General features: G+C 63.2%; 64 protein-coding genes and 1 tRNA gene (2 of these 65 only partly in view). 11 read left to right on the top strand and 54 right to left on the bottom strand.

The features are described from left to right. From rpsP to galE, 7 genes are all read left to right on the top strand, one after another. A protein-coding gene (gene rpsP, locus ACFSGJ_RS05110) for a 30S ribosomal protein S16 (RefSeq protein ID WP_390259920.1) crosses the window boundary here: on the top strand, positions 1-137 show its 3' end. It extends 223 nt beyond the left edge of the window; only the last 137 of its 360 coding nucleotides appear in the window; its start codon lies beyond the left edge, outside the window; its stop codon occupies positions 135-137. Positions 138-191: 54 nt separating this feature from the next. Further along, complete coding sequence (rimM, locus tag ACFSGJ_RS05115) at positions 192-713, top strand: ribosome maturation factor RimM (RefSeq protein ID WP_390259921.1); 522 nt, start codon at positions 192-194, stop codon at positions 711-713. Then, complete coding sequence (trmD, locus tag ACFSGJ_RS05120) at positions 706-1,536, top strand: tRNA (guanosine(37)-N1)-methyltransferase TrmD (protein ID WP_390259922.1); 831 nt, start codon at positions 706-708, stop codon at positions 1,534-1,536. The genes rimM and trmD overlap by 8 nt, the downstream gene beginning before the upstream one ends. 48 nt (positions 1,537-1,584) lie before the next feature. After that, positions 1,585-1,959 (top strand): 50S ribosomal protein L19, encoded by a 375-nt coding sequence (gene rplS, locus ACFSGJ_RS05125; protein ID WP_390259923.1) that lies wholly within the window; start codon positions 1,585-1,587, stop codon positions 1,957-1,959. 11 nt (positions 1,960-1,970) lie between these two features. After that, the gene (rpmE, locus tag ACFSGJ_RS05130) at positions 1,971-2,192 is read left to right on the top strand and encodes a 50S ribosomal protein L31 (protein WP_390259924.1); all 222 of its coding nucleotides are present in this window, start codon (positions 1,971-1,973) and stop codon (positions 2,190-2,192) included. A 98-nt stretch (positions 2,193-2,290) separates the two neighbouring features. Next, positions 2,291-3,100 carry a division plane positioning ATPase MipZ gene (locus ACFSGJ_RS05135; RefSeq protein ID WP_390259925.1) on the top strand — a complete coding sequence of 270 codons (810 nt, stop codon included), beginning with the start codon at positions 2,291-2,293 and terminating at the stop codon, positions 3,098-3,100. Between the two features lie 122 nt (positions 3,101-3,222). Further along, entirely contained in the window at positions 3,223-4,239 is a 1,017-nt protein-coding gene (gene galE, locus ACFSGJ_RS05140) for a UDP-glucose 4-epimerase GalE (protein ID WP_390259926.1), read from the top strand. Between the two features lie 2 nt (positions 4,240-4,241). On the opposite strand, the gene ACFSGJ_RS05145 is transcribed toward galE, so the two are convergent. From ACFSGJ_RS05145 to tuf (ACFSGJ_RS05395), 51 genes are all read right to left on the bottom strand, one after another. Beyond that, positions 4,242-4,505, bottom strand: a complete 264-nt coding sequence (locus tag ACFSGJ_RS05145; RefSeq protein ID WP_390259927.1) for a spike base protein, RCAP_Rcc01079 family — start codon at positions 4,503-4,505, stop codon at positions 4,242-4,244. A gap of 159 nt (positions 4,506-4,664) precedes the next feature. After that, positions 4,665-5,468, bottom strand: a complete 804-nt coding sequence (locus ACFSGJ_RS05150; protein ID WP_390259928.1) for an amino acid ABC transporter ATP-binding protein — start codon at positions 5,466-5,468, stop codon at positions 4,665-4,667. Positions 5,469-5,477: 9 nt separating this feature from the next. Further along, positions 5,478-6,776 carry an amino acid ABC transporter permease gene (locus tag ACFSGJ_RS05155; protein WP_390259929.1) on the bottom strand — a complete coding sequence of 433 codons (1,299 nt, stop codon included), beginning with the start codon at positions 6,774-6,776 and terminating at the stop codon, positions 5,478-5,480. 1 nt (position 6,777) lies between these two features. Next, entirely contained in the window at positions 6,778-8,031 is a 1,254-nt protein-coding gene (locus ACFSGJ_RS05160) for an amino acid ABC transporter permease (RefSeq protein ID WP_390259930.1), read from the bottom strand. 109 nt (positions 8,032-8,140) lie between these two features. Beyond that, positions 8,141-9,157: an amino acid ABC transporter substrate-binding protein gene (locus ACFSGJ_RS05165; protein ID WP_390259931.1), complete on the bottom strand. Its 1,017-nt coding sequence runs from the start codon at positions 9,155-9,157 to the stop codon at positions 8,141-8,143. Positions 9,158-9,388: 231 nt separating this feature from the next. Further along, positions 9,389-10,099, bottom strand: a complete 711-nt coding sequence (locus ACFSGJ_RS05170; RefSeq protein ID WP_390259932.1) for an ATP12 family chaperone protein — start codon at positions 10,097-10,099, stop codon at positions 9,389-9,391. Further along, positions 10,096-10,770: an HAD-IA family hydrolase gene (locus ACFSGJ_RS05175; RefSeq protein ID WP_390259933.1), complete on the bottom strand. Its 675-nt coding sequence runs from the start codon at positions 10,768-10,770 to the stop codon at positions 10,096-10,098. The genes ACFSGJ_RS05170 and ACFSGJ_RS05175 overlap by 4 nt, the downstream gene beginning before the upstream one ends. Beyond that, positions 10,771-11,811, bottom strand: coding sequence for an RluA family pseudouridine synthase (locus ACFSGJ_RS05180; protein ID WP_390259934.1), 1,041 nt, complete (start codon positions 11,809-11,811; stop codon positions 10,771-10,773). Positions 11,812-11,863: 52 nt separating this feature from the next. Next, positions 11,864-13,189: a replication-associated recombination protein A gene (locus ACFSGJ_RS05185; RefSeq protein ID WP_390259935.1), complete on the bottom strand. Its 1,326-nt coding sequence runs from the start codon at positions 13,187-13,189 to the stop codon at positions 11,864-11,866. A gap of 92 nt (positions 13,190-13,281) precedes the next feature. Then, positions 13,282-13,701: a 50S ribosomal protein L17 gene (gene rplQ, locus ACFSGJ_RS05190; RefSeq protein WP_390259936.1), complete on the bottom strand. Its 420-nt coding sequence runs from the start codon at positions 13,699-13,701 to the stop codon at positions 13,282-13,284. Positions 13,702-13,834: 133 nt separating this feature from the next. Next, on the bottom strand, positions 13,835-14,851 hold the full coding sequence (locus tag ACFSGJ_RS05195) for a DNA-directed RNA polymerase subunit alpha (protein ID WP_390259937.1): 1,017 nt from the start codon (positions 14,849-14,851) through the stop codon (positions 13,835-13,837). 116 nt (positions 14,852-14,967) lie between these two features. Next, complete coding sequence (gene rpsK / locus ACFSGJ_RS05200; protein ID WP_390259938.1) at positions 14,968-15,357, bottom strand: 30S ribosomal protein S11; 390 nt, start codon at positions 15,355-15,357, stop codon at positions 14,968-14,970. 14 nt (positions 15,358-15,371) lie between these two features. Then, the gene (rpsM, locus tag ACFSGJ_RS05205) at positions 15,372-15,740 is read right to left on the bottom strand and encodes a 30S ribosomal protein S13 (protein WP_390259939.1); all 369 of its coding nucleotides are present in this window, start codon (positions 15,738-15,740) and stop codon (positions 15,372-15,374) included. Between the two features lie 188 nt (positions 15,741-15,928). Next, a complete protein-coding gene (locus ACFSGJ_RS05210; protein WP_390259940.1) occupies positions 15,929-16,573 on the bottom strand; it encodes an adenylate kinase in 645 nt (214 codons plus the stop codon). After that, positions 16,570-17,928 carry a preprotein translocase subunit SecY gene (secY, locus tag ACFSGJ_RS05215; RefSeq protein ID WP_390259941.1) on the bottom strand — a complete coding sequence of 453 codons (1,359 nt, stop codon included), beginning with the start codon at positions 17,926-17,928 and terminating at the stop codon, positions 16,570-16,572. The genes ACFSGJ_RS05210 and secY overlap by 4 nt, the downstream gene beginning before the upstream one ends. Before the next feature lie 102 nt (positions 17,929-18,030). Next, complete coding sequence (gene rplO / locus ACFSGJ_RS05220; protein ID WP_390259942.1) at positions 18,031-18,513, bottom strand: 50S ribosomal protein L15; 483 nt, start codon at positions 18,511-18,513, stop codon at positions 18,031-18,033. 139 nt (positions 18,514-18,652) lie between these two features. After that, on the bottom strand, positions 18,653-18,841 hold the full coding sequence (gene rpmD / locus ACFSGJ_RS05225; protein WP_150420921.1) for a 50S ribosomal protein L30: 189 nt from the start codon (positions 18,839-18,841) through the stop codon (positions 18,653-18,655). A 12-nt stretch (positions 18,842-18,853) separates the two neighbouring features. After that, positions 18,854-19,408, bottom strand: a complete 555-nt coding sequence (gene rpsE / locus ACFSGJ_RS05230) for a 30S ribosomal protein S5 (RefSeq protein ID WP_390259943.1) — start codon at positions 19,406-19,408, stop codon at positions 18,854-18,856. Between the two features lie 10 nt (positions 19,409-19,418). Next, positions 19,419-19,778: a 50S ribosomal protein L18 gene (gene rplR, locus ACFSGJ_RS05235; protein WP_390259944.1), complete on the bottom strand. Its 360-nt coding sequence runs from the start codon at positions 19,776-19,778 to the stop codon at positions 19,419-19,421. 11 nt (positions 19,779-19,789) lie between these two features. Next, complete coding sequence (gene rplF / locus ACFSGJ_RS05240) at positions 19,790-20,323, bottom strand: 50S ribosomal protein L6 (RefSeq protein ID WP_390259945.1); 534 nt, start codon at positions 20,321-20,323, stop codon at positions 19,790-19,792. A 10-nt stretch (positions 20,324-20,333) separates the two neighbouring features. After that, entirely contained in the window at positions 20,334-20,726 is a 393-nt protein-coding gene (rpsH, locus tag ACFSGJ_RS05245; protein WP_390260129.1) for a 30S ribosomal protein S8, read from the bottom strand. A gap of 15 nt (positions 20,727-20,741) precedes the next feature. After that, on the bottom strand, positions 20,742-21,047 hold the full coding sequence (gene rpsN / locus ACFSGJ_RS05250) for a 30S ribosomal protein S14 (RefSeq protein ID WP_390259946.1): 306 nt from the start codon (positions 21,045-21,047) through the stop codon (positions 20,742-20,744). Positions 21,048-21,065: 18 nt separating this feature from the next. Then, positions 21,066-21,626, bottom strand: coding sequence for a 50S ribosomal protein L5 (gene rplE / locus ACFSGJ_RS05255; protein ID WP_390259947.1), 561 nt, complete (start codon positions 21,624-21,626; stop codon positions 21,066-21,068). Continuing rightward, on the bottom strand, positions 21,626-21,931 hold the full coding sequence (rplX, locus tag ACFSGJ_RS05260; protein WP_390259948.1) for a 50S ribosomal protein L24: 306 nt from the start codon (positions 21,929-21,931) through the stop codon (positions 21,626-21,628). Before rplX ends, rplE begins: the two co-directional genes overlap by 1 nt. Next, a complete protein-coding gene (gene rplN / locus ACFSGJ_RS05265; protein ID WP_009574016.1) occupies positions 21,931-22,299 on the bottom strand; it encodes a 50S ribosomal protein L14 in 369 nt (122 codons plus the stop codon). The genes rplX and rplN overlap by 1 nt, the downstream gene beginning before the upstream one ends. A gap of 55 nt (positions 22,300-22,354) precedes the next feature. After that, positions 22,355-22,594 (bottom strand): 30S ribosomal protein S17, encoded by a 240-nt coding sequence (gene rpsQ / locus ACFSGJ_RS05270; protein ID WP_390259949.1) that lies wholly within the window; start codon positions 22,592-22,594, stop codon positions 22,355-22,357. Positions 22,595-22,605: 11 nt separating this feature from the next. Continuing rightward, complete coding sequence (rpmC, locus tag ACFSGJ_RS05275; protein ID WP_390259950.1) at positions 22,606-22,806, bottom strand: 50S ribosomal protein L29; 201 nt, start codon at positions 22,804-22,806, stop codon at positions 22,606-22,608. 93 nt (positions 22,807-22,899) lie between these two features. After that, complete coding sequence (rplP, locus tag ACFSGJ_RS05280) at positions 22,900-23,313, bottom strand: 50S ribosomal protein L16 (RefSeq protein WP_150420930.1); 414 nt, start codon at positions 23,311-23,313, stop codon at positions 22,900-22,902. Positions 23,314-23,335: 22 nt separating this feature from the next. Next, complete coding sequence (rpsC, locus tag ACFSGJ_RS05285) at positions 23,336-24,037, bottom strand: 30S ribosomal protein S3 (RefSeq protein WP_390259951.1); 702 nt, start codon at positions 24,035-24,037, stop codon at positions 23,336-23,338. Then, a complete protein-coding gene (gene rplV, locus ACFSGJ_RS05290; protein ID WP_390259952.1) occupies positions 24,037-24,417 on the bottom strand; it encodes a 50S ribosomal protein L22 in 381 nt (126 codons plus the stop codon). The genes rpsC and rplV overlap by 1 nt, the downstream gene beginning before the upstream one ends. Positions 24,418-24,422: 5 nt before the next feature. Then, positions 24,423-24,701, bottom strand: coding sequence for a 30S ribosomal protein S19 (gene rpsS, locus ACFSGJ_RS05295; protein WP_150420933.1), 279 nt, complete (start codon positions 24,699-24,701; stop codon positions 24,423-24,425). A gap of 3 nt (positions 24,702-24,704) precedes the next feature. Next, entirely contained in the window at positions 24,705-25,544 is an 840-nt protein-coding gene (rplB, locus tag ACFSGJ_RS05300; protein ID WP_377398364.1) for a 50S ribosomal protein L2, read from the bottom strand. A gap of 114 nt (positions 25,545-25,658) precedes the next feature. Next, a complete protein-coding gene (locus ACFSGJ_RS05305; protein ID WP_390259953.1) occupies positions 25,659-25,955 on the bottom strand; it encodes a 50S ribosomal protein L23 in 297 nt (98 codons plus the stop codon). Further along, positions 25,952-26,572: a 50S ribosomal protein L4 gene (rplD, locus tag ACFSGJ_RS05310; protein ID WP_390259954.1), complete on the bottom strand. Its 621-nt coding sequence runs from the start codon at positions 26,570-26,572 to the stop codon at positions 25,952-25,954. Before rplD ends, ACFSGJ_RS05305 begins: the two co-directional genes overlap by 4 nt. After that, positions 26,562-27,395 (bottom strand): 50S ribosomal protein L3, encoded by an 834-nt coding sequence (gene rplC, locus ACFSGJ_RS05315; protein WP_390259955.1) that lies wholly within the window; start codon positions 27,393-27,395, stop codon positions 26,562-26,564. The genes rplD and rplC overlap by 11 nt, the downstream gene beginning before the upstream one ends. A gap of 9 nt (positions 27,396-27,404) precedes the next feature. After that, entirely contained in the window at positions 27,405-27,713 is a 309-nt protein-coding gene (gene rpsJ, locus ACFSGJ_RS05320; RefSeq protein WP_071469578.1) for a 30S ribosomal protein S10, read from the bottom strand. Positions 27,714-27,767: 54 nt separating this feature from the next. Next, a complete protein-coding gene (tuf, locus tag ACFSGJ_RS05325) occupies positions 27,768-28,943 on the bottom strand; it encodes an elongation factor Tu (protein WP_390259956.1) in 1,176 nt (391 codons plus the stop codon). 40 nt (positions 28,944-28,983) lie between these two features. Continuing rightward, positions 28,984-31,107 carry an elongation factor G gene (fusA, locus tag ACFSGJ_RS05330; protein ID WP_390259957.1) on the bottom strand — a complete coding sequence of 708 codons (2,124 nt, stop codon included), beginning with the start codon at positions 31,105-31,107 and terminating at the stop codon, positions 28,984-28,986. A gap of 23 nt (positions 31,108-31,130) precedes the next feature. Next, the gene (gene rpsG / locus ACFSGJ_RS05335; RefSeq protein WP_390259958.1) at positions 31,131-31,601 is read right to left on the bottom strand and encodes a 30S ribosomal protein S7; all 471 of its coding nucleotides are present in this window, start codon (positions 31,599-31,601) and stop codon (positions 31,131-31,133) included. A 12-nt stretch (positions 31,602-31,613) separates the two neighbouring features. Further along, positions 31,614-31,985, bottom strand: coding sequence for a 30S ribosomal protein S12 (gene rpsL / locus ACFSGJ_RS05340; protein WP_150420941.1), 372 nt, complete (start codon positions 31,983-31,985; stop codon positions 31,614-31,616). A 580-nt stretch (positions 31,986-32,565) separates the two neighbouring features. Beyond that, complete coding sequence (gene rpoC, locus ACFSGJ_RS05345) at positions 32,566-36,768, bottom strand: DNA-directed RNA polymerase subunit beta' (protein WP_390259959.1); 4,203 nt, start codon at positions 36,766-36,768, stop codon at positions 32,566-32,568. Positions 36,769-36,813: 45 nt separating this feature from the next. Continuing rightward, positions 36,814-40,947, bottom strand: a complete 4,134-nt coding sequence (gene rpoB / locus ACFSGJ_RS05350) for a DNA-directed RNA polymerase subunit beta (protein ID WP_390259960.1) — start codon at positions 40,945-40,947, stop codon at positions 36,814-36,816. A gap of 257 nt (positions 40,948-41,204) precedes the next feature. Next, positions 41,205-41,579: a 50S ribosomal protein L7/L12 gene (gene rplL / locus ACFSGJ_RS05355; protein WP_390259961.1), complete on the bottom strand. Its 375-nt coding sequence runs from the start codon at positions 41,577-41,579 to the stop codon at positions 41,205-41,207. Between the two features lie 70 nt (positions 41,580-41,649). After that, positions 41,650-42,165 carry a 50S ribosomal protein L10 gene (gene rplJ, locus ACFSGJ_RS05360; RefSeq protein ID WP_390259962.1) on the bottom strand — a complete coding sequence of 172 codons (516 nt, stop codon included), beginning with the start codon at positions 42,163-42,165 and terminating at the stop codon, positions 41,650-41,652. 235 nt (positions 42,166-42,400) lie between these two features. After that, a complete protein-coding gene (gene rplA, locus ACFSGJ_RS05365) occupies positions 42,401-43,099 on the bottom strand; it encodes a 50S ribosomal protein L1 (protein WP_390259963.1) in 699 nt (232 codons plus the stop codon). A gap of 3 nt (positions 43,100-43,102) precedes the next feature. Then, the gene (rplK, locus tag ACFSGJ_RS05370; protein ID WP_150420948.1) at positions 43,103-43,531 is read right to left on the bottom strand and encodes a 50S ribosomal protein L11; all 429 of its coding nucleotides are present in this window, start codon (positions 43,529-43,531) and stop codon (positions 43,103-43,105) included. Positions 43,532-43,607: 76 nt separating this feature from the next. Beyond that, positions 43,608-44,141: a transcription termination/antitermination protein NusG gene (nusG, locus tag ACFSGJ_RS05375; RefSeq protein ID WP_390259964.1), complete on the bottom strand. Its 534-nt coding sequence runs from the start codon at positions 44,139-44,141 to the stop codon at positions 43,608-43,610. Between the two features lie 207 nt (positions 44,142-44,348). Next, positions 44,349-44,546, bottom strand: coding sequence for a preprotein translocase subunit SecE (secE, locus tag ACFSGJ_RS05380; protein WP_390259965.1), 198 nt, complete (start codon positions 44,544-44,546; stop codon positions 44,349-44,351). Positions 44,547-44,616: 70 nt separating this feature from the next. Further along, positions 44,617-45,549: a hypothetical protein gene (locus ACFSGJ_RS05385; protein ID WP_390259966.1), complete on the bottom strand. Its 933-nt coding sequence runs from the start codon at positions 45,547-45,549 to the stop codon at positions 44,617-44,619. After that, a tRNA-Trp gene (locus ACFSGJ_RS05390) sits at positions 45,522-45,597 on the bottom strand. The genes ACFSGJ_RS05385 and ACFSGJ_RS05390 overlap by 28 nt, the downstream gene beginning before the upstream one ends. A gap of 145 nt (positions 45,598-45,742) precedes the next feature. Next, positions 45,743-46,918: an elongation factor Tu gene (gene tuf, locus ACFSGJ_RS05395; protein WP_390259956.1), complete on the bottom strand. Its 1,176-nt coding sequence runs from the start codon at positions 46,916-46,918 to the stop codon at positions 45,743-45,745. 225 nt (positions 46,919-47,143) lie between these two features. On the opposite strand from tuf (ACFSGJ_RS05395), the gene ACFSGJ_RS05400 reads away from it, so the two are divergent. Next, positions 47,144-48,508 (top strand): cytochrome P450, encoded by a 1,365-nt coding sequence (locus ACFSGJ_RS05400; protein ID WP_390259967.1) that lies wholly within the window; start codon positions 47,144-47,146, stop codon positions 48,506-48,508. Positions 48,509-48,559: 51 nt separating this feature from the next. Here ACFSGJ_RS05400 and parC read toward each other — a convergent pair whose 3' ends face one another. Next, positions 48,560-50,794 carry a DNA topoisomerase IV subunit A gene (parC, locus tag ACFSGJ_RS05405; protein WP_390259968.1) on the bottom strand — a complete coding sequence of 745 codons (2,235 nt, stop codon included), beginning with the start codon at positions 50,792-50,794 and terminating at the stop codon, positions 48,560-48,562. 52 nt (positions 50,795-50,846) lie between these two features. Here parC and ACFSGJ_RS05410 point away from each other — a divergent pair, with 52 nt between their 5' ends. Genes ACFSGJ_RS05410 through ACFSGJ_RS05420 form a run of 3 tightly spaced genes read left to right on the top strand, consistent with a single transcriptional unit; the run spans position 50,847 to position 52,510 of the window. Further along, the gene (locus ACFSGJ_RS05410) at positions 50,847-51,677 is read left to right on the top strand and encodes an SDR family oxidoreductase (RefSeq protein WP_390259969.1); all 831 of its coding nucleotides are present in this window, start codon (positions 50,847-50,849) and stop codon (positions 51,675-51,677) included. Positions 51,678-51,729: 52 nt separating this feature from the next. Then, a complete protein-coding gene (locus ACFSGJ_RS05415) occupies positions 51,730-51,936 on the top strand; it encodes a twin transmembrane helix small protein (protein ID WP_390259970.1) in 207 nt (68 codons plus the stop codon). Position 51,937: 1 nt separating this feature from the next. Then, positions 51,938-52,510 (top strand): cob(I)yrinic acid a,c-diamide adenosyltransferase, encoded by a 573-nt coding sequence (locus tag ACFSGJ_RS05420; protein WP_390259971.1) that lies wholly within the window; start codon positions 51,938-51,940, stop codon positions 52,508-52,510. On the opposite strand, the gene mscL is transcribed toward ACFSGJ_RS05420, so the two are convergent. Both mscL and rpoD read right to left on the bottom strand, forming a co-directional pair. After that, on the bottom strand, positions 52,507-52,953 hold the full coding sequence (gene mscL, locus ACFSGJ_RS05425; RefSeq protein ID WP_390259972.1) for a large conductance mechanosensitive channel protein MscL: 447 nt from the start codon (positions 52,951-52,953) through the stop codon (positions 52,507-52,509). The genes ACFSGJ_RS05420 and mscL overlap by 4 nt on opposite strands. 528 nt (positions 52,954-53,481) lie before the next feature. Then, a protein-coding gene (gene rpoD, locus ACFSGJ_RS05430; protein WP_390259973.1) for an RNA polymerase sigma factor RpoD crosses the window boundary here: on the bottom strand, positions 53,482-54,460 show its end. Its footprint extends 1,004 nt past the window's final position; only the last 979 of its 1,983 coding nucleotides appear in the window; its start codon lies beyond the right edge, outside the window — the gene reads right to left on this strand; it ends in the stop codon at positions 53,482-53,484.

Here is a 54,460-nt window from a genome sequence, read left to right on the forward strand (position 1 = left end):
GTTTTCTGGAATCGGCCGGCGCCCTGCCCAAGACCGAGCGCAAGAACCTGAAGAAGGCCGAGCCGGGCAAGAAGGCCCAGCAGCGCGCCAAGGAAAAGGCCGACAAGGCCGCCGCAGCCGCCGAGGCTTCGGAATAATCCCATTGATCGCGGGCGCGCAAATCGCCCGCGATCCGGCTTTCGGGGGTGCAGGTGGCACAGGAACGGGTCTGCGTCGGCGCCATCGCAGGCGCCTTTGGCGTCAGGGGTGAGGTGCGGCTGAAAAGCTTTTGCGCCGAGCCCGGGGCGATTGCCGATTATGCGCCGCTCTGGTCCGAGGACGGGACACGCAGCTTTGGCCTGCGGATCATCCGCGCGATCCCCGGCGGCTTTGCCGCGCGCCTGACAGGCATCGGCACCAAGGAAGAGGCCGACGCCCTGCGGGGCCTCCAGCTTTATGCCGACCGCGACCGCCTGCCTTCGCTGCCCGACGACGAATTCTATCACGCCGATCTGGTGGGGCTGGCCGTATTCGATACGGGCGGTGCGGAAATCGGCCGCGTGCGCGCGATCCACAATCACGGCGCGGGCGATATCCTTGAGATCTTTGCCCCCGGCCGCCGTCACGCGCTGCTTTTACCCTTTACCCGGGCCGTCGTGCCTACGGTCGATCTTGCTGCCGGGCGGATCATCGCGGACCCGCCGGATGAATCCCCCGGGGATGCCGATGACTGACGCGCCAAAGTCCCACGGACGCCTGTCGATCTCGGCCTCGATCAAGCCGCGGGAACTGATGACCGATACGCCCCGGATCAAGGGCGCTTGGACCGCCAGGATCATCACGCTTTTTCCCGAGGCATTTCCCGGAACGCTCGACCTCTCGCTGACCGGCAAGGCGCGGGAACTTGGGCTATGGGCGCTGGAAACCATCGACCTGCGTCCGTTCGGGATCGGGCGGCACAAGAATGTCGATGACACGCCCGCAGGCGGTGGGGCGGGGATGGTGCTGCGTCCGGACGTGGTGGGGGCGGCCCTGGCCGAAGCCGCGACAGGAACCCCCGCCGACCGCACGCGCTGGCCGGTGATCTACCTTTCGCCCCGGGGGCGCCGGTTCGACCAGTCGATGGCGCGGCGCTGGTCGCAGGCCGAGGGGATGACCCTTTTGTGCGGCCGGTTCGAGGGCGTGGACGAACGCGTTCTGGATCATTTCGGCGTGGAAGAGGTGAGCCTTGGCGATTTCGTCCTGACCGGCGGTGAGATCGCCGCTCAGGCCTTGATCGACGCAACCGTTCGCCTTATACCCCGCGTACTCGGGAATCAGGCCTCGACCGAGGAGGAGTCATTCTCCGACGGTCTGCTTGAACACCCGCAATACACCAAGCCCGCCGAGTGGGAGGGCCGAGCGATACCGGAAATTCTCCTTTCCGGGCATCACGGCAAGATAGACGCCTGGCGGCGGGCAATGGCCGAAAGGCTGACCAAGGAAAGACGACCTGATCTCTGGCGGGCATATTGCGCAAGGCGCGGCATGGACCCGATGGACGACCAAGAGCTCTGAGGACGCGCAAACCAGCGGGAACACCCGCGCAACGCAAAGGATATCGCGATGAACCTGATCGCGCAGCTTGAAGCCGAGCAGATCGCAGAGCTCGGCAAGACCATCCCGGATTTCAAGGCCGGCGACACGATCCGCGTCGGCTACAAAGTGACCGAGGGCACCCGGACCCGCGTGCAGAACTACGAAGGCGTCTGCATCGCGCGCAAGGGCGGCGGCATCGCAGCCTCGTTCACCGTGCGCAAGATTTCGTTCGGTGAGGGTGTGGAGCGTGTGTTCCCCCTCTACTCGACGAACATCGACTCGATCGAGGTCGTGCGCCGTGGCCGTGTGCGCCGCGCGAAACTCTACTACCTCCGCGATCGTCGCGGCAAATCGGCCCGTATCGCCGAGGTCACCAACTACAAACCCAAAGCCGAAGCCTGAGGAGCGGGAAGATGAAAAAAGACATTCACCCCGATTACCACGTCATCGACGTAAAAATGACCGACGGCACCGTGGTCCAGATGAAATCCACCTGGGGCAAGGAAGGCGACCAGATGGCGCTGGATATCGACCCCTCCGTGCACCCCGCATGGACCGGCGGTTCGGCCAAGCTGATGGATGCCGGCGGTCGCGTGTCGAAGTTCAAGAACAAATACGCTGGTCTGGGCTTCTGATACCGTCAAATGTGCGCTTCCCCTCCGGGAACACACAACATATAGTGAGGGCGCGTCGGGTCACCGGCGCGCCTTTTCTTTTTGGGCCGGGGTTTGGCGTGGCGCATATCATCGTTGTGGGAAACGAAAAGGGCGGGTCGGGCAAGTCCACCACCTGTATGCATGTGGCCACGGCCCTTGTGCGGTCTGGCTTTCGCGTCGGCGCCATCGACCTCGACCTGCGGCAGCGCAGCTTTGGCCGCTATATCGAGAACCGTACCGCATTTATCGAGCGCGAGGGCAAGGCGCTCCCCCTGCCCGACTACCGGACGCTGCCAGATATCGACGCCGGCGAACTCGCCCCCGGGCAGAATGCCTTTGACCACCGGCTTTCGGCCGTGGTCGAGGAACTCACGCCGGTTTCCGATTTCATCCTGATCGACTGTCCCGGCTCGCATACGCGGCTCAGCCAGGTCGCGCATACGATGGCCGACACGCTGATCACACCGCTGAACGACAGTTTCGTGGACTTCGACCTGCTGGCGCGCATCGACGCCGAAACGGGCAAGGTCAAGGGACCGTCGATCTATTCAGAGATGGTCTGGAGCGCGCGGCAGATGCGGGCGCAGGCGGGGCTGAAGCCGATCGACTGGATCGTCCTGCGCAACCGTCTCGGCGCGCAGCAGATGCACAACAAGAAAAAGGTCGGCAAGGCGCTTGATGAACTGTCGCGCCGGATCGGGTTCCGGGTCGCGGCGGGCTTTACCGAGCGCGTCATCTTCCGAGAGCTTTTCCCCCGCGGCCTGACCCTTCTCGACCTCAAGGATATCGGGATCGAGACGCTCAACCTCTCGAACATCGCCGCCCGGCAAGAGGTGCGCGACCTGATGGGGGAACTTGCGCTGCCCGGCGTCAGGATCGAATTCTAGGCGCCCTTGCGATGCAGTGGCGGCGAAATCTTGCCGCAGCGCAGCACGGGCTTGAACTGGCCCGCTTTTCGGCGCAACCCTAGGCGCACAGATCGACCGGTCGCGTGACGTGGGGGTTCATGATGCGAAAGACGATTCTGCTTACGGGTGGTGCCGGCTATATCGGTTCGCACACCTATGTGGCGCTGTGCGAGGCAGGTTATGACGTGGTCATCCTCGACAATTTCTCCAACGCCCGCGACGATGTGCCGGACCGGCTGGAACTTATCACGGGGCGTCCTGTGACCTTCTTCAAGGGCGATCTGCTTGACCCCGCCGTTCTCGACGCCGTCTTCACAGAACACCGGATCGACGCGGTCGTGCATTTCGCGGCGAAAAAGGCGGTGGGGGAGTCGACCCAGATCCCGCTCGATTACATCGAGGTGAATTGCTCGGGCCTCGTCGCGCTCTTGAAGCGGATGCGCGCCGCGGGCTGCTTCCGCCTGGTCTTTTCTTCTTCGGCGACGGTGTATGGTGAGCCGCGCATCACGCCGATCCCCGAGGAACTGGAACGCGAATACAAAAGCCCCTATGCCTATACCAAGCTGATGGGCGAGCAGATCCTGGAACAGGTCGGCGCCGCGGACCCGCGCTGGTCCTTCGGTGTGCTACGCTATTTCAATCCGGTCGGCGCCCATAGCAGCGGCCTGATCGGCGAGGACCCGAACGGCATCCCGAACAACCTGATGCCCTATATCGCCAAGGTCGCGACGGGCGAGCTTCCGGCGCTCAACGTCTTCGGCAACGACTATGATACGCCCGATGGCACCGGGTTGCGCGATTACATCCATGTCGAGGATCTGGCCCGCGCGCATGTCCTTTCGCTTTCGGCGCTGCTAGAGGAACGGGGACATGTGGTGAATGTCGGCACCGGTCAGGCCTATTCGGTGCTCGACATGCTGCGCGCCTATGAAAAGGCCTGCGGCAAGACCCTGCCCCATGTCTTTGCACCGCGCAGGCCCGGCGACGTGCCCATCCTGCTGGCCCGCGTGGACCGCGCGGCCGAAGTCCTGGGGTTCCGCGCCGAACATGGGCTGGAGGCGATGTGCGCCTCCAGCTGGGCCTGGGTGTCGCGGATGCGGAACAGCGCCGCCGCCTGACCTCAGGTCAGGACGAGCGCGTGGATACCGCCTGCCGTGGTGCCGGTCGTCCGTACGCGGCGAACCCCTACGGGCAGGATCGAGAAATCCGCGACCGCAACCTGCCGGGTCTGCCCCTTGGCGGTGACAACCGAGAGGGTGCCGCCCGTCTCGACATAGAGCGCGACGGCCGTCACCGGCATGTCGTTGCTGTTATGAGTGGAAACCGGAACGATGTCATAGGCAGGCCCGGCAAGCGGCAGGGTGCGGTTCGCAAAGGGGTTCATGGCCATTCTCCTTGGTTCTGAGGGCGGAGCGGCGACCATAGACCGGGCAAGGCTAATGGCGCGTAATGGCACCGTTCGCAGGTCCCGGCGCACACGCAACAGCACGTCAAAAGAAGAAGGCCGCGCGAAATGCACGGCCCCTTCCAGATTCCCGACGCCTCAGTGCCCGAGGATCTGGCTGAGGAACAGTTTCGTCCGTTCCGAGCGGGGGTCGAGAAAGAACTCTTCCGGCTCGTTCTGTTCGACCACCTGCCCCTGATCCATGAAGATGACCCGGTTCGCGACCTGCCGCGCAAAGCCCATCTCATGGGTCACGCAGAGCATCGTCATGCCCTCTTCGGCCAGCTGGATCATGGTGTCCAGCACCTCCTTGATCATCTCGGGGTCGAGGGCCGAGGTCGGTTCGTCGAACAGCATGATACGGGGCCGCATGCAGAGCGCCCGCGCGATCGCCACCCGCTGCTGCTGCCCGCCCGAAAGCTGGCCGGGATATTTCAGCGCCTGTTCCGGGATCTTGACCTTTTCGAGGAAATGCATGGCCGTTTCCTCGGCCTCTTTCTTCGGGATCTGGCGCACGTTGATCGGTGCCAGCGTGCAGTTTTCGAGGATGGTGAGATGCGGGAACAGGTTGAAGTGCTGGAAGACCATCCCGACCTCGGACCGCACCTTGTCGATGTTCTTGAGATCGCTGGTCAGTTCCGTACCGTCGACGATGATCTGGCCCGACTGGTGTTCCTCCAGCCGGTTGATGCAGCGGATCAGGGTCGATTTCCCCGATCCGGAGGGGCCGCAGATCACGATCCGCTCGCCCCGGTTGACGGTCATGTTGATGTCGCGCAGCACATGAAAGCTGCCGTACCACTTGTTCATCGCGCTGATCTGCACCGCGACTTCGGAAGAGACACGCATCGCCTGCCGGTTCACCGGACGATCGACAGTTGCTTCGGGAAGGGCGTCAATCATGGTGGCTCCTTAACGATGGTCGGTTTTCAGCCGCCGCTCCAGATGCTGGGAATAGCGCGACATGCCGAAGCAGAAGATGAAGAACAGAAGGCCGACAAAGATGAACAGCTCCCAGTAGATGCCATTCCAGTTGGTGTCGGCGCGGATGGCGTTCGTCAGGCCCAACGGGTCGAGCAGACCGATGAAGACCACCAGCGTCGTATCCTTGAAGAGCCCGATGAAAGTGTTGACGATCCCGGGGATGGAGATCTTGAGCGCCTGCGGCATGATGATGAGGCGCTGCGCCTTCCAGTAATCGAGCCCCAGCGCATCCGCCGCCTCGTACTGGCCACGCGGCAGCGCCGCGAGCCCGCCCCGGATCACCTCGGCGATATAGGCCGAGGCGAATAGCGTCACCATGATGATCACCCGCAGGATGATGTCAAAGCTCGTCCCGGGCGGCAGGAAGTAGTTGAGCAAGAGCGACGCCGTGAACAGGAGCGTGATCAGCGGCACCCCGCGGATGAACTCGATGAACCCGACGCAGAGCGTCTTGACCAGGAACATGTCCGACTTGCGCCCCAAGGCCAGGATGATGCCCAGCGGCAGCGAGAGCGAAATCCCCGACACCCCGATGACGATCGAGAGCATGAAGCCCCCGAAACGGTCGGACCGCGCCGCGGGAATACCCAGCGGAACGACCGAGTGCAGCCAGGCCGCCAACGGGCCCGCAACGATCATCCACCAGAGGATCGGCGCAAGGAACGTCGCCGTGGAGCCGATGATCGCGTTCACGCCCCGGGTCGCCACCCAGACGCCATAGCCCACGCCAAAGCCCGCCAGCACCATGATCGGGAACCAGATCGAGCCGCCCCACAAGAGCCAGTAGGCGACTGCAGGATAGGCCACCGAGAACCACAGGAGCTGTCGCGGCACCCTGGGGAAGAGCAGCGGCGCCAGCGCCACGAACATCAGGATCAGCGCGAGGTTCGGCCGCCAGTAAAAGGCCTGCGGATAGAACCCGTAGAGAAGTTGGCGCCAGCGGTCGGTAATGACCGCGAAACAGGCGCCCGGCGTTCCGTCAAGGATCTGGCGGCATTCGGCCAGGCTGCCCGCTCTCCAGACAGAGTTGAGAAACCATGGCCCCACATGAACCGCCAGCCAGGCAACAACATAAAGCGACAGGGCCGTGAGGATCGCGTTCAGCCAGCTTGAAAAGAGGTTCGCGCGCAGCCAGCGCACCGCCCCCCGCTCAGCCACTGGAGGCGGCTCCGGATCGAGCATGGTGTCGCGGACGAAGGGGACGGTTTCGGCATGTGTATCGCTCATCTCACCGCTCCTTCAGCCGGACGCGGCTGTTGTAGACGTTCATTGCGGCGGAAATCAGCAGGCTGATGATCAGATAGATCAGCATCATCAACAGCATCGCCTCCAGCTCTCGGCCCGTCTGGTTCAGCGTGATCCCCCCGAGGGTCGAACGCAGGTCCATGTAGCCGACCGCCAGCGCGAGCGAGGTGTTCTTGGTGATGTTGAGGTATTGCGAGATCATCGGCGGAATGATGACGCGCAGCGCCTGCGGCAGGATCACCTTGTTCATCGTGATGTTGGGGCGCAGCCCAAGCGCATAGGCGGCCTCGGTCTGGCCGCGCGATACGGCCATGATGCCCGCGCGGACGATCTCGGCGATGAAGGCGCCCGTGTAGATCGACAGCGCCAGCCACATTGCGATCAGCGAGTTCCGCATATGGATGCCGCCAACAAAGTTGAAGCCCGCAAGCTCCGGGTAGCCGAAGTGAAACCCGAGTGCCCAGAGCAGGACGATCAGCGGCAGAAACAGGACAAGAAGGCTCTTCCACCAGGTCACGGGGCGCTTGCCGGTCGCGTTCTGGATCGCATCCGCATTCCGGATCAGCCAGCGATGCCCCAGAAGCCCCGCGACGATCACCGCGACGATGGCGATCAGATCGATACTGACGAGAAAGAGGCCGAGGTCTATATTCCCGAGGCTGCGGTCGAACAGCGGCTCGGGCGCATAGACGCCGCGATTGGTGATGGCGATCGAATCGAACAGGATCATCGAGGCCGCGGGGTCGTCTCCGCGAAAGGCCGATGGCGCCGGCATGCTTTCCGACATGATCGCGCCGAAAACGAGAATCCAGAGCAGCGTCGGGATGTTGCGGAACGCCTCGACATAGACCGTCATCAGCCGTGCGACGACCCAATTCCCTGAAAGCCGCAGCACGCCGGCGATCACACCGATCACGGTCGCCAGCGCGCAGGACATCACGGCGAGCAGAAGCGTGTTCAAGAGCCCGACCAGCATCGCACGCCCATGGGTGCTGTTGCTGTCATAGGCGATCAGGCGCTGGTTGATATCGTATCCGGCGCGAACACCCAGAAAGCCGTAATTGAAGTCCTTGCCCAGGGCGCGCAGGTTGTTGATCGCGTTGTCGATCAGCCAGGCGGCGCCCGCCATCACGAGAAACAGAACCACCACCTGAATTGTAAGCGACCGGTAGCGCGTATCGTATATGAGCATACTGGGCCGAAAGACGGGCTTCGGCGTATCGGGGATGGTTGTCATCAGTGGCTCCCTGAGCCCAACGGGGGGTTTTGGTCCGGCCTCTCCGGGCCGATTGGTCGAGGGGAAAGCGAAGGGGCGCGCCGTGCTGGCGCGCCCCCTGTCTGTCAGATCACCGGAACGGCATCGCGTAGAGCAGACCGCCCTGGGTCCACTGCGCGTTCAGGCCGCGCGCAAGACCGATCGGGGTTGCTTCGCCGATGTTGGCAGCAAAGATCTCGCCATAGTTGCCGCCGGCTGCAATGGCGCGCTGCGCCCATTCGTTGTCGAGGCGGAACATCGGGCCGAGCTCACCCTCCAGACCCAGAAGACGGTTGATCTCCGGGTTGTCGGTGCCGCGGGCCAGTTCGTCGATGTTCTGCGAGGTGACGCCGTATTCCTCGGCCGCGACCAGCGCAAAAAGCGTCCACATCACGATATCGGACCATTCGTCATCGCCGTGGCGAACCAGCGGGCCAAGCGGTTCCTTGGAGATGACCTCGGGCAGGATGACGTGGCTGTCCGGATCGGCAAAGGTCGCGCGCGTCGAGGCAAGACCCGACACGTCGGTGGTGTAGGCGTCGCAGGCACCGGCCAGATACTGCTGCTGGCCTTCGGCGTTGGTTTCGACCGGCACCGGCTCATAGTTCATGTTGTTGGAGCGGAAGTAATCCGCGAGGTTGAGTTCGGTGGTGGTGCCCGTCTGAATGCAGATCGTCGCGCCATCGAGTTCACGGGCCGAGGACACGCCCAGGTCGCGGCTGACCATGAAGCCCTGACCATCGTAATAGTTCACGCCGGTGAAGGTGAAGCGCAGGTCGACATCGCGCGAGAAGGTCCAGGTGGTGTTCCGCGCCAGCAAATCGATCTCGCCCGACGACAGCGCGGTGAAGCGGGTTTGCCCGGTCGTGGGGACAAAGGTGACGGCCATCGGGTCATTCAGCACGGCTGCGGCGACAGCGCGGCATATGGCGACGTCAAAGCCCTGCCAGACACCGTTCGCATCCGGCGCGGAAAAGCCTGCAAGACCCGTCGACACGCCGCAGCTCAGCTCGCCCCGCGCGCGCACATCGTCGAGCGTCGCGGCCGAGGCAGCGCCCGCTGCGAGGGCTGCTGCGGCGACAGCGCCTGAAAAGACTATCTTCTTCATACTTACCTCTTCCTGATGTTTTTCACCGACGGGCGGCGGTTCATTCCGTCGGGTGATTGGTTCTATGATTGACCGTGAAGGATCAACCCCCACGCTACGTCAGCTTGCAGGAAAGCACATGAAAAGGTCAAGCACAGGGATTGATGCGCTGAAAAATTGCCCGCACGCGGCGCATCTGCTCAAATCCCGTGCGCTTGGCGAGCGAACGCCGGCCCACGGCCTGAACTTCGGTCAGAAGTCGCGCAGAAACCGGAGAAAGAGCGCGGCATCAAGAAACGCCTGCCGCCGGGCATTTGCCACTTCGGTGGCCTCTTCGTCCGCGCCCCACAGCTCTGCCTGCCAGTCCTCGTCGATGCGCGAAAGGTGCCAGGCCGCCTCGGGTTCTTCCCGCCGGTCGAGCACCGCCAGCGCGATCACGAGCGAGCCGGAAATCGCCACGAGGTCATGGAACGCCGCAAGTTCGAAGGGCGAAAGCGCCATGACACGATCCCGAAGCCTCGTCAGCGACGCCTCCGGCTGCGCGACATGGACGATTCCCGCAGTCTGCGCCAAGGGCGCGCCAGCCCCTGCAACCCACTCGAGAAGCGGGCCCCAGCCCGCCTCTTGACGCGCCACCAGTTCCTCTGGCCCCTCGGCCCGATAGCAGATCAGGTCGGTTGCGCCATAAGCGGCCAAAAGATCCGCCACCGCCTCGAATTGCGGCACAACCTTGTCGATGGCCGAGTTGGCGAGGCGGGTAAAGGGCATCGTCTCGGGCCTGATCTCACCGTCCTGCGCGTCCCATTCGGCGGCGATGACCAGGGCGAGCCGTTCCGAAGGCACCTCCAGCAAGGACTTGGCCGGGGTACGCAGCGGGCGTTCATCCAGCAGGATGCGAAAACCCGCATCGCTCGGCATGACCTGCGCCGCGGTCCAGAATCGCTTGCGTTTCCAGCCGCTCATGCCGCGCCCCGCAGCATGTCGTCGATGGCATCGGCAAGTTCGGCATAATCCCGCAGCAACAGGTCGGCGCCGGCGTCCTTCAGCAGATCCTCATTGTGATACCCCCAGGTGACGCCGATGGTCCGCAGCCCCGCCGCGCGCCCCATCTGCATGTCATAGGTCGTGTCGCCGATCATGATGCCGCGGTCCGCCGCCACCCCGGTTTCGCGCAGGCATGATTGCAGCATAGAGGGGTGTGGCTTGGACGGGTGATCGTCGGCGACCTGCCGCGTCACGAAATAGCCGTCCAGCGCATGGGCCGAGAGAAGCCCCGAGAGCCCCCGGCGGGACTTGCCGGTGGCGATGCCCAGCAGGTTGCCGTCCTGCCCATGCAGATGACGCAGCGCATCCAGCGCGCCCGGATAAAGCGCGGGCAAGGCCCCGCCCACCCGCGCCGTCATGAAGTGATGCTTGTAGCCCGCAACGACCGCCTCCACCCCGGCATCCGAGAGATGCGGCGCCAGCGTCCGGACCGCCACCGGCAGCGAAAGCCCCACGATCGACAGAATAGCCGCCCGTGGCGGCGGCGTTTCGGACGCGCCCTCGAACGCCGCGCCCATCGCCGCGACGATCTCATCCTGGCTGTCCACAAGCGTTCCGTCCACGTCAAAGACGATCAGGCGCAGGTCCATTCAAGCCTCTTCAAAAGGATCGGCCGGGACATCCTCGGCCCGCCAGTCGAGCGTTTTCCACGTCCGCTGCATGTGATCGGGCAGCGGTGCGGTGATCGTCAGCATCTCGCCGGTGAAGGGATGGCGAAAGCCGAGCGACCGCGCATGGAGATGCAGCTTGCGGCTGATCTCTCCGCCGAGCTGGGCACCCCAGCCGTCGCCCAGATTCTCCTGCCCTGACCCGCCGTATTTCCCGTCGCCGACGATCGGATGCCCGATCTCTGCCATATGGGCCCGCAACTGATGTGTCCGGCCTGTCACGGGCACCAGCGCCATCCAGGAGACCCGCCGACCGAGCGACGAAAGAACGGCGTAGTCTGTGGTGGCCCGCTTGGCCCCCTCGACATTCGGCACCTCGGCCGGGTGGATGCAGCGCATCTTTTCACCCTCGCCCTTGCCGCCGCCCGGCGCCTTGACCAGCCCGAACCGGACCGTGCCCATCTTTGGGTTCGGCACGCCCGCGACGGCAGCCCAGTAAATCTTGCGCGTGTTGCGGTGGCGAAACGCCTCGGACAAAAGACGGGCAGCGCGCGTCGTGCGGGCGAGGAGCAGGACGCCCGATGTGTCCTTGTCCAGGCGATGAACCAGCACTGGACGTTCGGCCAAACCGAACCGCAGCGCATCGGCAAGCCCGTCCACATGCCGGTTGCCAAGACCGCTTCCACCCTGCGACGGCAGCCCTGCGGGCTTGTTGATCGCGATGATATGTTCGTCGCGGTAAAGAACCGCCGCCTGCATCATCCGTGCGTCGGCATCCGCCACCTTTTCCCGGACAGGCGCCGCGGGCGCCTCTCCCTTCGGAAGCGGGGGCAAGCGCACGACCATGCCGGGGGCAAGCCGACTCGACGCCTTGACGCGCCCGCCATCGACCCGGATCTGACCCGTCCGGCACATCTTTTCCACGGCGCCTTGCGTGACCTGCGGGAACCTGCGCCGCAGCCAGCGGTCGAGACGCTGCTCGCCCTCGTCCGCGGCGACCGTCAATAGCTTTACACCGCTCATCGTCCGTCCTTCATTCGACTGGCGTCCCGTCTCTGGCAGCGGGGGGCCAGTGTCAACCTTTCTGGCGCTGCTCGCGCAGCTTGGCGAAATACTCGACGCGCTTTTTCAACTCCCGCTCATACCCGCGTTCGGGCGGCTGATAGAGAACCGGACGGCGGACCTTGTCGGGAAAATAGTTCTGCCCCGAAAACCCGTCCTCTGCGTCGTGGTCATAGGCATATCCCGCGCCATAGCCCTGCTCCTTCATCAGGCGGGTCGGCGCGTTGAGGATATGTTTCGGGGGTGGCTCGGACCCCGTCTGCCGCGCCAGCGCACGTGCCCCCTTGTAGGCGACGTATCCGGCATTCGACTTGGGCGCGAGCGCGAGATAGACGACCGCCTGCGCAAGCGCCAGTTCCCCCTCGGGGCTTCCCAGCCTCTCATAGGTCTCCCACCCATGGAGGCAGAGCGTCTGCGCCTGCGGGTCGGCCAGGCCAATATCCTCGATCGCCATGCGCACCAGCCTGCGGGCGAGATACCGGGGGTCTTCGCCCCCCTCCAGCATCCGGGCAAACCAGTAGAGCGCCGCGTCCGGGTCCGAGCCCCTGACCGATTTGTGCAGCGCCGAAATGAGGTTGTAATGCTCATCCCCGCTCTTGTCGTATTTGGCGGCTCTCCGCATCAAACGGGCCGAGAGGGTGCCGGCATCCGCAGGCGGCCCGGGCTTCCAGGCCATCACCTGCTCGATCAGGTTCAAAAGCGCGCGCCCGTCCCCGTCCGCCATTTCCAGAAGCGCATCCCGCGCGCCCGGCTCCAGCGGCAGGGCGCGGCCCAGTTCCTGTTCGGCGCGCTGCGCAAGGCGTTCCAGATCCGCAAGCGACAGCCGGTCGAGCACGATGACCTGCGCCCGCGACAGAAGCGCGGCATTGAGCTCGAAGGACGGATTCTCGGTGGTTGCGCCGACCAGCAGGATCGTCCCATCCTCCATATGCGGCAGAAACCCGTCCTGCTGCGCCTTGTTGAAGCGATGGATCTCATCCACGAACAAGAGCGTCCCTTGCCCGTTCCGGTGGCGCAGGCGCGCCGCCTCGAAGACCTTGCGAAGCTCCGGCACGCCGGTAAAGATCGCGCTGATCTGGACAAAGGCCAGCTTCGTCTCGGCAGCCAGCAGCCGCGCGATCGTCGTCTTGCCCACCCCCGGCGGCCCCCAGAGGATCAGGGAAGACAGGCTTTGCCCGGCCAGCATCGAACCTAGCGGGCCATCCGGCGACAGAACCTTTTCCTGCCCGATGACCTCGGCCAGTCGCGCAGGCCGCAGCCTGTCGGCAAGCGGGCGCGGACCTGCGGCGGCCGCGTCTGTCTGCTTGTCCTGCGGTGTCTGGTCAAAAAGGTCGGGCATGGGCTGAACTTAGTATCGGGGCCGCCGTGGGAAAAGCATCAAACGAAAAAGCCCGCCTTTCGGCGGGCTTTGCGCAGGGCCATGGGCCGGGATCACTCCTCGGCAAATTCCTCGGCGGCGACGCGGGCCTTGTCGCCTGCGCCCTTTGCGTTCAGGTCGCGGTCAACGAACTCGATGATCGCCATCGGAGCCATGTCGCCATAGCGGAACCCGGCCTTCAGCACCCGGACATAGCCGCCCTGACGATCCTTGTAGCGGGGCCCGAGGACCTCGAACAGCTTGGCGACATAAGCGTCCTGCTTGAGCTGCGAGGCCGCCTGACGGCGCGCATGCAGGTCGCCACGCTTGCCAAGCGTGATCAGCTTTTCGATGATCGGACGCAGTTCCTTCGCCTTGGGAAGTGTCGTCTTGATCTGTTCATGCTCGATGAGCGAGCCGGCCATGTTGGCGAACAGCGCCTTGCGATGTTCATGGGTCCGGTTGAGGCGGCGGTATCCGCGGGCGTGACGCATCTGAATTCTCCTTGCACGTCTGTTGCTTTGTCCGGTGGGCCTCGTCTCCGGCGCCACTCACCTTGGGGCAGATGCCCAGTCATTCCCCGGCAGCCCGGGCATTCCGGGGGCACCTGGGGCGCCCCCTGATCTTTCAGAACTGGTCTTCGTAGCGCTTGGCCAGGTCTTCGATGTTCTCCGGCGGCCAATCCTCGACATCCATGCCAAGGTGCAGGCCCATGCCGGACAGAACCTCCTTGATCTCGTTCAGCGACTTGCGGCCAAAGTTCGGGGTCCGCAGCATCTCTGCCTCGGTTTTCTGAATCAGATCGCCGATATAGACGATGTTGTCGTTCTTGAGGCAGTTCGCCGAACGCACCGAAAGCTCCAGCTCGTCGACCTTCTTGAGGAGGAGCGGGTTGAACTCCAGCCCGTCGTCGTCGGACTGGGCCGTCGCGCTTTCGGGTTCCTCGAAGTTGACGAAGACCTGCAGCTGATCCTGCAGGATGCGCGCGGCATAGGCCACGGCGTCATCCGGCGTGATCGAACCGTCGGTCTCGATCTTGAGCGTCAGCTTGTCGTAATCGAGCACCTGACCTTCACGGGTCGGCTGCACGTCATAGCTGACCTTGCGCACCGGCGAATAGATCGCATCGATCGGGATAAGACCGATGGGCGCATCCTCGGGGCGGTTCTTGTCGGCGGGGACATAGCCCTTGCCGGTGTTGACCGTAAGCTCGATGAAGAGCTCTGCACCCTCGTCCAGATGGCAGATCACGTGGTCCTTGTTCAGGACCTCAATGCCATTGCTTTCCGAAATGTCGCCCGCCGTCACGAGACCCGGGCCGCGCGCGGAAATCGACAGCCGCTTCGGCCCCTCGACTTCCATGCGGATCGCGACGCCCTTGAGGTTCAGGACGATGTCGGTCACGTCCTCGCGGACGCCTGCGATGCTCGAAAACTCGTGCAGGACGTTGTCGATCTGCACCGAGGTGATGGCGGCGCCCTGCAGCGACGACAGCAGCACACGACGGAGCGCATTGCCGAGTGTCAGACCAAAGCCGCGCTCCAGCGGCTCGGCGATGACGGTCGCGACGCGCGAAGGGTCGGCACCCGGCCGCACCATCAATTGCGTCGGCTTAATGAGTTCCTGCCAGTTTTTGTGGATCATGCCTGTCGCCTCCATACCTGTCCTTGGCCCATGTCCCAAGCCAAAGACGCCCGAGGATCAAATGACGTAACCGGGCCGCGCAAGGAACTCGCGCGGCCCGGCAGAATTTCGCAGACTCAGACCCGGCGACGTTTCGGCGGGCGGCAGCCGTTATGCGCGATCGGCGTCACATCGCGGATCGCCGTGATGTTGAAACCGGCGGCAGCCAGGGCGCGCAGTGCAGACTCGCGGCCCGAACCGGGGCCCTGCACCTCGACCTCAAGGGTCTTGACGCCATGTTCCTGCGCCTTGCGGCCTGCATCCTCGGCAGCCATCTGCGCCGCGTAGGGCGTCGATTTCCGCGAGCCCTTGAAGCCCATGGTGCCGGCCGACGACCAGGAGATCGCGTTGCCCTGCACGTCCGAAATCAGGATCTTGGTGTTGTTGAAGGACGAATTCACATGCGCCACACCTGCGGCGATGTTCTTGCGTTCCTTGCGCTTGATACGGGTTTTATCGCGTGCCATGTCTCAGCGCTCCCTTACTTCTTCTTGCCGGCGATCGGCTTCGCGGGGCCTTTGCGGGTCCGCGCGTTGGTGTGCGTACGCTGACCGCGCACAGGGAGGTTGCGACGATGGCGCAGCCCGCGGTAGGAACCGAGGTCCATCAGGCGCTTGATGTTCATCTGCACTTCGCGGCGCAGGTCGCCTTCGACGGTAAAGTTCGCGTCGATATGTTCACGGATCGAGAGAACCTCGGAATCCGAAAGCTCGTTCACGCGACGGGTTGCGTCGATGCCGACCGCTTCACAGATCTTGCGGGCCGAATCCGGTCCGATACCGTGGATATAGGTCAGGGCGATGGGGACGCGTTTCCCCGTCGGAATGTTTACGCCAGCAATACGTGCCACGCGGGCCTTCCTTTCGTTGCGGTTCCGTAGCGCCGGAACCTTTTTTCACAACGCGACCCAGGGACGAACCGAGGGGCGGGTTCTTTTATCAACAAGAAATCAGCCCCGGTTGATCCGGGTGATTCCAATTCGAGAGGGTCTGCTAGAGCGTTTTACCCACCGCGTCAAGGGCGGCGGGTAAAACGCGATCATGCATCCAGAATGGCCGCGACAGAGGCCGCCACGTCATCGACCGGGGCAAGCCCGTCGACGCCCCGCAAAAGCCCCTTGGCATAGTAGTAACCAAGAAGCGGCGAGGTCTTCTTGTAATACTCCATCAGGCGCTGGCGAAGGCTTTCCTCATTGTCATCGGCGCGGCGGCGCAGATCGGTCGAGCCACAGACATCGCAAACGCCCGGAACGCGCGTGGGCTTGGTCACGTCGTGATAAACCTCGCCGCAATTGCCGCAGGTAAAGCGCCCCGTGATCCGCGCGACCAGCGCCGCGTCATCCACGCGCATCTCGATCGCCGCATGAAGGTTCTGCCCCATCCGCGCCAAAAGCGCGTCGAGCGCATCCGCCTGCGCGAGCGTCCGGGGAAACCCGTCGAAGATAAAGCCGCCGGCTGTCTCTCCGGCCAGTTTCTCCTCGATCAGCCCGATGACGATCTCATCGGTGACAAGCTCACCCCGGTCCATCACCTCGGCGACGCGGCGGCCCATTTCGGTGCCGCTTGTCCGCGCCTCGCGCAGCATGTCCCCGGTCGAGAGCTGGACCATTCCGCGACCATCGACCAGACGCCGCGCCTGCGTGCCCTTGCCGGCCCCCGGTGGGCCAAGAAGAATGATGTTCATCGACGCGCCGGTGCCTTCCTGCCACCCCGTTTCTTGCCGCGCAGTTGCGACCGCTCCAGCAGGCCCTCATACTGATGGGCCAGAAGATGCGACTGCACCTGGTTGATCGTGTCCATCGTCACCGAGACGACGATCAGGACCGAGGTGCCGCCGAAATAGAACGGGACCGCAAGCTGGCTGCGCAGCACCTCGGGCAGCAGACAGACAAGCGCCAGATAGCCCGCCCCGACCACGAGGATACGGTTGACCACATAATCGAGGTATTCCTCGGTCCGCTTGCCGGGCCGGATGCCCGGGATGAAGCCGTTCTGGTTCTTCAGGTTCTCGGCCACGTCCTCGGTCTTGAAGGCGACGTTCGCGGTATAGAAATACGCGAAGAAGACGATCATCGCCGTGAAGAACAGCAGGTAGAGCGGCTGCCCCGGCCCGAAATAGGCCATGATCGTCGACATCACAGGCCCGGTCTGCGCACCCGAGAAGGTCGAGATCGTGGTCGGCAACAAAAGCAGCGACGACGCAAAGATCGCCGGGATAACGCCTGCGGGGTTGACCTTGATCGGCAGATGCGAGGACCCGCCGTCATAGACCTTCATCCCGACCTGACGGCGCGGATACTGGATATGGATCTTGCGCAGCGCCCGTTCCATGAAAACGACAAAGGCGATGGTCACGATCACCATGACGATCACGCCGATGATGACGGCCGGGCTGATCGCGCCGGACCGGCCCTGGCTGAAGAACTGCGCCAGCGCCGCAGGAATTTCCGCGATGATGCCGACAAAGATAATAAGGGAGATGCCGTTGCCGATGCCCCGCGCGGTGATCTGTTCGCCCAGCCACATCAGGAACATCGTCCCGCCGACCAGGGTGATCACCACCGAGACGCGGAAGAAAAGCCCCGGGTCATGGGCGAGGTCCCCCGCCTCAAGGCTGACCGCAAGCCCCCAGGCCTGAAAGAGCGCCAGGAACACCGTGCCGTAGCGCGTATACTGGTTGATCTTCTTGCGCCCGGCCTCGCCCTCTTTCTTGAGCTGCTGAAGCGAGGGAACCATGGCCGTCATCAGCTGCACGATGATCGAGGCCGAGATGTAGGGCATGATCCCCAGCGCGAAGATCCCCATCCGGCTGATCGCGCCCCCGGTGAACATGTTCAGCATCCCGCCGATCCCGGCGGCAGCCTCATCCATGAACTCGCGCAACGCGAGACCGTCGATACCCGGAACCGGAATATAGGTTCCGATCCGGTAGACGATCAGAAGTCCGAGCGTGAAGAAAATTCGGTGGCGCAGGTCGGTTGCCTTGGCGAAGGCGCCCCAACTCGTGTTCGCCGCCATTTGCTCTGCAGCAGATGCCATGCCCTGTCTCTTTCATGACAGCACCGCCGATCCGTCTTCCGGGTCGGCGGCGCAGGAAAACTCCGGTCCTGATGTAAGCGGGCTTGTCCCCGCCTACAACCGTTATTCGGCCGCCGCTTCGGCCTGTGCGGCCTTGACGGTCAGCGAACCGCCCGCCTTGGAGACCGCCTCGATGGCCGAGGCCGATGCACCCGAGACCTCAAGCTGCACTTTCGCAGACAGCTCACCCTTGGCAAGGATGCGGACCCCGTCCAGCTTGCGGCGCACGAGGCCCGAAGCAACCAGCGTATCCTCGGTGATGACCGAACCCGCGTCCAGCTTGCCGGCATCCACGAATTTCTGGATCAGGCCGAGGTTCACGACCGCCCAGGCCTTCCGGTTCGGCTTGTTGAAACCGCGCTTCGGCAGACGCTGATAGAGCGGCATCTGACCGCCCTCATAGGCGTTGATGGCAACGCCCGAGCGGGATTTCTGACCCTTTACGCCACGCCCGGCGGTCTTGCCCTTGCCCGAACCCGGGCCGCGGCCGACGCGCATACGTTTCTTGGTGGCGCCTTCGTTATCGCGAAGTTCATGAAGTTTCATGTCGCTTGCTCCTTCGCCGGAGAAGCCTGGGAAGCGACGCCCAGACCCACACGGCCTGTTGATGAAGAAAGGGCAGGATCACCCTGCCCCAGGAATCGAACGGCCCCTCGATACATCGAAGGGCCATCCGGGAAAAGCGTTATTCGCGCTCTTCGATGATCTGCACGAGGTGCGGGATCGAGTTCACCATGCCACGGATGGACGGCGTATCCTCAAGCTCGCGCGTGCGGTGCATCTTGTTGAGGCCAAGACCGATCAGCGTGCGGCGCTGAACGTCCGGGCGGCGGATCGGCGAACCGATCTGCTTGACGACGATGGTTTTTGCCATGTGTCCGGTTCCTTACGCTTCGACCGCTTCGGCTTCCGGCTTCTTCAGGATGTCAGCCACCTTCTTGCCGCGACGCTGCGCGACCTGGCGGGGGCTGCCTTCCTTCTTGAGACCGTCAATCGTTGCACGGATCATGTTGTAGGGGTTCTGGCTGCCGAGCGATTTCGCCACGACATCCTGAAGGCCCAGCATCTCGAACACGGCGCGCATCGGACCACCGGCAATGATACCGGTCCCCGGAACGGCCGTCCGCATGACCACTTTACCGGCGCCGTGACGGCCCTCGATATCGTGGTGCAGGGTGCGGCCGTCGCGCAGCGGCACGCGGATCATCTGGCGCTTGGCCTGCTCGGTCGCCTTGCGGATCGCCTCGGGCACCTCTTTCGCCTTGCCCTTGCCAAAGCCCACGCGGCCGCGCTGGTCGCCGACCACCACGAGCGCAGCAAAGCCGAAGCGTTTACCACCCTTCACGGTTTTCGACACGCGGTTGATCGCCACGAGACGATCGGCGAATTCCGGGGTTTCCTCGCGTTCGCGACGGTCCCGACGGTTTTCACGTTCTGCCATCTTCGTCTCCTTAGAACTTCAGCCCGCCTTCACGCGCAGCGTCGGCCAGAGCCTTCACCTTGCCATGAAAGAGGAAACCACCACGGTCGAAATAGCACTCTTCGACACCGGCTTTCTTCGCCCGCTCGGCGATCGCTGCACCGACTTTCGCAGCGGCTTCGACGTTGTTCTTGCCGACGACGCCGAGATCTTTTTCGAGCGTCGAGGCAGACGCGAGCGTCACACCGTTGATGTCGTCGATCAGCTGAACGCTGATGTTCTTGTTCGAGCGGTGGACCGACAGGCGCGCACGCCCGTTGGCCATCGACCGCAACTTGTTCCGGACGCGCAGGCGGCGCTTGAGGAACAGCTCTCTCTTGTTGTTCGCCATTGTCGCGCCCCTTACTTCTTCTTGCCTTCCTTGCGGAAGATGAACTCGCCCTTGTAGCGGATGCCCTTGCCCTTGTAGGGCTCCGGCGCACGCCACTCGCGGATGTTGGAGGCAACCTGCCCCACCACCTGCTGGTCGATACCTTCCACAACGATCTCGGTCTGCTTCGGCGTCGTCACCGTCACGCCCGCGGGAACCTCGAAGTTCACCTCGTGGCTGTAACCCAGCGACAGCTTCAGCACATTGCCCTGCATCGCGGCACGATAACCGACACCCTGGATCTCAAGCTCTTTCTTGAAACCTTCGGAAACGCCGGTCGCGAGGTTCGCAACCATGGTCCGGGTCATGCCCCATTGCGCGCGGGCGCGCTTGGAGCTGCCGCGGGGCGTCACGGTGATCGCGTTGCCGTCGAGCGCAAGCGTCACGTCGTCGGTCGCGGTAAAGCTCCGGCTCCCTTTCGGGCCCTTCACTTCGACGGTCTGGCCAGAGACGGAGGCCGAAACCCCCTTGGGCAGCTCGACCGGTTTTTTCCCAATACGAGACATACCACCCTCCTCAGAACACGGTGCAGAGCACTTCGCCGCCGACATTGGCGGAACGTGCTGCTGCATCCGACATGACGCCTTTCGGCGTGGAGACGATCGAGACGCCAAGACCGTTGCGGACGCTCGGGATGTCCTTGACGCTCATGTACACGCGGCGACCCGGCTTGGAGACCCGCTTGATTTCGCGGATGACCGGCGCGCCGTCGTAATACTTGAGGCTGATCTCCAGTTCGGCATGGCCGTTCTCGGAGGTCACGCGCTCATAGCCACGGATGTAGCCTTCGGCGCTCAGAACATCGAGCACCCAGGCGCGCAGCTTGCTGGCAGGCGAGCGGACCGTCGATTTTCCGCGCAGCTGAGCGTTGCGGATACGGGTCAGCATATCGCCGAGAGGATCGTTCATCATTGTGTCCCCTCCTTACCAGCTCGACTTCACCATGCCGGGGATCTGGCCGAACGAGGCCAGGTCGCGCAGCATGATCCGCGAGATCTTGAGTTTACGATAATAGGCGCGCGGACGGCCCGTCAGCTCGCACCGGTTGTGCAGGCGCGTGGGCGACGAGTTGCGCGGCAGTTCGGCAAGCTTCAGGCGCGCCTTGAAGCGCTCTTCCATCGACTTGGACTCGTCGGTCGCGATTTCCTTCAGCGCGGCACGCTTGGCGGCATACTGCTTGACCAGGCGCTGGCGCTTCAGCTCGCGTTCGACCATGGATTTCTTAGCCATATCTCTTATCTCCCGCGATCAGCTGTTGAACGGCATGTTGAAATGCTTCAACAGCGCCTTGGCTTCCGCGTCGGTCGCCGCGGTGGTGCAGATGATGATGTCCATGCCCCAGACCTCATCGACCTTGTCGAAGTTGATCTCGGGGAACACGATGTGCTCTTTCAGACCCATCGCATAGTTGCCACGGCCATCGAACGAGGTGCCCTTGACGCCGCGGAAGTCGCGGACGCGCGGCAGCGCGACGGTGATCAGGCGGTCGAGGAATTCATACATCCGGTCGCCGCGCAGCGTGACCTTGACGCCAAGCGGCATCTCTTCACGGACGCGGAAGCCGGCGATGGATTTCTTCGCCTTGGTGATCACGGCTTTCTGGCCGGCGATCGACGTCAGGTCTTCCTGGGCCGATTTCACCTTCTTGGTGTCCTTGACGGCCTCGCCGATCCCCATGTTCAGCACGATCTTGTCGAGCTTCGGGATCTGCATCACGTTCTTGTAGCCGAACTCTTCCTTGAGCGCGGCACGGATGCTGTCGGCGTAGACGGTCTTCAGACGCGGGGTGTAGTTTGCAGCGTCGAGCATCAGATCACGTCCCCCGTCGTCTTGGCAAAACGAACCTTCTTGTCGCCTTCCATGCGGAAGCCGACGCGGCTGGCCTTGCCGTTCTTGTCCACGATGGCCAGGTTCGACAGGTCGATCGGCATCGCCTTGGGAAGGCGGCCGCCCTGGCTGGTCTGGCTTTGCTTGGTGTGGCGGATCGAGATGTTCAGGCCATCGACGACGGCCTTGTTCTCTTTCGGGAGAACCGAAGTGATCTCGCCGGTCTTGCCCTTGTCCTTGCCGGTCAGGACGATGACCTTGTCACCCTTCTTGAGTTTCGCAGCCATCAGAGCACCTCCGGAGCCAGCGAAATGATTTTCATGAAGTTCTTCGCGCGGAGCTCACGCACAACGGGGCCGAAGATACGGGTACCGACCGGCTCGTTGTTGTTGTTGAGGATCACGGCGGCGTTCCGGTCGAACCGGATCGCGGTGCCGTCTTCGCGACGGACTTCCTTGGCGGTGCGAACGACGACGGCCTTGCGGACGTCCCCTTTCTTCACACGGCCACGCGGAATGGCTTCCTTCACCGACACCACGATGATGTCGCCCACAGAGGCGTAACGGCGATGGGAACCACCCAGAACCTTGATGCACTGCACCCGGCGAGCGCCGGAGTTGTCAGCGACATCCAGATTGGTCTGCATCTGGATCATTTGGTTTCTCCCGACCTTTGGGAACGAGTCCCAGGGTTTCGATAAGTCGCGGGTGTCAGACCGAAGCTTCGGTCACGACTTCCCAACGTTTCGTCTTCGAGACCGGCGCACATTCCTGGATACGGACGGTGTCGCCAACCTTGAACTGGTTGTTCTCATCGTGAGCCCGGTATTTCTTGGACTTACGGATGGTTTTCTTCAGCACCGGATGCGTGAAGCGGCGTTCGACCAGAACCGTGATGGTCTGCTCGTTCTTGTCGCTCGTGACGGTGCCTTGCAGGATGCGTTTGGGCATGTGCTGGCTCCTTACTTCGCCGCTTCGCGGGCTTTTTCGTTCAGAACGGTCATCACACGCGCAACGTCACGACGGACGGTGCGCATACGAGCCGTGTTCTCAAGCTGCGACGTAGCCTGCTGGAAACGCAGGTTGAACGCCTCTTTCTTGAGGGCCACCAGCTGATCGCGCAGCTGGTCGGGCGTCTTGTCTCTCAGTTCCTGGGCGTTCATCGCCTCATCCCCTTATCAGAAGTCGCCAGAAGGTCCGGCGCTTTTCCAACAAAAGCCGAACCCCCGCCTGACGCGGGGGTTCAGCCGAAATTCTTACCAGTCCTCGCGGACAACGACCCGGGTCTTGATCGGGAGCTTCATCGCGGCGAGGCGGAGCGCCTCTCTTGCCACAGACTCACCCACGCCGTCAATCTCAAACATGACGCGACCCGGCTTCACCTTGCAGGCCCAGAAATCAACCGAACCCTTACCTTTACCCATCCGGACCTCGGTGGGCTTGGAGGTTACCGGCGTATCCGGGAACACCCGGATCCAGACCCGGCCCTGACGCTTCATGTGCCGCGTCATGGCCCGGCGGGCGGCTTCGATCTGACGGGCGGTGATCCGCTCCGGTTCCGTAGCTTTCAGGCCGAAGGTTCCGAAGTTCAGGTCAAACCCGCCCTTCGCTTCCCCGTGGATGCGGCCCTTGTGCATCTTGCGGAACTTTGTGCGCTTTGGTTGCAGCATCGTTCTTCTCCTGTCTCAGGGCTCAGCGACGCTGCGGACGCGGGCCGGCGCTGTCCTGCGCCTCCGTGTGGCGACGATCGCGGGCCTGAGGATCGTGTTCCATGATCTCACCCTTGAAGATCCAGACCTTGACACCGATGATGCCATAGGGCGTGGACGCTTCCGAGGTCGCGTAGTCGATATCGGCGCGCAGCGTGTGCAGCGGAACGCGACCTTCGCGATACCACTCGGTCCGGGCGATCTCGGCGCCGCCAAGACGGCCACCCACGTTCACACGGATACCCAGGGCACCCATGCGCATCGCATTCTGAACCGCACGCTTCATGGCGCGGCGGAAGGAAACGCGGCGCTCCATCTGCTGCGCGATGCTTTCGGCGACCAACTGGGCGTCAACCTCGGGCTTGCGGACCTCGACGATGTTGAGGTGCAGTTCCGACTTGGTCATGTTGGCAAGTTTCTTGCGGAGCGTCTCGATATCCGCCCCTTTCTTGCCGATGATGACGCCGGGGCGCGCGGTGTGGATCGTGACGCGGCACTTCTTGTGCGGACGCTCGATGATCACACGGCTGACGCCGGCCTGCTTGCATTCCTCGTGGATGAACTCCCGCATCTTGATGTCCTCAAGAAGCAGGTTGCCGAACTCCTTGCTGTCGGCGAACCAACGGCTGTCCCAGGTGCGGTTGACCTGGAGACGCATACCGATCGGATTGACCTTCTGACCCATTATGCTTGCTCCTCGACCTGACGCACCTTGATGGTGAGTTCGGAAAACGGCTTCATGATCTTGCCGAACCGGCCACGGGCGCGCGGGCGACCGCGTTTCATCACCATGTTCTTGCCGACAAAGGCCTCGGCCACCACCAGCTCGTCAACGTCGAGCCCGTGGTTGTTCTCGGCATTGGCGATAGCCGACTGAAGGCATTTCTTCACGTCGATCGCGATACGCTTTTTCGAGAAGGTGAGGTCGGCCAGGGCCTTGTCCACCTTCTTGCCGCGGATCAGGCCGGCGACGAGGTTCAGCTTCTGCGGGGAGGTCCGAAGCATCTTGGCCTTGGCCATTGCTTCGTTCTCGGCCACGCGGCGAGGATTTTTCTCTTTACCCATGGCGCTTACTTCCGTTTCGCTTTCTTGTCGGCCGCGTGACCATAGTAGGTCCGCGTCGGCGAGTATTCACCGAACTTCTGGCCGATCATGTCCTCGGTCACCGCAACGGGGATGTGCTTTTGCCCGTTATAGACGCCGAACGTCAGGCCGACGAACTGCGGCAGGATCGTCGAGCGCCGCGACCAGATCTTGATGACGTCATTACGACCGGATTCGCGAGCCTTCTCCGCCTTTTTCAGGACGTAGGCATCAACGAAGGGGCCTTTCCAAACAGAACGTGCCATGTCTTAGCGACCCTTCTTCCGAGCGTGACGCGAACGGATGATAAGCTTGTCCGTTGCCTTGTTCCGGCGTGTCTTGTTGCCCTTGGTGCCTTTGCCCCAGGGCGTCACCGGATGACGGCCGCCCGAGGTCCGGCCTTCACCACCACCATGCGGGTGATCGATCGGGTTCATCGCAACACCGCGGACCGACGGGCGGATGCCCTTGTGACGGTTACGACCGGCCTTGCCGAGGTTCTGGTTCGAGTTGTCCGGGTTCGACACGGCACCGATGGTGGCCATGCATTCCTGACGGACCATACGCAGTTCGCCCGACGAGAGGCGGATCTGGGCATAGCCGCCGTCGCGACCCACGAACTGGGCGTAGGTGCCTGCGGCGCGGGCCAGCTGGCCACCCTTGCCGGCCTTCAGCTCGACGTTGTGAACGATCGTGCCGAGCGGCATGCCCGAGAACGGCATCGCGTTACCCGGTTTCACGTCGGTTTTGGCGCCGGCGATCACCGTGTCGCCCACGGCCAGACGCTGCGGGGCCAGGATATAGGCCTGCTCGCCGTCTTCGTACTTGATCAGCGCGATGAAGGCGGTGCGGTTGGGATCGTATTCGATACGCTCCACGGTCGCCGCGACGTCGAACTTCGTGCGCTTGAAGTCCACGATACGATACAGACGCTTTGCGCCACCGCCTTTGCGGCGCATCGTGATCCGTCCGGTGTTGTTCCGACCGCCGTTCTTCGTCAGACCCTCGGTGAGGGACTTGACCGGGCGACCTTTCCAAAGCTCCGAACGGTCGATCAGAACCAGCCCACGCTGGCCTGGCGTCGTCGGTTTATACGACTTGAGTGCCATGCTTTCTGTCTTCCGTTAGCCTTGGACCAATGGTCCAGTTGTCGTTCAGGTCATGCGACCCGTCCAAATGATCAACGGCCCCGGAGCCCGGGGCCGCAGATTCGCTGCCTTCTATCAAAGGCCCGTCGAGACGTCGATAGCGTTTCCGTCCTCGAGCGTCACATAGGCCTTCTTGACGTCCTTCCGCGTGCCGAGCCGGCCGCGGAACCGCTTGACCTTGCCCTTGGTGATGGTCGTGTTCACGGCCTTCACCTTGACACCAAAGAGCGCCTCGACGGCCTCCTTGATCTGCGGCTTGTTCGAGTCGATCGCAACCTCGAAGACGACCGCATTGGCGTCGGACGCCATGGTGGCCTTTTCGGTGATGATCGGCTTGCGGATCACGTCGTAATGTTCGGGTTTCGCGCTCATTTCAGGCGAGCCTCCAGAGCTTCGACAGCCGCCTTCGTGAGCACGAGCGTGTCACGCTTGAGGATGTCATACACGTTGGCACCCATCGACGGCAGCACATCGATCCCCTCGATGTTCCGCGCGGCCTTGGCGAAGTTCTCGTTCACCTCGGCACCGTCGATGATCAGGACGCGCTTCCAGCCCAGCTCCTTCGCCACCTTGGCCAGCACGGCCGTCTTGGCTTCGGCAAGCTCTGCCGCTTCCAGGACGATCAGGTTGCCGGCCGCAGCCTTGGCCGAAAGCGCGTGCTTCAGACCCAGCTTGCGGAACTTCTTGGTCAGGTCATGGGCGTGGCTGCGCGGGGTCGGACCCTTGTAGACACCACCGTGACGGAAGATCGGCGCGTTCTTGTCGCCGTGACGGGCGCCACCGGTGCCCTTCTGGCGATACATCTTCTTGGTCGAATAGCTGGTCTCGGACCGGCCCTTGACCTTGTGCGTTCCCTGCTGGGCTGCTGCACGCTGCCACCGCACCATACGGTGCAGAATGTCGGCGCGCGGCTCCAGGCCAAAGATCGCATCGTCAAGATCGATCGAGCCCGCCTTGCCGGCGTCCAGCTTGATCACATCAGCTTTCATTGTCGCCTCCTTCAGGCGCAGCGGCCTCGGCCTCGGCCTGCTCGATCGCGGCCTGTTCGGCCTCGAGCGCGGCGACGCGTGCGGCTTCTTCCTCGGCGGCGGCAGCGGCGGCAGCCTCTTCCGCAGCCTTGCGGGCAGCGTCAGCGGCCGATTTCAGGGCGGCCGGAAGAATGACGTTCTCCGGAACGGGCTTCTTGACCGCGTCCTTGATCGTCACCCAGCCACCCTTGGACCCCGGGACGGCGCCCTTGATCATGATCAGGCCGCGATCTGCGTCGGTCTTGACGACCTGCAGGTTCTGCGTGGTCACACGGGCAGCGCCCATGTGGCCGGCCATCTTCTTGCCCTTGAACACCTTGCCCGGGTCCTGGCACTGACCGGTCGAGCCGTGCGAACGGTGGCTGATCGACACACCGTGCGACGCCCGGAGGCCGCCGAAGTTGTGCCGCTTCATGGCACCGGCGAAACCCTTACCGATCGAGGTGCCCGCCACATCGACGAACTGGCCGGCGAAGTAGTGGTCAGCCGTGATCTCCTCACCGATGTTGATGAGGTTCTCGGGGCTCACCCGGAACTCGGCCAGCTTGCGCTTCGGCGCGACATTCGCCTTGGCGAAATGACCGCGCATCGGCGCCGTGGTCCGTTTGGCCTTGGCTTCGCCCGCACCAAGCTGGACGGCGGAATAGCCGTCACGCTCGGCGGTGCGCTGCGCGACCACCTGCAGGTTGTCCAGCTGAAGAACGGTCACCGGCACCTGCCGCCCGTCCTCCAGGAACAGCCGGGTCATCCCCAGCTTTTTTGCGATAACTCCAGAGCGCATCATCCTGGCTCCTTAAACTTTGATCTCGACGTCCACACCGGCGGCGAGGTCGAGCTTCATCAGCGCGTCCACGGTCTGCGGGGTGGGGTCGACGATGTCGAGAAGACGCTTGTGCGTGCGGATCTCCCACTGGTCGCGCGACTTCTTGTCGATGTGCGGACCACGGAGAACCGTGAACTTCTCGATCTTGTTCGGCAGCGGGATGGGCCCGCGTACCTGAGCACCGGTCCGTTTGGCCGTGTTCACGATTTCCTGCGTGCTGGCATCCAGAACGCGGTAATCGAAGGCCTTGAGCCGGATGCGGATGTTTTGACCTTGCATGTCCTTGCCCTCGGGCTGGGGGTGGCGGAGGGGCGGACCCCTCCGCCCCACCGATTACTCGATGATTTTCGAGACGACGCCGGCGCCGACGGTGCGGCCGCCTTCACGGATGGCGAAGCGGAGCTTCTCTTCCATGGCGATCGGGGCGATCAGCTCGACGTTGAACTTCAGGTTGTCGCCCGGCATCACCATCTCGGTGCCCTCGGGCAGCATCACCGTCCCGGTCACGTCCGTCGTCCGGAAGTAGAACTGCGGCCGGTAGTTCGCGAAGAACGGCGTGTGACGGCCGCCTTCCTCTTTCGTGAGGATGTAGGCCTCGGCCTCGAACTTCGTGTGCGGCTTCACCGAACCCGGCTTGCACAGAACCTGACCGCGCTCCACACCGTCACGGTCCACGCCGCGCAGCAGCGCGCCGATGTTGTCGCCGGCCTCTCCGCGGTCCAAGAGCTTGCGGAACATCTCGACGCCCGTGCAGACCGTCTTCTTGGTCGGACGGATGCCGACGATCTCAAGCTCGTCGCCCACGTTCACAGCGCCACGTTCCACACGGCCGGTCACAACCGTGCCGCGGCCCGAGATCGAGAACACGTCTTCGATCGGCATCAGGAACGGCATGTCCACGGCACGCTCCGGCGTCGGGATGTAGCTGTCCACCGCCGCGATCAGCTCGCGAATCGAGTTCTCGCCGATCTCCGGGTCACGCCCTTCCATCGCCGCCAGCGCCGAGCCCTTGATGATCGGGATGTCGTCGCCGGGGTAGTCGTAGGACGACAGAAGCTCGCGCACTTCCATCTCGACCAGCTCCAGAAGCTCCGGATCGTCCACCTGGTCGACCTTGTTCAGGTAGACGACCATGTAGGGAATGCCAACCTGACGGCCGAGCAGGATGTGCTCGCGCGTTTGCGGCATCGGCCCGTCGGCCGCGTTCACAACCAAGATCGCGCCGTCCATCTGCGCCGCACCCGTGATCATGTTCTTCACGTAGTCGGCGTGGCCGGGGCAGTCCACATGCGCATAGTGACGCGCCTCGGACTCATATTCCACATGCGCCGTCGAGATCGTGATCCCCCGCGCCTTCTCCTCCGGCGCGCCGTCGATCTGGTCGTAGGCCCGGAACTCACCGAAATACTTCGTGATCGCAGCCGTCAGCGTCGTCTTGCCGTGGTCAACGTGACCAATCGTGCCGATGTTGACGTGCGGCTTGTTACGTTCAAACTTTGCCTTTGCCATGATGGCCTCCTGTTACTCTGGATCGTAAGGGCCGCGGCCCTTACGCGTATTTCTTCTGAATCTCGTCCGAGATGTTCTGCGGAACCGCATCATAGTGGTCGAAGAGCATCGTGAAGTTCGCACGTCCCGACGACATCGACCGCAGCGTGTTGATGTAGCCGAACATGTTGGCCAGCGGCACGAAGCTGTTGATCACGACGGCATTGCCGCGCGCCTCTTGCCCCGTCACCTGACCGCGACGGCTGGTGAGGTCGCCGATGATGCCACCGGTATATTCCTCGGGCGTCACGACCTCGACCTTCATGATCGGCTCGAGAAGCTTTGCACCGGCCTTCTTGAGACCTTCGCGCATCGCCGCACGGGACGCGATTTCGAACGCGAGGACCGAGGAGTCGACGTCGTGGAAGGCACCGTCGATCAGCGCGACCTTGAAGTCGATCACCGGGAAGCCCGCCAGCGGACCCGAGTCCATGACGGACTTGATGCCCTTCTCGACACCCGGGATGTATTCCTTCGGAACCGCACCGCCGACGATCTTCGATTCGAACGAATAGCCTTCGCCCGGCTCGGTCGGGGTGATGACCATCTTCACGCGCGCGAACTGGCCGGTACCACCGGTCTGTTTCTTGTGCGTGTAGTCGATCTCGGCTTCGCGGCTGATCGTCTCGCGATAGGCCACCTGCGGCGCACCGATATTCGCCTCGACCTTGAACTCGCGCTTCATGCGGTCGACGAGAATGTCGAGGTGAAGCTCGCCCATGCCCTTCATGATGGTCTGGCCCGATTCCAGATCGGTCTCGACGCGGAAGGACGGGTCTTCGGCTGCCAGGCGCTGAAGGGCGAGGCCCATCTTTTCCTGGTCTGCTTTCGACTTCGGCTCCACGGCAATCTCGATCACCGGCTCGGGGAAGGTCATGGTTTCGAGAACCACAGGTTTCGCCGGATCGCAGAGCGTGTCACCAGTGGTGGTCTCTTTCAGACCGGCCAGCGCGATGATGTCGCCCGCGAACGCCTCTTCGATCTCTTCACGGTTGATCGCGTGCATCATCATCATACGACCGACGCGCTCACGCTTGCCTTTGGTCGCGTTGAGCATCTGGTCGCCCTTCTTGATCGCGCCCGAATAGATGCGCGTGAAGGTGAGCGAGCCCACGAAGGGGTCGTTCATGATCTTGAACGCGAGGCCAGAGAAGGGCTGCGCGTCATCGGCCGAACGCTCGATGTTGCGGGTCTCGGTCTCGTCGCCCGGCGCAAAGCCCATGTAGGCCGGCACGTCGAGCGGGCTCGGCAGATAGTCGATGACGGCGTTCAGAAGCGGCTGGACACCCTTGTTCTTGAAGGCCGAACCGGCAGCGATCGGAACGAAGGACAGCGACAGCGTGCCCTTGCGGATCAGCTTGCGCAGGGTGGCCTCGTCGGGCTCGGTGCCCTCCAGATAGGCCTCCATCGCGGCATCGTCCTGCTCGACCGCAGTCTCGATCAGATTCGAACGCCATTCGGCGGCCAGATCCTGCAGCTCGTCGCGGATGGGCTGACGGGTCCAGGAAGCGCCGAGATCCTCGCCCTTCCAGGTCCATTCTTCCATCTTGATCAGGTCGATGATGCCTTCCAGCTTGTCCTCGGCGCCGATCGGCAGGGCGATCGGCAGCGGGGTCGCGCCGGTGCGGTCCTTGATCATCTTCACGCAGTTGAAGAAGTCGGCACCGATCTTGTCCATCTTGTTGACGAACACGATCCGCGGAACCTTGTAGCGGTCGGCCTGACGCCAGACGGTCTCGGTCTGCGGCTCGACACCGGCGTTGGCGTCGAGAAGGCAGATCGCGCCATCGAGAACGGCAAGCGAACGCTCCACCTCGATCGTGAAGTCGACGTGGCCGGGGGTGTCGATGATGTTGAAGCGGAACTTCGTATCCGACGTGCCTTCGGCGGTCGGGTCTTCCTGACGCTGCCAGAAAGTCGTGGTCGCAGCCGAGGTGATGGTGATCCCCCGCTCCTGCTCCTGTTCCATCCAGTCCATCGTCGCGGCGCCGTCATGCACCTCGCCGATCTTGTGGCTTTTGCCGGTGTAGAACAGAATCCGCTCGGTCGTCGTGGTCTTACCCGCGTCGATGTGAGCCATGATCCCGAAGTTACGGTAGCGCTCGAGGGGATAATCGCGTGCCATTGGTCAGGTCCTCAGGCTAATTGTTACCAGCGGTAATGGCTGAACGCCTTGTTCGCGTCGGCCATCTTGTGGGTGTCTTCCCGCTTTTTCACGGCGGAACCGCGCGAGTTCACGGCGTCGAGCAGCTCGCCCGCAAGACGCTCTTCCATCGTGTTCTCGTTGCGCTTGCGCGCCGCGATGATGAGCCAGCGGATCGCGAGGGCCTCACGACGCTCGGGGCGCACTTCGACCGGAACCTGATAGGTGGCACCGCCGACGCGACGCGACCGGACCTCGACCGAGGGCTTCACATTGTCCAGCGCCTCGTGGAACACTTCGATCGGCGCACGCTTCAGCTTGCTCTCGACCCGCTCCATCGCGTTGTAGACGATGCTTTCGGCGGCCGACTTCTTGCCGTCGACCATCAGGTTGTTCATGAATTTCGTCAGAACCCGGTCGCCATACTTGGCGTCGGGAAGAATTTCGCGCTTTTCGGCGGCGTGACGACGGGACATCTACGTCTCTCCTTACTTCGGACGCTTCGCGCCGTATTTCGAGCGGCGCTGACGACGATCTTTGACGCCCTGGGTATCCAGCACACCGCGCAGGATGTGGTAACGGACACCCGGAAGGTCTTTTACCCGGCCGCCACGGATGAGGACCACAGAGTGCTCCTGCAGATTGTGCTTTTCGCCGGGGATATAGCTGATGACTTCGAAGCCATTGGTCAGACGGACCTTGGCAACCTTCCGCATGGCCGAGTTCGGCTTCTTCGGCGTCGTGGTGTAGACGCGCGTGCAGACGCCGCGTTTTTGCGGGCAGGATTCCAAGTGCTGCGACTTGGAGCGTTTAACTTTCGGCTGCCGCGGCTTGCGGATCAGCTGTTGGATAGTCGGCATTCCGGTTCCCCGTGTTGCAACCCGTTCATCTTCGGCGCACCGTGGCGCGCCAGTTTTTCGGATCTTTGCGTCATGCATGACCGCAAATACCAAAACCGCATTCGTTCCCTTCGCGGGAGCGACGCGGTGGAATCTCAGAGGATCGGGGCACAATGCGGCCCGGATCTTGACCACTAGTTCGTTTCAGAGCCCGGCGAAACGGCGTTACCCTTCCGCAGGTCGCCGCCGTATATGGGGAGTCGCGGGGGATGTCAACAGTTGCCGGGCCCAAAGCTATCGGCGGAGGACCAATTTACGTTCGCGATACAAGGTAAAGGCCCCGTCGCCATCACGATCGCCGCACCAGGAAGCGTCAGCCACTCCGGCCAGTCCCCAATGACCACGAATCCCCGCGTCAGCGACCAAAAAACGGCGTGACAAGCCCGACCGCCCCTGCGCCCGACAGTCATCGCCATGATGTATCATCCCGTGGACGGAAAATACCGAGGCGGCAAACCGGTTCTCGGACGCCCGGCCGCTGCAAGCCCAAAAGAAAACCCCCGGCGTCAGGCCGGGGGTCTCTGTCGTTTCTTGCAGGCGATCAGTCCTGCGCTTCGCTCGCCTCGGCGCCCGGTGCGGCAAGGGCCGCAGCCTCTGCCTCGGCACGCCGTGCTTCAAGCACCACATCGTCGCGTTCGGCCGCGATGCGGCGGATGCGCTTGGTCGCACCGCCCGTCCCCGCCGGGATCAGCCGGCCGACGATGACGTTCTCCTTCAGGCCGACCAGCTTGTCGCGCTTGCCCTGGACCGAAGCTTCCGTTAGCACCCGCGTCGTCTCCTGGAAGGATGCCGCCGAGATGAAGCTGCGGGTCTGCAGCGACGCCTTGGTGATACCCAGCAGGATCGGTTCGCCTGAAGCCGGACGCAGACCGTTCGCAATGGCCTTTTCGTTCATCTCGTCGAACTCGGCCTTGTCGACATGCTCGCCCTTCAGCAGCGTGGTTTCCCCGCTGTCGAGGATCTCCCACTTCTGGAGCATCTGGCGGACGATCACCTCGATGTGCTTGTCGTTGATCTTCACGCCCTGCAGGCGATAGACGTCCTGCACCTCGTCGATCAGGTAGTTGGCAAGCGCTTCGATCCCCATGATCCGCAGGATGTCATGCGGTGCCGGGTTGCCGTCCATGATGTAGTCGCCCTTCTGGACGAAGTCACCTTCCTGAACCGGAATGTGCTTGCCCTTGGGCACCATGTACTCGACCGGCTCCATCCCTTCGACCGTGGGCTCGATGGCGATGCGGCGCTTGTTCTTGTAGTCCTTGCCAAAGCGCACATAGCCGTCGAGTTCGGCGATGATCGCGTGATCCTTGGGACGACGGGCCTCGAACAGTTCCGCCACGCGGGGCAGACCCCCGGTGATGTCCTTGGTCTTGGCGCCTTCGCGCGGGATACGTGCCACCACGTCGCCGGCCTTGACCTCCTGGCCGTCCTCGACCGAAAGAATCGCGTCGACCGACATCGGATAGGTCACGGGCGCGCCCTGTTCGTTGCGAACCGGTTCGCCGCTTTCCGGGTCCATGATGATGATCTCGGGCTTCAGTTCGTTGCCCTTGGGCACCGAACGCCAGTCCGAGACGATCTTCTGGGTCATGCCCGTTGCCTCGTCGGTGTCCTCCCGGACCGAGAGGCCCGAGACGAGATCGACAAAGCGCGTGACGCCGGCCTTCTCCGCGATGATCGGCAGGGTATAGGGGTCCCATTCAAAGAGCTTGTCGCCCCGCTTGACCGCCACCGCTTCCTTGACGAACAGCTTCGCGCCATAGGTGAGCTTGTGGCTCGCGCGCTCCTGTCCGTTTTCGTCGATGATCGCGATCGACATGTTCCGGCCCGTCACGATCTGCTCGCCATTGGCGTTCACAAGGATGTTCGGGTTGCGGAACTCGATCGTGCCCGCCTGGCTTGCCTCAAGGAACGACTGCTGGCCACCCTGCGCGATGCCGCCGATGTGGAAGGTCCGCATCGTCAGCTGCGTGCCCGGCTCACCGATCGACTGGGCGGCGATGATGCCGACAGCCTCACCGATGTTGACCAGCGTGCCGCGTGCAAGGTCACGCCCGTAACAGGCGGCGCAGACGCCCTCTTCGGCCTCACAGGTCAGCGGGCTGCGGATCTTGACCGAAACGATGCCCGAGGTCTCGATGATATCGGCCTTGCGCTCGTCGATCAGTTCGTTCCGCTTGACCATGACCTCATCGGTGCCGGGACGGATGACGTCCTCGGCCGCGACACGGCCCAGCACGCGCTCACCCAGAGAGGCGACGACTTCACCATCATTTACCGCGGTCGAGGCGGTGATGAAGCGGTCGGTGCCACAGTCCTGAACCCGCACGATGCAGTCCTGCGCCACGTCGACCAGACGCCGGGTCAGGTAACCCGAGTTCGCCGTCTTGAGCGCCGTATCCGCCAGACCTTTCCGCGCGCCGTGGGTGGAGTTGAAGTACTCCAACACGGTCAGACCTTCCTTGAAGTTCGAGATGATCGGCGTCTCGATGATCTCGCCGGACGGTTTGGCCATCAGGCCGCGCATCCCGCCAAGCTGCTTCATCTGTGCCGGCGAACCCCGTGCACCGGAGTGCGACATCATGTAGACGCTGTTCGGCTCCATCTCGGCGCCGGCATCGTCGTGACGCACGGCCGAGATATCGGCCATCATCGCGTTCGCCACCGCATCCGAGCATTTCGACCAGGCGTCGACAACCTTGTTGTACTTTTCGCCCTGAGTGATCAGGCCGTCCATGTACTGCTGCTCGAATTCCTTCACCTGCTCGCGCGTCTCGTTGACGATCGACCATTTGGTGTCGGGGATCAGCATGTCGTCCTTGCCGAAGGAGATCCCGGCCTTGAACGCCTCACGGAAGCCCATGGTCATGATCTGGTCGCAGAAGATCACCGATTCCTTCTGGCCGCAGTAGCGGTAGACGGTGTCGATAACGTTCTGGACGTCCTTCTTCCGCAGCAGACGGTTGACCAGTTCGAAGGGCGCCTTTGCGTTGAGCGGCAAGAGCGCGCCCAGGCGAACCCGGCCCGGCGTGGTGTCGTAGCGCTTCCAGACCTCGTTCCCTTCGGCGTCGATCTGCTTGACGCGCGCCTTGATCCGGCTGTGCAGGTGCACGATGCCGGCGGCCAGCGCGTGTTCCACTTCGTCCACATTGGCGAATGCCATGCCTTCGCCCGGCATCCCCTTCCGCTCCATCGTGGTGTAGTAGAGACCCAGGATCATGTCCTGCGACGGAACGATGATCGGCGCGCCGTTGGCGGGCGACAGAACGTTGTTCGTCGACATCATCAGGACGCGCGCTTCCAGCTGCGCCTCAAGCGACAGCGGGACGTGCACGGCCATCTGGTCGCCGTCGAAGTCCGCGTTGAAGGCCGAACAGACCAGCGGGTGAAGCTGGATCGCCTTGCCCTCGATCAGCACCGGCTCGAACGCCTGGATGCCCAGACGGTGCAGCGTCGGCGCGCGGTTCAGCAGAACCGGATGCTCGCGGATCACCTCGTCCAGGATATCCCAGACCTCGGGGCGTTCCTTTTCGACCAGCTTCTTCGCCTGCTTGACGGTCGAGGACAGGCCCTTCGCTTCAAGCCGCGAATAGATGAACGGCTTGAAGAGCTCGAGTGCCATCTTCTTGGGCAGGCCGCACTGGTGCAGCTTCAGCTCCGGACCCGTCACGATGACCGAACGGCCAGAGAAGTCGACCCGTTTCCCCAGAAGGTTCTGGCGGAACCGGCCCTGCTTGCCCTTCAGCATGTCCGACAGCGACTTCAGCGGGCGCTTGTTGGTGCCCGTGATGACCCGGCCGCGACGGCCGTTGTCGAACAGTGCGTCAACCGCTTCCTGCAGCATCCGCTTTTCGTTGCGCACGATGATGTCCGGCGCCCGAAGCTCGATCAGGCGCTTCAGACGGTTGTTCCGGTTGATCACCCGGCGGTAGAGGTCGTTGAGATCCGACGTGGCGAACCGGCCGCCGTCCAGCGGGACCAGCGGGCGCAGTTCCGGCGGGATCACCGGAAGCACGGTCAGGATCATCCATTCCGGGCGGTTGCCGGATTCCAGGAAGTTCTCGACGATCTTCAGCCGTTTGATGATCTTCTTGGGCTTCAACTCGCCGGTGGCTTCCTTCAGCTCTTCGCGCAGCCGCAGGGCTTCGGCCTCAAGGTCGATCGCCGACAGCATCTCGCGGATCGCTTCCGCGCCGATGTTGGCGGTAAAGGCGTCGGCGCCGTACTGGTCCTGCGCGTCAAGGAACTCTTCCTCGGTCATCAGCTGACCGTAGGTAAGGTCCGTCAGGCCCGGCTCGATCACGACGTAGTTCTCGAAGTAGAGAATCCGTTCCAGATCGCGCAGCGTGATGTCGAGCATCAGGCTGATCCGGCTCGGCAGCGACTTCAGGAACCAGATGTGGGCAACGGGCGCGGCCAGTTCGATATGGCCCATACGCTCGCGCCGCACCTTCTGGAGCGTCACTTCCACGCCGCATTTCTCGCAGACGACGCCGCGGTACTTCATGCGCTTGTATTTGCCGCACAGGCATTCGTAATCCTTGATCGGACCAAAAATGCGCGCGCAGAACAGGCCGTCACGTTCCGGCTTGAACGTGCGGTAGTTGATGGTTTCCGGCTTCTTGATCTCGCCGAAGGACCACGACAGGATCCGTTCGGGCGAGGCCAGCGAAATCTTGATCTCGTCAAACTGCTTGGGCTGCGCCAGCGGGTTGAACGGATTGGTGGTAAGTTCCTGGTTCATCTTGCGTCCTTCACATCAGGGGGTGGGAGGAGGGCGAAGCCGCCCTCACTCATCCTCCGCATCCAGGAGTTCCATGTTGAGGCCCAGGCCACGGACCTCTTTGACCAGCACGTTGAAGCTCTCGGGGACACCGGCCTCGAAGTTGTCCTCGCCCTTGACGATGGACTCGTAGACCTTTGTCCGGCCCGCCACGTCGTCCGACTTGACGGTGAGCATTTCCTGCAGCGTGTAGGCCGCGCCATAGGCTTCGAGTGCCCAGACCTCCATCTCACCCAGACGCTGGCCACCGAACTGGGCCTTACCGCCAAGCGGCTGCTGGGTGACAAGGCTGTAGGGCCCGGTCGAGCGGGCGTGCAGCTTGTCGTCGACAAGGTGGTGCAGCTTGAGCATGTATTTCACCCCGACCGTCACCGGCCGTGCGAACTGCTCACCCGAACGCCCGTCAAAGACGATCGACTGGCCGCTCTGGTCGAAACCGGCCCGACGCAGCGCGTCGTTCACATCGGCCTCTTTCGCACCGTCAAAGACCGGCGTGGCGATGGGAACGCCCTTGCGGACCGCATTCGCGGCCTCAAGGAGGTCGGTTTCCTCCATCTCGCCGAACGCCTCGTCATAGACCTCGTCGCCATAGGCAAAGCGCATCTTGTCACGCACCGGGGTCAGGTCGCCCGAACGCCGGTATTCCTCCAGCGCCTCGTCGATCTGAAGGCCCAAACCGCGCGCGGCCCAGCCCATATGCGTTTCAAGAATCTGCCCGACGTTCATCCGCGACGGCACGCCCAGCGGGTTCAGAACCATGTCCACCGGGGTCCCGTCGGCAAGGAACGGCATGTCCTCCACCGGCACGACCTTGGAGATGACGCCCTTGTTCCCGTGACGCCCGGCCATCTTGTCGCCCGCCTGAAGCTTGCGCTTCACCGCGACGAAGACCTTGACCATCTTCATCACGCCCGGGGGCAGGTCATCGCCGCGACGAACCTTCTCGACCTTGTCCTCGAACCGGGCTTCAAGCGCACGCTTCTGGATGTCGAATTGCTGGTGCAGCGCCTCGACTTCCTGCGCGTCGGCCTCTTCGCCCAGGGCAAGCTGCCACCACTGGCCGCGGCTCAGCGTGGACAGCAGTTCCTCGGTGACCTCGGACCCGGCCTTGACGCCTTTCGGCCCCTTGACCGCCGTCTTGCCAAGGATCAGCGCCTTGAGACGCGCGTAGATGTTGCGCTCCAGGATCTCCAGCTCGTCATCGCGGTCGCGGGACAGGCGCTCGACCTCTTCACGCTCGATCTGCAGCGCACGTTCGTCCTTGTCGACGCCGTGACGGTTGAACACCCGCACCTCGACGATCGTGCCATAGGCACCCGGCGGCAGGCGCAGCGAGGTATCCCGCACGTCCGATGCCTTTTCGCCGAAGATGGCGCGCAGAAGCTTTTCTTCCGGCGTCATCGGGCTTTCGCCCTTGGGGGTGATCTTGCCGACAAGAATGTCGCCCGGCACCACTTCGGCACCGATATAGACGATCCCTGCCTCGTCGAGGTTGCGCAGGGCTTCCTCACCGACGTTCGGAATGTCGCGCGTGATTTCCTCTGGGCCGAGCTTGGTGTCACGGGCCGCGACTTCGTATTCATCGATATGGATCGAGGTGAACACGTCGTCCTTGAGGATGCGCTCCGAGATCAGGATCGAGTCCTCGTAGTTGTAGCCGTTCCACGGCATGAAGGCCACGACCACGTTTCGGCCAAGGGCCAGTTCGCCCATGTCGGTCGAGGGACCGTCGGCGATGACCTCGCCGCGCTTCACCGTGTCGCCGACCTTCACCAGCGGGCGCTGGTTGATGCAGGACGACTGGTTGGACCGCTTGAACTTGCGCAGACGATAGATGTCCACGCCCGGCTCACCCGCTTCCAGCATCTCGGTCGCGCGCACGACGATCCGGGTCGCATCGACCTGGTCGATGACGCCGGCCCGGCGTGCCATGATCGCGGCACCGGAATCACGCGCCACGACGCTTTCGATCCCCGTGCCCACGAAGGGCGCATCCGATTGCAGCAGCGGGACCGCCTGACGCTGCATGTTCGAGCCCATCAGCGCGCGGTTGGCGTCGTCGTTCTCAAGGAACGGGATGAGCGAGGCCGCCACCGAAACAAGCTGTTTCGGCGAGACGTCGATCAGGTCCACGGCCTCGGCCGGGTTCAGCGTGAACTCGCCCGCCATCCGGGTCGAGACGAATTCGTTGACGAACCGCCCTTCCTCGTCCAGCGCCGCGTTGGCCTGCGCCACGGTGTGACGCATTTCCTCGGTCGCCGAGATATAGACGACGTCGTCCGTCACCTTGCCTTCGACCACCTTGCGATACGGCGTCTCGATGAAGCCGTACTTGTTCACCCGCGCAAAGGTCGCGAGGCTGTTGATCAGACCGATGTTCTGACCTTCCGGCGTCTCGATCGGGCACATCCGGCCATAGTGGGTCGGGTGAACGTCGCGCACCTCAAAGCCCGCACGCTCCCGCGTCAGACCGCCCGGGCCAAGCGCCGAAAGGCGCCGCTTGTGCGTCACTTCCGACAGCGGGTTGGTCTGGTCCATGAACTGCGACAGCTGCGAGGAGCCGAAGAATTCGCGCACCGCGGCAGCCGCCGGTTTGGCGTTGATCAGGTCCTGCGGCATCACCGTGTCGATATCGACCGAGGACATGCGTTCCTTGATCGCACGCTCCATCCGCAGCAGACCGACGCGATACTGGTTCTCCATCAACTCGCCGACCGAACGCACCCGACGGTTGCCGAGGTGGTCGATATCGTCGATCTCGCCCTTGCCGTCGCGCAGCTCCACCAGCCCGCGGATACAGGCGATGATGTCCTCCTTGCGCAGCGTCCGCTGCGTATCGGGGGCATCGAGGTCCAGACGCATGTTCATCTTGACCCGGCCCACGGCCGAAAGGTCATAACGTTCGGCGTCGAAGAACAGCGTGTCGAAAAGCGCACCGGCCGCATCGACGGTCGGCGGCTCACCCGGGCGCATGACGCGGTAGATATCCATGAGCGCGGTTTCCCGGTTCATGTTCTTGTCCGCAGCCATGGTATTGCGCATGTAGGGGCCAACCTGCACGCCGTCGATGTCGAGCACCGGGAGCTCGGTGATGCCCTGGTCGAGCAGGGTCTTGAGCGTGCCGCCCGTCACCTCACCGTCGCGATCGGTGTCCCAGGTGAGCTCGTCGCCCGCCTCGACCCAGATCTCGCCGGTTTCCTCGTTGATGATGTCCTTCGCGACATAGCGCCCGACGATCTGGTCGAACGGCACCAGAAGCTCGGTCACCTGCCCTTCGTCGATCAGCTTCTTGACCATGCGCGGCGTCATCTTGTCGCCGGCCTTGCAGATCACCTCGCCGGTGGCGGCGTCGATCAGGTCATGCGTCGGACGGGTGCCGCGCACACGCTCCGGGAAGAAGCGCGTGACCCAGCCGCGGTTCTTTTCCAGACGATAGCTCACCGTCTCGTAATAGGCGTCCATGATCGCCTCCTGATCCATGCCAAGGGCATAGAGCAGGGTCGTCACCGGCAGCTTGCGGCGACGGTCGATGCGCGCGAACACGAGATCCTTGGCGTCGAATTCGAAATCGAGCCACGAACCGCGATAGGGAATGATCCGGCAGGTGAACAGAAGCTTGCCCGAGGAATGGGTCTTGCCCTTGTCGTGGTCGAAGAACACGCCGGGGCTGCGGTGCATCTGGGAAACGATCACCCGCTCGGTCCCGTTCACGATGAACGTGCCGTTCGACGTCATCAGGGGCATGTCGCCCATATAGACGTCCTGTTCCTTGATGTCCTTGACGGACTTGGCGCCGGTCACTTCGTCGACATCGAACACGATCAGGCGCAGCGTCACCTTCAGCGGCGCGGCATAGGTCATGTCGCGCTGCTGGCACTCATCCACGTCGTATTTGGGTTTTTCGAGCTCGTATTTCACGAACTCGAGCACCGCCGTCTCGTTGAAATCCTTGATCGGGAAAACGGACTGGAAAACGCCCTGAATCCCTTCGCCGTCCAGCGGCTTGTCGGCTTCGCCCGACTTCAGGAACAGGTCGTATGAGGATTTCTGAACCTCGATGAGGTTCGGCATTTCCAGCACTTCGCGGATTTTGCCATAATACCGGCGGATGCGCTTCTGGCCAACGTAGCTCTGAGCCATGCTCGTGGTCACCTTTCATCTTTTCGCGGGCCTGCGAGCCGTCGGGCCTCGGCCGCCGCCGCTTGCGAAACAGGGGGTCTCGGTTCCATTCCTGCCGCTCGTCCCACCGGGCGGCTCCCGAACCTCGACCTTCCCCTGGTAAAGGCTCCGTCGCGCGAAGCCCTCACCAGGACAGGTCTCTCAGACAGATTTGGCCGGGCCCGAAAAAACTCCGGGCCCAGCCTGTTCAGTGCGATCAGGGGCGGCGCCCCCGTCGATTACTTCAGTTCGACCTTGGCGCCGGCTGCTTCCAGCTTCGCCTTGATCTCTTCAGCTTCGGCTTTGCCCGCAGCTTCTTTCACCTTGCCGCCAGCTTCGACCAAGTCCTTGGCTTCTTTCAGGCCAAGACCGGTGATGCCGCGCACTTCCTTGATCACGTTGATCTTCTGTGCGCCCGCGTCGACGAGAACCACGTCGAACTCGGTTTTCTCTTCGGCAGCTTCAGCCGGGCCAGCAGCCGGGCCGGCCATCATCACGGCGCCGCCAGCAGCGGGTTCGATGCCGTATTCGTCTTTCAGGATGGTTTTCAGTTCCTGAGCCTGGAGAAGCGTGAGGTTCACGATCTCTTCGGCGAGTTTCTTAAGATCAGCCATTTTACCGTTTCCGTTCTTTCAGTTGTGTTCCAACATGCCGGGTTTCAACCCTACGCATGTCCGACAGTGCTCACGCGGCTTCACGCTCTTCCAAGGTGGAGAGGATGCCCGCGATGTTGGAAGCAGGCGCGCCAATGGCCCCGGCGATGTTCGAAGCAGGTGCCCCGATGCAGCCAACGATCGAAGCGATAAGCTCTTCACGCGACGGCATTGCGGCAACGGCCTTCACACCGGCCTGGTCCAGAGCCGTCTCACCCATCGCCCCGCCAAGGATCACGAACTTGTCGTTCGTCTTGGCATAGGCTTCCGCGACCTTCGCTGCTGCGACAGGGTCTTCGGAATAGGTGAGAACGGTCATGCCCGAAAGAAGGTCAGCAATGCTTGCGCAGGGCTTACCCTCAAGGGCGATCTTGGCGAGCTTGTTCTTGGCGACGCGAACGGACCCGCCCGCTTCACGCATACGCGCGCGCAGGTCCTGCATCTGAGCAACTGTCAGACCTTCGTAGTGTGCAACCACAACCACGCCAGAGCTTTCAAAGATCTGGCCGAGTTCCTCGACCATTTTCTCTTTCTGGGCTCTATCCACAGTATTACTCCAAGTTTGAGGGGAAATTCCCCCCGGCTCAAGTTGACCGGAAAGATTCCGGCCGTTCGGGTCCGTGAAGGGTCCCGAGGCCAAATCGCCCGAGGTAGTCCCCGGAATTCGTCTCGTTTCCCATCTCAGGCAGGATATTAAGGCCACGAAGGCCCCCCACCGTCTCGGACAGGACAGGGCGTTGCCGCCCCGTCATTCTGCCGGGGGGGTTACCCCGGCGGAATTCTCAGTTGCCGCTCGCCGAGGCGAGATCGACCGACACGCCCGGCCCCATCGTCGAGGACAGCGAGACCTTGCGCATATAGGCGCCCTTGGCCCCGGTCGGCTTGGCGCGCGACACGGCCTCGACGAATGCACGGACGTTCTCGGCCAGCTTGCCCTCGTCGAACGAGATCTTGCCGATACCGGCATGGATCACGCCGGCCTTCTCGACCTTGAACTGGACCTCACCGCCCTTGGCAGCCTCGACGGCGGCCTTGACGTCCATCGTCACCGTGCCGACCTTGGGGTTCGGCATCAGGTTGCGCGGCCCGAGGATCTTGCCGAGCCGGCCGACCAGCGGCATCATGTCCGGCGTCGCGATGCAACGGTCGAACTCGATCTTGCCCGACTGGATCGTCTCCATCAGGTCTTCGGCGCCGACGATATCCGCACCGGCTGCCTTGGCCTCTTCGGCCTTGGCGGCGCGGGCGAAAACCGCAACGCGCACGGTCTTGCCGGTGCCGTTCGGCAGGGTGACGACGCCACGCACCATCTGGTCGGCGTGACGCGGATCGACGCCGAGGTTCAGCGCGATTTCCAGCGTTTCGTCGAATTTGGCCGAGGCATTCGCCTTGATCAGCTTGACCGCATCTTCGACCGACAGGTTGTCCTTGCCGGCAAAAGCCTCACGCGCGGCGCGCGTCCGTTTTCCGAGCTTTGCCATGGCTTAACCTTTCACCTCGATACCCATCGACCGGGCCGAGCCCAGGATGATCTGCATCGCTGCCTCGATGTCGTTGGCGTTCAGGTCCTTCATCTTGGCCTGCGCGATCTCCTTGACCTGCGCAACCGTCACCGAACCCGCGACGTCGCGGCCCGGCTTCTTGGAGCCGGAGTTCAGCTTGGCGGCCTTTTTCAGGAAATGCGACGCGGGCGGCGTCTTGATTTCCATCGAGAAGGACTTGTCCTGATAGTAGGTAATGATCACCGGCGTCGGCGCACCCTGCTCCATGTCCTGCGTACGGGCGTTGAAGTCCTTGCAGAACTGCATGATGTTGATGCCGCGCTGACCCAGCGCGGGGCCGACCGGCGGGGATGGGTTGGCCTGCCCCGCCTTCACTTGCAGCTTGAGCTGCCCGATTACTTTCTTGGCCATCTGGCCTCTCCTTTGTCACCAGCCCCGTGGGCATATGGTTTAGTGGTCCGGCGCAAGGCCTCCCACGAGATACACGTCAGGCGCCCTTGGACACCTGCGTGAATTCCAGCTCGACCGGGGTCGCCCGGCCAAAGATCGACACGGTCACCTTGAGGCGGCTGTTGCCTTCGTCCACCTCTTCGACCATGCCGGCAAATCCCTCGAACGGGCCGTCCGTCACCTGCACCTGCTCACCGACTTCATAGCGGATCAGGTTGCGCGGCGCGGCCTCACCCTCTTCGACGCGGTTGAGGATCGCGTTCACCTCGGCATCGCGCATCGGCATCGGCTTGCCCTGCGGGCCCAGAAAACCGGTGACGCGGTTGATCGAGTTGATCAGGTGATAGCCGCGGTTCGTCATCTCCATCCGCACGAGCACATAGCCCGGCATGAAACGGCGCTCGCTCGTGACTTTCTTGCCGCGGCGCACCTCGATCACATCTTCGGTGGGAACGAGAACTTCCTCGATCTCATCCTCAAGACCGTTCTCTGCGACGGCTTGCTTGATCTGCTCGGCGACCTTCTTCTCGAAGTTGGAGAGGACGCTCACCGAATACCAACGCTTCGCCATCAGTCTTAACCCCACATCCCCGGCGATCGCGTCACCGTTCGTTCATCAATTTCTGCCAAGCTTGCGCCCGCACTGCCCGGAACAAAAAACAGCGCGCATACCGAATCGATGCACGCCGGTTCCGAAGGCAGGGCCTTGCCTTACATCCCCGCCCCCCCAAGCGCAAGACCGGATGCGCCGAAACGCGCCCGCGCCGCGCCGACCGGTTCAGCCGAAAAAGCCCAGCAGCGTCGTCAGGCCCGTCCTGATAAGGAAATCGACGGCAAAGAAGAACACGGCCGCAAGCGCCGCCATGATGAAGACCATCACGGTCGTCAGCGTCACCTCGCGGCGGTTCGGCCACACCACCTTCGCGACTTCGCTCCGCACCTGCTGGATGAACTGGAGTGGATTTGCCTTGGCCATGAATCTTTGTCCCATACTGGTTGGCGGTGCAGATATCGGGTTGCGTGGCGGTTTTCAAGCCGGGCCGGCATCAAGGCCGCAGAAGCGTGATCCCGGGCCGGCCCTCGAGACGGCGCAGATCCTCGGCATAGGCGAGGGCGCTTTGCGCCAGAAGCTCGGGTTCAAGGGGAGCATAGGCGGTCACGTCTCCGGATTTCGGGAACATCTCCCGTGCCTTGCGCGCGGCGCCGGGCGGAAACTGCCCCTCGGCGGCCCAGGCCGCAAGCTGTTCATGTGCCCGCGCGGAAAGGCCCTGATGCCGCGCCCCCTCCAGCGGCTTCATCCAGCGCGCCACGCCCTCGGTCACGGCAATACCCAGGATCTGGGGCAGCAGGCGCGGATAATCCTCCATCCGCCAGATCACCAGTTCCTCGACCCGGGGCAGCGCGAGAATCTCTTCGGCCACCTGCGACCAGCGCAGCGCAAGCGGGTCGGTCGCTTTCACATACTCGTCAAAGGGGATGAACGGTCCGGCAAAAAGCCGCTGCGAATAATTCGAGACCAGGTGCGTCGCGGGGTCCCGCACCGCCAGCAGCACCTTTGCCCGCGGAATGCCGAGCCGCCGCAGCAACCGTCCGATGCGTTGTGCGCCATCGGGATAAAGACGGACGGGCGCGACCCGCCGAAGGCTGTAGGTGCCGCCAAGCAGATTTTCGTCCGAGACGAACACCTGCTTGTGACCCTTGCAGAGCCGGCGGAAGCCGGTTCGCATTCGCAATGCCCGCAGAAAGGGCAGCAGTCCGGGATCGCGGGCAACGGGCTCAAGGTCGATGATCTGGCCGCGCAGCATATGCGGCCCGAGAAACGTCACGTCCTGCCGTCGCAGGCGCCATCCCTGCGACCGGATCGTATGCTGCAGATGCGTGCTGGCCGTCTTGTGCGCGCCAACGTGAAGAACGATCTGCGGCGCGTTATGCGTCCCGGTTTCTGCGGAACTGGCAGGGGCAGGGGGACTCGAACCCACGACCCTCGGTTTTGGAGACCGATGCTCTACCAACTGAGCTATACCCCTTTGCCTGCCCGCGACCTACGGGTTTTGCCCGCCAAGATCAAGAGCGATTTGCGAGGCCTGAAACCGAATTTGTCCCTGACGGACATGCTTCAAAGGAAAGGGGCCGCCCGAAGGCAGCCCCCCTAAGTCGCGTCAATGTCCGCGATTACTCGATGATTTTCGAGACGACGCCGGCGCCGACGGTGCGGCCGCCTTCACGGATGGCGAAGCGGAGCTTCTCTTCCATGGCGATCGGGGCGATCAGCTCGACGTTGAACTTCAGGTTGTCGCCCGGCATCACCATCTCGGTGCCCTCGGGCAGCATCACCGTCCCGGTCACGTCCGTCGTCCGGAAGTAGAACTGCGGCCGGTAGTTCGCGAAGAACGGCGTGTGACGGCCGCCTTCCTCTTTCGTGAGGATGTAGGCCTCGGCCTCGAACTTCGTGTGCGGCTTCACCGAACCCGGCTTGCACAGAACCTGACCGCGCTCCACACCGTCACGGTCCACGCCGCGCAGCAGCGCGCCGATGTTGTCGCCGGCCTCTCCGCGGTCCAACAGCTTGCGGAACATCTCGACGCCCGTGCAGACCGTCTTCTTGGTCGGACGGATGCCGACGATCTCAAGCTCGTCGCCCACGTTCACAGCGCCACGTTCCACACGGCCGGTCACGACCGTGCCGCGGCCCGAGATCGAGAACACGTCTTCGATCGGCATCAGGAACGGCATGTCCACGGCGCGCTCCGGCGTCGGGATGTAGCTGTCCACCGCCGCGATCAGCTCGCGGATCGAGTTCTCGCCGATCTCCGGGTCACGCCCTTCCATCGCCGCCAGCGCCGAGCCCTTGATGATCGGGATGTCGTCGCCGGGGTAGTCGTAGGACGACAGAAGCTCGCGCACTTCCATCTCGACCAGTTCCAGAAGCTCCGGATCGTCCACCTGGTCGACCTTGTTCAGGTAGACGACCATGTAGGGAATGCCAACCTGACGGCCGAGCAGGATGTGCTCGCGCGTTTGCGGCATCGGCCCGTCGGCCGCGTTCACAACCAGGATCGCGCCGTCCATCTGCGCCGCACCCGTGATCATGTTCTTCACATAGTCGGCGTGGCCGGGGCAGTCCACATGCGCATAGTGACGCGCCTCGGACTCATATTCCACATGCGCCGTCGAGATCGTGATCCCCCGCGCCTTCTCCTCCGGCGCGCCGTCGATCTGGTCGTAGGCCCGGAACTCACCGAAATACTTCGTGATCGCAGCCGTCAGCGTCGTCTTGCCGTGGTCAACGTGACCAATCGTGCCGATGTTGACGTGCGGCTTGTTACGTTCAAACTTTGCCTTTGCCATATTCCGGGGCGCCCCATGGTTAAGGGGGTCCAGCAGGACCCGATGAAACATCGCGGGCGATGTATCCAGCCCATCCGGAAAAATCAAGAAGGGAAACGACCTCGGCACAAGATCGACGACTTGACGTCACATGGACCCGGCGGGGGCCCGGCGGGGGTCGGCAAGGGGTGGACGCGGCTGGATGCGATGGCCGGGCCATTTATATAGGGATCAAGGAGTCATGCCATGGACCAGACCGTTCCGAACCCGCCCCTGCCCGTTCAGGTCCCGCTTGCCCGGGAACCCTGGGGGATCTGGAAATCGTTCCGTGTCGCGCGGCGCAACCTGCTGGAACTGATCCCCGAACTTGCCTTGCGGCAGCCGATGGTTTCGGGGCGGATGGGCAAACGCTGGCACATGATCATGGATCCGGGCGCGAACCGCCGTGTGTTGCGCGACGCGGTGGACGACTATCCCAAATCGGATGTCACGAAGCTGATCCTGCGCCCCGCTATCGGCGAAAGCCTGTTCGTCGCGGAAGGCGCGCATTGGCGCTGGCAGCGCCGGACGGCCGCACCGGCCTTTGCGCTGCGCAATATCCAGAACCTCGGTCCCGTCATGACACTGGCCGCGGAACGGTCAGTGGACCGGCTGGCCGCGTCGGCGGGACGTGCCACGAATGTCTTTGACGAGATGGTGACAGCCACGTTCGAGGTGATCTCGGACGTGACCTTTTCCGGCGATGAGGGGTTCGACCGCAGCGCCGTCCATCACGCAATCGACAACTATATCGCCCAGACCGCGCGGGTGTCGCTGCTCGACATAATCGGCGCGCCGATGTGGGTGCCGCGCCCGGCGCGCGTTATGTCGAGCGGCGCCCTGCGAGAGATGAAACGCGTGGCCGACGGTGCGATCGAGGCGCGCCGAAAAACCGGCGCGAGGCCGGTTCCCGACCTGCTCGACCTGCTGCTGGAAGGTGAGGACCCGCAGACGCAACGACGCATGACCACGGCCGAGCTTCGCGACAACCTTCTGACCTTCATCGTCGCCGGGCATGAGACGACGGCCCTGACCCTTGCCTGGGCTCTCTATCTCTGTGCCTTCGATCAGACGGTTCAGGACCGCGCCCGGGCCGAGGCGCAGGCGGTGCTGGGCGACCGGCCCGCCACCGCGGCGGATCTCCCTTCGCTGCCCTATATCCGCCAGATCGTCGACGAAACCCTGCGGCTCTATCCTTCGGCCGCATTCCTGGCCCGCACGGCGCAAAAGCCCGACCGGCTGTGCGGGCGGGAGGTGCGCGCGGGCGACACGATCATGCTGCCTATCTACGCGCTGCACCGCAACCATCTGCTCTGGCCCGACCCGCATCGCTTTGACCCGAACCGGTTCGCCGACCCGAGGGCCATCGACCGCTTTGCCTATCTTCCCTTCGGCGACGGCCCACGCGTCTGTATCGGCGCATCCTTTGCCCTGCAGGAAGCCGTGATCATCCTTGCCACGCTGCTCGCGCGGTTGCGCTTTGCCCCGGTGCCGGGCAAGGAACCGCGGCCTGTGCTGATCCTTACGCTGCGGCCCGAGGGCGGCGTCTGGCTGCGCGTCGACCCCGTCTAGCGAAGGGTCCCGCCGGCCCGTCCAGCGAAGCGCGCACCTGACTGACGCGGCCTAGTTGAAGCGGTTGTCGCGCGGAAAGCCCCGGGGCGCCATCCGGCCCGAGGTCGCCCGCTTGCCCAACCACTCCGCCAGATCGGATTCCGTCCGCGTGCGCCCGGCGGGGTCTTTCCACGACAGCCCCGCCGCAAGGGCAAAGGTCGTAAGGTCCGACAACCCGCCATCCTTGTATTTCTGAAGGCGGACCCCCTTGCCACGGGCCATTTCCGGCAACTCGTCCAGAGGGAAGACCAGAACCTTGCGGTTTTCGCCTACCACCGCGACGTGATCGCCGGAAACGACGCGGCAGACCTTTGCCCGCACGCCGTCCTTGACGTTCAGAACCTGCTTGCCGGCCCGGGTCTGCGCCAGAACCTCGTCCGCGGCCACGACAAAGCCGTCGCCGTCCGACGAGGCGACGATCAGCCTGCTGGCGGGACGATGCGCGAAAATCTCGACGATATCCGCGTCATTCGGCAGATCGACCATCAGCCGCAGCGGCTCCCCCATGCCGCGCCCGCCCGGAAGGTTGGCACCGAGGATGGTGTAGAACCGGCCATTCGTGCCGAAGATGACGATCTTGTCGGTCGTCTCGGCGTGGAAGACAAAGCGGCCTTCGTCCCCGTCCTTGAACTTCAGCTCCTGATCGAGCGCGATATGCCCCTTCATCGCCCTGATCCAGCCCATGCGGGAACAGACCACGGTGATGGGCTCCCGGTCGATCATCGCCTCCAGCGGCACGTCTTCGACCTGCGCGGCCTCGGCAAAGCGGCTGCGGCGGGCACCGCCCGGTGCCTCGCGGCCGAACTTTTCCGCCGTTTCGCGCAACTGCTCGGCGATCCGCGCCCATTGTACCGCTTCGCTGGACAAAAGCGTCTCCAGACCGGCGCGCTCGGCCTGCAGGTCGTCGCGCTCGCGCCGCAGCTCCATCTCTTCCAGCCGCCGCAAGGACCGCAGCCGCATGTTCAGGATCGCCTCGGCCTGAACATCCGTCAGGCTGAACTCGGCCATCATCACGGGCTTCGGCTCGTCCTCGGTGCGGATGATCTCGATCACCCGGTCGAGGTTGAGGAAGGCGATGATATAGCCTTCCAGAACTTCCAGCCGGTGGTCGATCTTTTCCAGCCTGTGCTGGCTGCGGCGGACCAGAACCTCGCGCCGGTGGTCAAGGAACGCCCGCAGCACCTCGCGCAAGCTGCAGACCTTGGGCGTCCGCCCGTCGATCAGCACGTTCATGTTGAGCGAGAACCGGGTTTCCAGATCGGAGTTGCGGAAGACCATGCCCATCAGAAGCTCGGGGTCCACCGTCCGCGACCGGGGTTCGAGGATCAGGCGGATATCCTCGGCGGATTCGTCGCGCACATCGGCCAGCACCGGGATCTTCTTGGTCTGGATCAGTTCCGCCAGCTTTTCGATCAGCTTGGATTTCTGCACCTGATAGGGGATCTCGGTGATCACGATCTGCCAGGTGCCGCGGCCCAGATCTTCGATCTCCCACCGGGCGCGCAGGCGAAAGGCGCCGCGGCCGGTGCGATAGGCCTCAAGGATATTCTCGCGCGGTTCGACGATGACGCCGCCGGTCGGGAAATCGGGGCCGGGCACCAGCGCGACCAGTTCATCGTCGGTCACATCCGGACGATCGACCATGAGCAGGCAGGCATCGACCAACTCGCCGATGTTATGCGGCGGTATGTTCGTGGCCATGCCCACGGCGATCCCGCTCGACCCGTTCGCCAGAAGGTTCGGGAAGGACGCCGGCAGCACCACGGGCTCTTCCAGTGTGCCGTCGTAATTGGCGCGGAAATCGACCGCGTTCTCCGCCAGCCCTTCCATCAGCGCCTCGGCGGCGGCGGTCAGGCGGGCCTCGGTATAGCGGGCGGCGGCGGGATTGTCGCCGTCGATATTGCCGAAATTGCCCTGCCCGTCGACCAGCGGGTAGCGGACGTTGAAGTCCTGCGCCAGCCGCGCCATGGCGTCATAGATCGCGGCGTCGCCATGCGGGTGGTAGTTCCCCATCACGTCGCCCGAGATCTTGGCCGATTTCCTGAACCCGCCCGTGGAGGAAAGCCGCAGTTCCCGCATCGCGTAAAGGATACGCCGGTGCACGGGTTTCAGCCCGTCGCGCGCATCCGGCAAGGCCCGGTGCATGATCGTCGACAGGGCGTATTGCAGATAACGCTCCCCCAATGCGCGGCGCAGGGGTTCCGAGAGCGAGGGTTCTTCCGGGGCGGAGTCGATGGTATCGGTCATCCTTCCCCTGTAAACGGGGCGACAAACCCGGTCCAGTGGCGAATGAGAACAGATGTCGCGGAAAACCATCCTGATCACCGGCTGTTCTTCCGGCATCGGCCATGCGGCGGCACATGCGCTGCAGGCGCGCGGCTGGCGCGTCTTTGCGACCTGCCGGCAGGAAACGGATGCCGCCCGCCTGCGCGCCGAAGGGTTGGAGAGCTTCGTGCTTGACTACGCCAGCGGATCCAGCATCGCTGAGGCTGTGGACGAAACCCTCTCGCGCAGCGGCGGCACGCTTGACGCGCTTTACAACAACGGCGCCTTCGCAATCCCCGGGGCGGTCGAGGATCTGCCGCGCGAGGCGCTGCGAGAGATCTTCGAGACCAATCTCTTTGGCTGGCACGATCTGACGCGGCGGGTGATCCCCGTCATGCGGGCGCAGGGACATGGGCGGATCGTCATGTGCTCGTCCGTGCTGGGCCTCGTGCCGTTGAAATGGCGCGGCGCCTATGTCGCCACGAAATTCGCGCTGGAGGGCCTGACCGACGTCTTGCGGCTGGAAATGCGCGACACGCCGATCCATGTCTCGCTGATCGAGCCGGGGCCGATCACCTCCCGGATCAGGATGAATTCGATTCCGCATTTCGAGCGCCATATCGACTGGCAGGCTTCCGCCCGGGCCGGACAATATCGCGAAAGCCTGCTGAAACGCCTTTACGCCGATCGTGACCCGGACCGGTTCGAGCTGCCCCCGGATGCGGTCACGCGCCGTCTGATCCACGCGATTGAGGCGCCGCGCCCGAAGCCGCGATATTATGTCACCACGCCGACGCATCTGATGGGGGGGCTGCGACGACTTCTCCCGACGCGCGCGCTCGACTGGCTGATTTCCAGGGGGTAAGGATCGTATCGGCGGCGCGGGACCCTAAATAGGGTCAAAGGAAGGAATCATCATGCTGCAGGACCCTCTCTTCATCGTCGGGATGCTTGCATCCCTTGTCGTGCTCGTGATCCTGCTCTTCGGGATCGGCACCTTTGCCCGGGGCGGAGAGTTCAACCGCCGCCATGCGAACCGCATCATGCGCTACCGGATCATCGCGCAGGCGGTCGCGATCGCGCTGGTCCTCGGCTTTGTCGCCCTGCGCCAGATGGGGGGCTGAGATGGTCGTCCTGAACCGCATCTACACCCGCACCGGCGATGCCGGCCAGACGGCGCTCGGCAATGGCGCGCGTGTGCCCAAACACGATCTGCGCGTCGATGCCTATGGCACCGTGGATGAAACGAACGCGACGGTGGGCCTTGCCCGGCTTCATGCCGATGGGCTGATCGACCAGCGGCTCGGGTTGATCCAGAACGATCTTTTCGATCTGGGCGCGGATCTCTGCCGACCGGACATGGACCGCGATGCCGAGGCCAAGTTTCCGCCGCTGCGCATGGCCGCCGCGCAGGTCACGCGGCTCGAAACCGAGATCGACGAGATGAACGCGGGCCTTGCCCCGTTGCGCAGCTTCGTACTGCCGGGCGGATCGGCCCTTGCCGCGCATCTCCATCTTTGCCGCACGGTCAGCCGCCGGGCGGAACGGCTGGTGGTGGAGCTCGCAAGCGCCGAGGACGTGAATCCGGATGCGATCCGCTATCTGAACCGGCTGTCGGACTGGTTCTTTGTGGCCAGCCGGATCGCGAATGACAGCGGCGCGGGCGATGTGCTTTGGGTGCCAGGGGCGAACCGCTAGGCGCGCCCCTTCAGAATGTCGCGGATCTCGGCCAGAAGCTCTTCCTGCGTCGGCCCCTTGGGAGAAACCGGCGGCGCGTCGGGTTCGGGCGCGCGCGGGTGCTGACGGGCGGCCGCCTCTTTCACCTTGTTCACGCCCTTGACCAGCAGAAAGACGACCCAGGCGATGATCAGAAAGTTGATGACCGCCGTGATGAACGCACCGTAGCGGAAGACCGCGACGCCCTCGGCCTCGGCCGCCGCAACGCTGGAAAATGACTCGCTCGAAAGCGCGATGAAGAGGTTCGAGAAATCGACGCCGCCGGTGAATATCCCGATGAGCGGGTTGATGAGATCCTGCACCAGCGAATTCACGATCGCCGTGAACGACGCCCCGATGATGATACCCACGGCAAGCTCGATAACATTGCCACGGGCGATGAAATCGCGGAATTCCTTCAACATGACGCGCCCCCTTTTTTCCTCTTTCTGATGCGGGCGGGCCAATCTGGCAAGGGCGGCCGTGCCAACGCGCGGGAAAGCGCATCATCCATGGGATTTTTTTATCGATGCGCGGGAACCGGAACGGACTTCGGGTGTTGTGGAGCAATGCGCGCGAAACTCGTCAGGGTCAAAGACGCGCAAGGCGGTACAGGCACAAACAAACTGGCCTCGGATCAATGCCGGGGCCGTTTTGCCCGTAGCTCCTGCCGCAAGGCAGACCGCGATGTAGAGGAGTGGCAGGCCGGGATTGATGCCGGCTCAGGTGAGATCTGGGTTTTTACGTCCTGACACGTTCCCAGTCCGTGCGTGTCCATCCACGCTGCTGCTCCCCCTCTTGCTGCCTGTTATAGCAGCGGATTCTGCGTCGTGGAACAATATCTTTGCGGAAAAATGACGACATATGGCGGGGGGATCCATCCGAAAGAATGGGGCCCGAACGGAAAAGGGCCGCGCCCCGCGCGACCCCGTTCATTTCCTGCCAGGACACCCTTATTGGTCGAGGAAGCTCCGCAGCTTGCGGCTTCGGCTCGGGTGCTTGAGCTTGCGCAGCGCCTTCGCCTCGATCTGCCGGATACGTTCGCGGGTGACGCTGAACTGCTGGCCGACCTCTTCCAGCGTGTGATCGGTGTTCATGCCGATGCCGAACCGCATCCGCAGGACACGCTCTTCCCGCGGCGTAAGGCTGGCAAGCACCCGCGTCGTCGTCTCCTTCAGGTTTTCCTGAATCGCCGAGTCGAGCGGCAGGATCGCGTTCTTGTCCTCGATGAAATCCCCGAGCTGGCTGTCTTCCTCGTCCCCGATCGGGGTTTCGAGGCTGATCGGCTCCTTGGCGATCTTCATCACCTTGCGGACCTTTTCCAGCGGCATCTGCAGCTTTTCGGCCAGCTCCTCGGGCGTCGGTTCGCGGCCGATTTCATGCAGCATCTGCCGCCCGGTGCGGACCAGCTTGTTGATCGTCTCGATCATGTGGACCGGGATACGGATCGTGCGCGCCTGATCCGCGATAGACCGGGTGATCGCCTGCCTGATCCACCAGGTCGCATAGGTCGAGAACTTGTAACCGCGCCGATACTCGAACTTGTCCACGGCCTTCATCAGGCCGATATTGCCTTCCTGGATCAGGTCCAGAAACTGCAGACCCCGGTTCGTGTATTTCTTGGCAATCGAGATTACCAGCCGCAGGTTCGCCTCGACCATTTCCTTCTTGGCCTGCCGCGCCTCTTTCTCGCCCTTCTGGACCTGATTGACGATGCGGCGGAACTCGCTGATATCGACACCGACATACTGGCCGACCTGCGCCATCTCGTTGCGCAGTTCCTCGACCTTGTCGCGGCTTTTCTCGATCAGCGTCTGCCAGCCACGGCCGGATTTCTGCGCCATCCGGTCCAGCCAGACGGGGTCAAGCTCATAGCCCTGATATTCGTCGATGAATTCGCGGCGGTTGATGCGGGCCTGATCGGCCAGCTTC

The organism is Halodurantibacterium flavum, assembly GCF_042681825.1.
In the GTDB taxonomy this organism is placed as follows: Bacteria; Pseudomonadota; Alphaproteobacteria; order Rhodobacterales; family Rhodobacteraceae; genus Halodurantibacterium; species Halodurantibacterium flavum.

Bases quoted from the DNA above. Each gene is read 5' to 3' on its own strand.
- trmD (WP_390259922.1), top strand. From the start codon at position 706: ATGACTGACGCGCCAAAGTCCCACGGACGCCTGTCGATCTCGGCCTCG.
- rplS (WP_390259923.1), top strand. From the start codon at position 1,585: ATGAACCTGATCGCGCAGCTTGAAGCCGAGCAGATCGCAGAGCTCGGC.
- rpmE (WP_390259924.1), top strand. From the start codon at position 1,971: ATGAAAAAAGACATTCACCCCGATTACCACGTCATCGACGTAAAAATG.
- galE (WP_390259926.1), top strand. From the start codon at position 3,223: ATGCGAAAGACGATTCTGCTTACGGGTGGTGCCGGCTATATCGGTTCG.
- ACFSGJ_RS05145 (WP_390259927.1), bottom strand. From the start codon at position 4,505: ATGAACCCCTTTGCGAACCGCACCCTGCCGCTTGCCGGGCCTGCCTAT.
- ACFSGJ_RS05150 (WP_390259928.1), bottom strand. From the start codon at position 5,468: ATGATTGACGCCCTTCCCGAAGCAACTGTCGATCGTCCGGTGAACCGG.
- ACFSGJ_RS05155 (WP_390259929.1), bottom strand. From the start codon at position 6,776: ATGAGCGATACACATGCCGAAACCGTCCCCTTCGTCCGCGACACCATG.
- ACFSGJ_RS05160 (WP_390259930.1), bottom strand. From the start codon at position 8,031: ATGACAACCATCCCCGATACGCCGAAGCCCGTCTTTCGGCCCAGTATG.
- ACFSGJ_RS05165 (WP_390259931.1), bottom strand. From the start codon at position 9,157: ATGAAGAAGATAGTCTTTTCAGGCGCTGTCGCCGCAGCAGCCCTCGCA.
- ACFSGJ_RS05170 (WP_390259932.1), bottom strand. From the start codon at position 10,099: ATGAGCGGCTGGAAACGCAAGCGATTCTGGACCGCGGCGCAGGTCATG.
- ACFSGJ_RS05175 (WP_390259933.1), bottom strand. From the start codon at position 10,770: ATGGACCTGCGCCTGATCGTCTTTGACGTGGACGGAACGCTTGTGGAC.
- ACFSGJ_RS05180 (WP_390259934.1), bottom strand. From the start codon at position 11,811: ATGAGCGGTGTAAAGCTATTGACGGTCGCCGCGGACGAGGGCGAGCAG.
- ACFSGJ_RS05185 (WP_390259935.1), bottom strand. From the start codon at position 13,189: ATGCCCGACCTTTTTGACCAGACACCGCAGGACAAGCAGACAGACGCG.
- rplQ (WP_390259936.1), bottom strand. From the start codon at position 13,701: ATGCGTCACGCCCGCGGATACCGCCGCCTCAACCGGACCCATGAACAT.
- ACFSGJ_RS05195 (WP_390259937.1), bottom strand. From the start codon at position 14,851: ATGATCCACAAAAACTGGCAGGAACTCATTAAGCCGACGCAATTGATG.
- rpsK (WP_390259938.1), bottom strand. From the start codon at position 15,357: ATGGCACGCGATAAAACCCGTATCAAGCGCAAGGAACGCAAGAACATC.
- ACFSGJ_RS05210 (WP_390259940.1), bottom strand. From the start codon at position 16,573: ATGAACATCATTCTTCTTGGCCCACCGGGGGCCGGCAAGGGCACGCAG.
- secY (WP_390259941.1), bottom strand. From the start codon at position 17,928: ATGGCATCTGCTGCAGAGCAAATGGCGGCGAACACGAGTTGGGGCGCC.
- rplO (WP_390259942.1), bottom strand. From the start codon at position 18,513: ATGAAACTTCATGAACTTCGCGATAACGAAGGCGCCACCAAGAAACGT.
- rpmD (WP_150420921.1), bottom strand. From the start codon at position 18,841: ATGGCAAAAACCATCGTCGTCAAGCAGATCGGTTCGCCGATCCGCCGC.
- rpsE (WP_390259943.1), bottom strand. From the start codon at position 19,408: ATGGCAGAACGTGAAAACCGTCGGGACCGTCGCGAACGCGAGGAAACC.
- rplR (WP_390259944.1), bottom strand. From the start codon at position 19,778: ATGGCGAACAACAAGAGAGAGCTGTTCCTCAAGCGCCGCCTGCGCGTC.
- rplF (WP_390259945.1), bottom strand. From the start codon at position 20,323: ATGTCTCGTATTGGGAAAAAACCGGTCGAGCTGCCCAAGGGGGTTTCG.
- rpsH (WP_390260129.1), bottom strand. From the start codon at position 20,726: ATGAACGATCCTCTCGGCGATATGCTGACCCGTATCCGCAACGCTCAG.
- rpsN (WP_390259946.1), bottom strand. From the start codon at position 21,047: ATGGCTAAGAAATCCATGGTCGAACGCGAGCTGAAGCGCCAGCGCCTG.
- rplE (WP_390259947.1), bottom strand. From the start codon at position 21,626: ATGCTCGACGCTGCAAACTACACCCCGCGTCTGAAGACCGTCTACGCC.
- rplX (WP_390259948.1), bottom strand. From the start codon at position 21,931: ATGGCTGCGAAACTCAAGAAGGGTGACAAGGTCATCGTCCTGACCGGC.
- rplN (WP_009574016.1), bottom strand. From the start codon at position 22,299: ATGATCCAGATGCAGACCAATCTGGATGTCGCTGACAACTCCGGCGCT.
- rpsQ (WP_390259949.1), bottom strand. From the start codon at position 22,594: ATGCCCAAACGCATCCTGCAAGGCACCGTCACGAGCGACAAGAACGAG.
- rpmC (WP_390259950.1), bottom strand. From the start codon at position 22,806: ATGAACGCCCAGGAACTGAGAGACAAGACGCCCGACCAGCTGCGCGAT.
- rplP (WP_150420930.1), bottom strand. From the start codon at position 23,313: ATGCTGCAACCAAAGCGCACAAAGTTCCGCAAGATGCACAAGGGCCGC.
- rpsC (WP_390259951.1), bottom strand. From the start codon at position 24,037: ATGGGTCAGAAGGTCAATCCGATCGGTATGCGTCTCCAGGTCAACCGC.
- rplV (WP_390259952.1), bottom strand. From the start codon at position 24,417: ATGGGTAAAGAGAAAAATCCTCGCCGCGTGGCCGAGAACGAAGCAATG.
- rpsS (WP_150420933.1), bottom strand. From the start codon at position 24,701: ATGGCACGTTCTGTTTGGAAAGGCCCCTTCGTTGATGCCTACGTCCTG.
- rplB (WP_377398364.1), bottom strand. From the start codon at position 25,544: ATGGCACTCAAGTCGTATAAACCGACGACGCCAGGCCAGCGTGGGCTG.
- ACFSGJ_RS05305 (WP_390259953.1), bottom strand. From the start codon at position 25,955: ATGAGCGCGAAACCCGAACATTACGACGTGATCCGCAAGCCGATCATC.
- rplD (WP_390259954.1), bottom strand. From the start codon at position 26,572: ATGAAAGCTGATGTGATCAAGCTGGACGCCGGCAAGGCGGGCTCGATC.
- rplC (WP_390259955.1), bottom strand. From the start codon at position 27,395: ATGATGCGCTCTGGAGTTATCGCAAAAAAGCTGGGGATGACCCGGCTG.
- rpsJ (WP_071469578.1), bottom strand. From the start codon at position 27,713: ATGCAAGGTCAAAACATCCGCATCCGGCTCAAGGCCTTCGATTACCGC.
- tuf (WP_390259956.1), bottom strand. From the start codon at position 28,943: ATGGCAAAGGCAAAGTTTGAACGTAACAAGCCGCACGTCAACATCGGC.
- fusA (WP_390259957.1), bottom strand. From the start codon at position 31,107: ATGGCACGCGATTATCCCCTCGAGCGCTACCGTAACTTCGGGATCATG.
- rpsG (WP_390259958.1), bottom strand. From the start codon at position 31,601: ATGTCCCGTCGTCACGCCGCCGAAAAGCGCGAAATTCTTCCCGACGCC.
- rpsL (WP_150420941.1), bottom strand. From the start codon at position 31,985: ATGCCGACTATCCAACAGCTGATCCGCAAGCCGCGGCAGCCGAAAGTT.
- rpoC (WP_390259959.1), bottom strand. From the start codon at position 36,768: ATGAACCAGGAACTTACCACCAATCCGTTCAACCCGCTGGCGCAGCCC.
- rpoB (WP_390259960.1), bottom strand. From the start codon at position 40,947: ATGGCTCAGAGCTACGTTGGCCAGAAGCGCATCCGCCGGTATTATGGC.
- rplL (WP_390259961.1), bottom strand. From the start codon at position 41,579: ATGGCTGATCTTAAGAAACTCGCCGAAGAGATCGTGAACCTCACGCTT.
- rplA (WP_390259963.1), bottom strand. From the start codon at position 43,099: ATGGCAAAGCTCGGAAAACGGACGCGCGCCGCGCGTGAGGCTTTTGCC.
- rplK (WP_150420948.1), bottom strand. From the start codon at position 43,531: ATGGCCAAGAAAGTAATCGGGCAGCTCAAGCTGCAAGTGAAGGCGGGG.
- nusG (WP_390259964.1), bottom strand. From the start codon at position 44,141: ATGGCGAAGCGTTGGTATTCGGTGAGCGTCCTCTCCAACTTCGAGAAG.
- secE (WP_390259965.1), bottom strand. From the start codon at position 44,546: ATGGCCAAGGCAAATCCACTCCAGTTCATCCAGCAGGTGCGGAGCGAA.
- tuf (WP_390259956.1), bottom strand. From the start codon at position 46,918: ATGGCAAAGGCAAAGTTTGAACGTAACAAGCCGCACGTCAACATCGGC.
- ACFSGJ_RS05400 (WP_390259967.1), top strand. From the start codon at position 47,144: ATGGACCAGACCGTTCCGAACCCGCCCCTGCCCGTTCAGGTCCCGCTT.
- parC (WP_390259968.1), bottom strand. From the start codon at position 50,794: ATGACCGATACCATCGACTCCGCCCCGGAAGAACCCTCGCTCTCGGAA.
- ACFSGJ_RS05410 (WP_390259969.1), top strand. From the start codon at position 50,847: ATGTCGCGGAAAACCATCCTGATCACCGGCTGTTCTTCCGGCATCGGC.
- ACFSGJ_RS05415 (WP_390259970.1), top strand. From the start codon at position 51,730: ATGCTGCAGGACCCTCTCTTCATCGTCGGGATGCTTGCATCCCTTGTC.
- ACFSGJ_RS05420 (WP_390259971.1), top strand. From the start codon at position 51,938: ATGGTCGTCCTGAACCGCATCTACACCCGCACCGGCGATGCCGGCCAG.
- mscL (WP_390259972.1), bottom strand. From the start codon at position 52,953: ATGTTGAAGGAATTCCGCGATTTCATCGCCCGTGGCAATGTTATCGAG.